Source organism: Phytohabitans houttuyneae (assembly GCF_011764425.1).
GTDB classification, from domain to species: Bacteria; Actinomycetota; Actinomycetes; order Mycobacteriales; family Micromonosporaceae; genus Phytohabitans; species Phytohabitans houttuyneae.
In genome coordinates, this window is the sequence record NZ_BLPF01000001.1 from 682,463 (window position 1) to 732,500 (window position 50,038).

Sequence of the window (50,038 nt, forward strand, 5' to 3'; positions counted from 1 at the left end):
ACCTGCTGCACACCGCATCCACCACAACCGAAGCGTGGCGCGTGGTCCTGGCCGGGATCGTCGGTGTGCTACCGCCGCTGGTCGCCGCCCTCGCAGTCCACATGCGCGCCCTGATCCGCCGGCACAGCAACACCACCGCCGGCACCGTAACCCCACCGTCGTCAACGACGACGCACGACACCCAACCGTCCACCATCGACACCGCACCTGTACCGGCATCCGCCGGCACGGTGCTGCCACCGTCCACCCCGGACAGTGGCCGACCTGGCAAGGCTGCGGACCCGAACCTGGTCCCAGTCGTCATCAGAGTTTCCGGCGAGCAGGTGCCGACCCCGGCAACCGTCGCTGCCCGGATCACCAAAACGCACCAGCCAGAACGCCCGACCGATCCGGCACCCGTGCCGGCACGGACTACCCCTGCGCCCCAGCCTCGGCCGTACAAGACGGCGGCCACGACAGCGAAGTTGGCACCGTCCACCACCGACACCCCTGTCACCGAGTCGGACCGTGCACAACTCACGCTGCCCGTGGTCCCCGCCGACGTGCTCGCCAAAGCCGACCGCGTAGCCCGGCAGTACCGCACCGAACACGGAACCCCGATCACCGCTGGCCAACTGGCCGTGCGCCTCAAGGTGACCTCCGACGAAGCGGCGCAAGCCCTGGCCGTCCTCGACCTCGCCGAAAACTCCCCAACCAAACCGACTCCGACCGTCAACGGCAACCGCCCCAAGCGGACGGCCCGGTGACTGTCTCGACGCTGACCGCCGTACCCCAAGCACCCGCTTGGGGTACGGCCCCATGCGCCGAGCCACCCACCCTCTTCTACCTCGGCACCCACCTACCCCACTGGCTCAACCTGCCCACCGTCGCCGTGCCGCTGTTCATCTCCGACCGGCGGCTACGCCGCTACCGCACCCTGCCCGCGCGAACACGGTGTGGGCGTTGGACTCTGGCGGCTTCACCGAACTGCGGCGGCACGGTACCTGGGATCACGGCCCTACCCCCGCCACCTACGTCGCGCAGATCCGCCGCTACCGGGACCAGGTCGGCCGGCTGGCCTGGGCTGCTCCGCAGGACTGGATGTGCGAGCCACAGATCCTGGCCAAGACCGGCCTCACCATCGCCGCCCACCAGGACTACACCGTCGTCAACTACCTGCGGCTACGCGAGCTCGCGCCAGAGCTGCCCATCATCCCGGTGGTGCAGGGCTGGACGGTCGGCGACTACCTACGCTGCGTCGACCGGTACGCCACCTACGGCGTGGACCTCACCGGCGCTGGTCTGGTCGGTGTCGGCTCCATCTGCCGCCGCCAATCCACCAACCAAGTCAAGGAAATCCTGACCGCCCTACACCGGGCCGGCGTAACCCGGCTGCACGGCTTCGGCGTCAAAACCCTCGGCCTGGCCAAATACGCCGACCTACTCGCATCCGCCGACTCGATGGCCTGGAGCCGCGAGGCACGCAACCGCCCACCGCTACCCGGCTGCTCCCACAAAAACTGCGCCAACTGCCTGCGCTACGCCCTGCCCTGGCGCACCTACGTGACAGCCGCCATCGACCACGCGACCGCCCGCCCCGCCCTGTTCGGCCCGTCCCAGGCGGGGTGGGCCGCATGACCCTCCTCGCCGAACCCTCGACGCAGCCGACTCGGCCAGCTCACCCACCAGGCGCAGTTGACAGCAGCGTCCCGGCCTGGTGGTTCCGCTCACCCGACCAACACCTACAGACCCTGGCCCGCACCACCCGACCGGACTACCAAGACTGGCTCACCCACGTGCGCGGGGCCGCCGGATGCGTCCGGCCGATCCGGCTCGCCGGCGCCAGCCTCACCGTGGAGGCCGACACCGGCCGCGTCCTCGCCTCGGTCGATACGGCCGGCATGCCGGATGGGGTGATCTACAAGCCGTGCGGCAACCGCCGCGCCACCGTCTGCCCCACCTGCTCCAAGCGCTACCAACGCGACGCCTACCAACTCGTCCGCGCCGGCCTCGTCGGCGGCAAAGGCGTCCCCGAACACGTGGCCAGCCATCCGGCCGTCTTCCCGACCCTGACCGCTCCCTCGTTCGGCCTCGTGCACACCCGCCACGTCAAGCGGCACACGTGCCAGAGTCGGCGCCGGTGTGACTGCCGGGCCGAACCCTGCCACGCCCGCCGCGACCTCACAGTCTGCGCGCATGGCGCCCGGCTGGCCTGCTACGCCCGCCACGAAGACGGCGACCGGCAGCTCGGAACCGCGCTGTGCCCGGACTGCTACGACTACCCCGCCCAGGCCGTGTGGAACATGCAAGCCGGCGAGCTGTGGCGGCGCACCACGATCGCGGTCAACCGGCACCTACACCGGCTCACCCGTGCCCGGGTATCCCGGACGTGCTGGACTACCACGTCAGCGGTGGGAAGGTGCGGGTGCGTCGGCTGCCGCCGTTCCGGCTCTCCTTCGGCAAAGCCTCCGAAATGCAGCGACGCGGCGTCGTGCACTTCCACGCCATCGTCCGCATCGACGGCCGCGACCCCACTGACCCCACCCGCATCCTGCCGCCACCTGCCGGCCTGGACGCCGACGACCTCAAAGCGGCCATCGACCACGCCGCCCGCACCGTCGCGTTCACCACCGACCCGCACCCGACCCGCCCGGACGGTTGGCTTATCGGCTGGGGTGATCAGGTGCTGACCAAGGTCATCACGGTGAGCGGGCACGGGCAGATCACCGACGCGCAGGTCGCCGCGTACGTGGCCAAGTACGCCACCAAGTCCACCGAGGCGACTGGGCATACCTCGGCACGCCTGACTGACGAGACGGTCAACCTGTACGCGGACGGGGACGGCAGCCACACCGAACGACTCGTGGAAGCCTGCTGGCAACTCGGCGCCACACGCGACTGGCGACGACTACGCCGCTGGGCACACATGCTCGGCTTCGGCGGCCACTTCCTCACCAAATCCCGCCGCTACTCGATCACCTTCACCATCCTGCGCCAACAACGCCTCATCTACCGCCGCACCCAAACCACCGGACCCGAAACCCAAGCCGAGACAACGGCCCAGGACACGACGCTGGTGGTCAACTTCCTCCAATTCGTCGGCGCCGGATGGCACACCACCGCCGACGCCATGCTCGCCAACACCTCCGCCGCACTCGCCCGCGAACACGAACAAACCCCGGCCCCAGCAGCCGCCTAGGACCGAACCGCGTTCGCAAGAACACCGTCAAGCCAGCCTTGACGCCGAACCGACGATTGAGGAGCACCCCTTGACTACTGAGGTTGCCGACCCCTTCGGTGGTCTGATGACCACTGAGGAGCTGGCGCGACTGGTCAAAGTAGACCCGTCGACCGTCCGTCGCTGGCGCACGGCTGATCCCGTCCAGGGACCGCCGTTCATCCGGCTTTCGCCGCGTGTCGTGAAGTATGACCCGGCCGATGTCCGTACCTGGCTCAACCGGCACCGCACCGACCCGGCTGAGGTCGACCGGTGAGCACGTCGACTCCGCCCCTCGGCGTCAGTCTCTCGGCTGACGTCGAGGTGCGACCCGGCCGTCCGAAGCCCCACCGGGCCCGCGTGCGGTGGATCGACCCGGCCACAGGCCGGCGCACGTCCAAGTCCGAGTCCTTCGAAGAGCTCGAACAGGCTCAGGCGTGGCTCGACGCGATGCACCTCGCCGCGCAGGGCGGCGTGGACCCGCACGCCGCGACGATGCGGCTCGCCCAGTACGGCGACTCGGTGTGGACTCTCGCGATGCGCGGGCTGGAGGGCAAGACCCTCGACCCGTACTCGGCAGGGTGGCGCAAGCGTGTCGTCCCGACGCTGGGACACCTCCCCGTCCGGATGCTCACCAACGGCGCGGTCGACCGGGCGGTGCACAGCTGGATCGCGGACGGCTGTAGCCGCTCCACCGTCAAGAACAGTATTGCCGCGCTCGTCCGGGTGATGGAGCAGGCGGTGCGGGACGGCATCCGCGACCGCAACCCGGCAAGGCTCACCGGCTGGCAGCGGGACTATCAGCGGGCAGAGGACGAGCTGGACGACCCGCGTGCGCTCGCCCTGCCCGACTGGGCGGCGCTGACCACGCTCGCGGCGGCCCTGGTCGAGCGGTCCCATGGCCACTACCCGGGCTGGGGCGACGTGGTCACGTTCGCCGGCGGCACCGCCGCCCGGATCGGCGAGGTGTCCGGTGTCCGCAAGGGTGACATCGACCCCCGGACCTGGATTTGGACCGTCCGGCGGCAGACCACGACCGGGCCGGGCGGCCTGATCGACAAGGGCACCAAGGGCAAACGTGCCCGGGAAGTGCCGATCATTGAGGAGCTGCGGCCGATGGTCGCCGCCAAGCTCGACGCGGCCCCCGCGCCTGACAGTCGGCTGTTCGTCGGTCCCCGGGGCGGCCGGATCAGTACGGCTGTGCTGCGGGACGCTACTCACTGGGACGAGGTCGTCAACGCGCTCGGCTACGACTACCTACGCCGTCATGACCTGCGGCACACCGGCCTGACCTGGATGGCTGACGCGGGAGTGCTGACGCACGTCCTACAGAAGATCGCCGGACATGGATCGCTCACCACGACACAGCGCTACCTGCATCCGAATCGGCGCTCGATTACCGCTGCCGGGGAAGCGCTAACCAAGCACCTAAGTGCGATGCGGTCCCCAAATGGTCCCCGGGAGGCCGTCTCATGATCGCGAGAAACGGCCCCTCACCTGCGTCGGGACGGCCGGATTTGAACCGACGACCCCTTGACCCCCAGTCAAGTGCGCTACCAAACTGCGCCACGTCCCGTTGCCGTCGAACGTACACGCCCGCGGCAGCCGGTACAGCGTAGCGCAACCACCACGCCTCCGCGCACACGCCCCACCGTGGCCCCACTCGCGCGCGGACCATACGCAGGCGTACAGTCAGCCATACGCTTGCGTATGGAGGTATCCGACCATGCTGAATGTCCAGAGCCGCCACCTCCCCGTTCCCGCCGCCCAGGCCGCGGCCGCCCTCGATCGGCTCGTCGTGCTGTGGCCCGCGCCGCCGTGGCCGGCGCTCGAGCTGGATCGCGGCCTGGCCGTCGGCTCGCGCGGTGGGCACGGGCCGATCCGCTACCACGTCGCGGAGCGGGAGGCGGGGCGCGTCCGGTTCGCGTTCGATCGGCGGATCGGGCTGGTCGGCTATCACGAGTTGCTCGTGGAGCCGACCGGCGCGGAGAGCAGCCGCATCGTGGACACGCTCGCCGGGCGGGCGCGCGGGCGGATGCGTCTACTGTGGCCGGTCATGTTTCGCTGGCTGCACGAGGACTTGATGCACGACCTCTTCGACAACGTGCAACGAGATGTCACCGGCGACGAGGTCTCAGCGGCGCGCCATGGCCCCTGGACACGCCTCCTGGTGCAAAGGCGAGCCTAGGGCCGGAACGGGCGGGACCTGGGCGGGCTTCGCCGGCCCAGACGACGACCGGCGGCGCCGGGTCGCCGCCGGGATCCCGGCTCGCCTCGAAAAACTGGTGAAAACGCGACCCTAGCCGTGTGCCTTGCCGCGGCCGCCCGGACCGGTGCGCTTGCGCGGGCGTACCGACACCTCGACCGGACTGCCCTCGAACCCGAACTCCTCGCGCAGCTTGCGCTCCACGAACCTCTGGTAGCCCGCGTCCAGCGGCGCCGTCGTGAAGAGCACGAACCGCGGCGGGCCGGTGCCGGCCTGGGTGGCGAAGAGCACGCGCGGGGCGCGGCCGCCGCGTACCGGGTGGGGGTGGCCTGCACCAGGGCGGTCAGCCACTGGTTGAGCTGCCCGGTCGGCACGCGGGTCTCCCAGCTCTCCAGCGCGGTGCGCAGCGCGGGCGCGAGCTTGTCGACGGCGCGGCCGGTCTTGGCGGAGATGTTGACGCGCAGCGCCCAGGGGATGCGGCGCAGCTCGCGGTCGATCTCCTTGTCCAGGTAGTACCGGCGGTCGTCGTCGACCAGGTCCCACTTGTTGAACGCGATGACCAGCGCCCGCCCCGCCTCCACGACCATCGCGAGGATGCGCTGGTCCTGCTCGCTGATCGGCTCGCTGGCGTCGAGCAGCACGACGGCGACCTCGGCGGCCTCGATGGCGCCTGCGGTGCGGAGGCTGGCGTAGTACTCGGTGCCGCTGGCCCGCCCGGCCCGCTTGCGCAGGCCGGCGGTGTCGACCAGCTGCCACGTCTCGCCGCCGATCTGTACCAGGCTGTCGACCGGGTCCACAGTGGTGCCGGCGACCGAGTCGACGACCGCGCGCTCCTCCTTGGCCAGGCGGTTGAGGAGGCTGGACTTGCCGACGTTGGGGCGGCCGACGAGGGCGACGCGGCGGGGGCCGCGCTCGGTGGGTTCGGTGACCGGGGGCGGCTCGGGCAGCGCGTCGAGGACGGCGTCGAGCAGGTCGCCGGAGCCGCGGCCGTGCAGGGCGGAGACGGGGTACGGCTGGCCGAGGCCGAGTGACCACAGCCCGGCGGAGTCGAACTCGATGGCCTGGTTGTCGGCCTTGTTGGCGACCAGGAGCACCGGCTTGGCACTGCGGCGCAGCATCTTGACCGCGGCCTCGTCGACGTCGGTGGCGCCAACCATGCTGTCCACGACGAACAGCACCACGTCGGCGGTGGCGATCGCGGCTTCGGCCTGGGCGGCGATGGCGGCGGCGCGGTCCTTGGCGTCCGGCTCCCAGCCGCCGGTGTCGACGACGGTGAACTGGCGCCCGGACCACTGCGCGTCATACGGGATGCGGTCGCGGGTCACGCCGGGCGTGTCCTCGACGACCGCCTGGCGGCGGCCGATGATGCGGTTGACCAGGGTGGACTTGCCGACGTTTGGTCGGCCGACGACGGCCACGACCGGCACCGGGCCGGTCAGGGCCTCTTCGGCGGGGACAGCTTCCAAACTCACAGCACACCGCCGAAAAACCAGAGGGCCACAGGGCCGAACGAAGAGCTCACGCGACACCGCCGCGGGAACGGTCGAGCATGGCGCGCAAGCGGGTCACGACCTCGTCGATGCCGAGCTCGGTGGTGTCGAGCACCACCGCGTCGGCGGCTTGCTGCAACGGGTCGGCCGCGCGCGTCGAGTCGAGGCGGTCGCGGCGGTCGAGGTCGGCGGCGGTGGCGGACAGGTCGGCGGCGTTTTCCGCGCTGCGGCGGCGGGCACGGGCGTCGGCGGACGCCGTCAGGTACACCTTGAGGTCGGCATCGGGGGCGACCACCGTGCCGATGTCGCGGCCCTCGACCACGATGCGGCCGGCCGCCCCGATGATCTTGCGCTGCTGGGCGACGAGCAGCTGGCGCACCCACGGCACGGCCGCGACCGCGGACACCGCGCCGGTCACCTCGGGGCCGCGGATCTCGCGGTCGACCGGGCTGCCGCCCACCCGGGTGAACGGGTCGTCCGGGTCGGTGCCGATCTCCAGGTCGAGCTCACCGGCGACCTTGGCGACCGCCTCGGCGTCCTGCGGGTCGATGCCGGAGTCGAGCGCCGCCCAGGTCACGGCCCGGTACATCGCGCCGGTGTCCAGGTACTGCGCGCCAAGCGCCGCGGCGAGCCGGCGGGAGACGGTGGACTTTCCCGAACCGGACGGGCCGTCCACGGCCACCACACACCGCCCGGAACCCACCATCTGTGACACCCAATCCTCCATAGTTCGCTCGCTGAGCGCCGTCGTGGGCGGCCTCCGCGGGGGACGCTCGCTCACGCTGCCCCAACGCGCAGGACAACCAAAAGCCACCCTTAATCATGCCCGGTCGCCCGGACGCGCATGCCGGCAGCACCGGTCAGAGGGCTTCAGTGAGTACGCTGCAACGAAATCTGCCCCTGGGGAGGGTTACCGGATGCGGTCGGCGGTCGGGCTTTTCGTGCGCTCGCGGCGTCGGCAGATCGTCCTTGCCCTGCTGCTCGGGGTCGCGGGCGTCACACTGCTGGTCGCGGGCAAGGACGTCGCGGGGTACGGGCAGGAGATCCTGGTCAACCTCGGCGCGAGCCTGATCATGGTGGCGCTGTCGTTCGTCGTGTTCGACCCGATCTTCGAGGATATGCGGCGCAACGCGGTCGAGCAGCACCGCACGCTCAACCACGACCAGCTCGTCTCGCACATCGCGGCCGCGCAGACCGAGGTCGACATCCTGGAGACCTGGACCGGCCTGCTGGAGGAGCGCAACCGCGACCGCTTCCTTGCCGCGGTCACGCTCGCCCTGCGCAACGGGGTCGGGGTGCGCATCCTGCTGCTGGACCCGGAGTCGTCGGCGGCCGAGCAGCGGGCGGAGGAACTGCACCACACCCAGGTCCCAGTACTGATCATGGATAACCTGCGCCACCTGTACCACCTGCGCCGCGCCCTCGACCCCCTCACCGCCCGCCAGCTGCAGGTCCGCGTCTACGACGCCTCCCCCTCCATCCAGCTGTACCGGTGGGACGAGAAGGCCTACATCTCGTTCTTCCCGGTCGGCGTGCGGGCCTACGACGCGCGGCAGATCGAGGCCTTCATGTCCAGCCCGCTGGGCGAGTTCGTGGCCAGCCGCTTCGAGGAGCTGTGGACGGACGGCACGACGCGGCGCATGGAGGACTTCATGACGCTGTCGGTGACCGTGCGGCTCGACGCCGCCGAGCTGGCGACCAGCGAGGCGCACTTCATCCGCCTCGAGGAGGACTGGTTCGTCGACGGCTCGGCGCTGCTGGACCACCTGACCGACCACGGCGCGCGGCGGCTCAGCCTCGCGGTGGGCGGCGGGCCGGCAGCGGTGTTCGATCTGGTACGCCTCGACCTGCACGACGCCTCCCGCCGCGCGACCGTGGTGGCGCTCTTCGACGCCAAGTACGGCACCAGCCACGACAAGAAGGTCATCCTCCGCCTGGTGCCGCGCGCCGCCCAGAGCGAGGCTGGCCCGCCGCTGGCACACTGAGATCCGTGACGGACGAGCAGATCGAGTACCCCGACTTCGCCAAGGTGGAGATGCGGGCCGGCCGGATCCGCAAGGTCGAGGAGTTTCCGCGGGCGCGCACGCCCAGCTACAAGGTGCTCGTCGACTTCGGCCCGGAGGTGGGCGAGCGCTGGTCCAGCATGCAGGCGGCCAGTGACTACCGGGCCGAGGACCTGCTCGACACGCTCGTCGTCGGCGTGGTCAACATGCCGGAGAAAAACATCGCCGGCTTCAAGTCGCAGGCGCTCATCCTCGGCGTGCCGGCCGAGGACGGCGGCCTCTCCCTGCTCCGCCCGGACCGCGGCGCGCAGCCCGGTGGCCGTGTCTACTGAGCAGGCGACCCGCTCGCTCGCCGGCTTCTTCGAGCAGAGCTGGGAGCGGATCATCACGACCCGGCCGCCGGCCGTGCGGGCCCACCTGGAAGCCGAGCGTCGCCTCGCCGCGAGCCTGCTGGGCGGGTACACCGGCCTGGTCGAAGTCGGCTGCGCCGACGGCTCGCTGCTGCGCCCGGTGGCCCCGCCCGACTACCTGGGCATAGATCTTGCCGAGGGTGCCGTGGCGGCCACCCGGGCGGCCGGCGGCGCGGCGGTGCGCGCCGACGTGGTCGACCTCGGCAAGCTGTCGCTGCCCGGCCGGCCGCTGGTGGTCGGCTTCCCGTTCAACGTATTCGGCGACCTGCCCGAGCCCGGCCGTGCGCTCGACGTGGTGGCCGCGACCGGCGCGGACGCGCTCGTGCTCACTTACGACACCTCGGCCCGCGCGGCGGCCGTCCGCGCCGACTACTACCGCGCCTGCGGCCTCGAAGGGGACCTGGTCACCGACGACGAGGGGGTACATTTCACGGCCGCCCCGTTCACCTCGTCCGTGTACCACCGTCCGGTCCTGACCGCGTGGCTCGCGGCGCGCGGCTGGCGGGTCACCGTGCGTGCGTACGGCGCGGTCGGGCTCGCGTACCACGCCGAGCGCTGATCTTCTGCTCTTCCGCCGCCAGCGGATGTCCGTAGGATCATTCACGTGCGATCCATTGCGACTGGTGTCGTCGTCGGCCTGGACGTCGGCGGCACGGCGACGAATGCCACGGTGGTGGACGAGTCCGGCCGGTTTCTGGTGGACCGGCTCGTGGAGACGCCCAGCTGCGTGCTGGACGGCCCGGCCGCGGCGCTCGACGCCCTCACCCGCTCCGTCGACGTGGTGCTGGAGCTGACCGGCAATGACCGCGGCGCGGTGCGCGCGGTCGGCCTGGACACGCCCGGCCCGTCCAGCGCCGAGGGGGTGCTGTCCGCCAAGGGCGCGACCAACTTCGCGCTGCCGGAGTGGTACGGCTTCGACATCCGCACCGCCCTCGAACAGCGCCTCGACCTGCCGGTCGTCTACAACAACGACGGCAACGCGGCCGCCCTGTACGCGCACGTGGTCCACTTCGGCGCCGACTCGGCGCGCCGCTCCTCGATCTCCGCGATCGTCGGCACGGGGCTGGGCGGCGGCGTCATCGAGTCCGGCCAGGTCGTCAAGGGTGCGACCGGGATGGCCGGCGAGCTCGGGCACGTGCACATCCCGATGCACGGGCTGCTCGCCGACGGCCAGCCGGTGCCCGCCTGCAACTGCGGCTTCTCCGGCGACGTGGAGAGCGTCGCGTCGCTGACCGGCATCATGAAAAACCTGCTGCCGTACTGGCTGACCCGCTACCCCGACCACGAGCTGGCCACCCTGCCGATCAAGCAGGCGGCCAAGCTGGTCCGCGGCCTCGGCGAGCGCGGCGACCCGCTGGCCCGCGCCATCTTCGAGCAGCAGGCGGCGGCGCTGGGGCGCCTGTTCACGATCGCGGCCAACTTCACCGACCCGCACGCGTACTTCGTCGGCGGCGGTGTGGTCGAGGCCGCCCCCGACTTCCGCGACTGGTTCCTCGACCGGGTGCGGGAGCACACCCACCTGCGTGAGGAGCAGGCGAAGGCGACCACGTTCGCGCTGGTGCCCGACCTCGACATGGCCGGCGCGCGCGGCGCCGCACTCGCCGCGCTCGCCCCGTGGGTGGTCTGAGCGCATGGCGACCGTCGAAGAGCTCGCGGCCCGCGCGGTGCGGCTCGCCTCGGACAACGCCGCGGCCGGCCAGCTGCCGTTCGGCGCGCTTGTCGTGCGCGACGGCGAGGTGCTCGCCACCGGCGTCAACACCGCCCTGCGCGACCGCGACCCGGCCGCACACGCCGAGGTCACGGCCGTCCGCGCCGCCTGCGCCGCGGTCGGCGAGGTGCACGTCACCGGCGCGATCGTGGTGTCCAGCTGCGAGCCGTGCGCCATCTGCCACGCGGTCGCCGCCACCGCCGGCGTCGAGCGGATCTACTACGCCGCGCCCAAGGAGTGGGTGCCCGACCTCGGTTACCCGGCCCCGCCGGTGCATGGTGAGCTGCTGGTGAGCATGCAGCGACTGTTCCGCGAGGCGGCGCCCGACCAGATCGTCCACGTGCCCACCGAGGGTGCCGACGAGCCGTTCCGCCGCTATCTGGAAGGCCGCGCATGACGAAGCTGGGCGTGTTCGTCCCCAACTTCGGGCCGCACGCGACGCCCGACATCCTGCTCGGGTGGGTGCGGTTCGCCGAGTCGCACGGCTTCGAGCTGGCGATGGTCTCCGACCACGTGGCGCCCACACCGGACGTCACCGACCTGTACCCGTCGCCGTTCTACGACCCGTTCACGACGCTGGCGTGGCTGGGCGGGCTCACCGAGCGGCTGGAGCTGGGCACCACGGTCACGATCGTGCCGTACCGCCACCCGCTGCTCGTCGCGCGCATGGCCAACAACATCGACCAGTTCACCGGCGGCCGGTTCATCCTCGGCACCGGCGTGGGCTGGTCGGAGCCCGAGTTCGCCGCGGTCGGCGCGCCGTTCCGCGAGCGGGGCCGGATGACCGACGAGTACCTGACGGCCATCACCGACGCCTGGACCAACGACGTGGTCTCGCTGGACGGCCGCTACGTCCGGTACCGCGACGTCTCCACCGGCCCCCGCGCCGCCCGCGCCCCCACCCACCACTGTGGATCGGCGGCTGGGGCCCGGCGGCGGTGCGCCGCACGGTCCAGTTCGGCGACGCCTGGCACCCCAACCAGCTCGACATCGAACGCGTCCAGGCCACCCTGCCCGCCCTCCGCGAAGAGGCCGACCGCCAGGGCCGGCCGGTGCCCGCCTTCTGCCCCGGATGCGCGCCCAGCTCACCGACGGCAACCTGCTGGAGACCGGGCGCCCGTTCGGCCGCGGCAGCCTCCAACAGATCCGCGGCGACCTGGCCACGCTGATCGAGCTGGGCGCCGCCTACGTGGTGCTCGACCCCCTCGCCGACCGCCCGGACGACCGCGTCTCCCCCGAGCGCGACTGGGAGACGCTCGCCGCCGTCATCGCCGACCATTGACGGTGTGGGGCTTGGCCCGCGGACCCGGCAGCGGAGGCCGGGGAATTCGGCGAGCCCCGCGAGCCGCCGGCCGCAGCGGTGCCCGCGGGAGCATGCGGTCCGCAGCTGGCGCGGACGCGGGCAAATCTGCCTGAAGCACCTGGGTGTGAACCGGATCGACGTGTTCGACGTATAGCCGCTGTCCGCGGCCGCGGGCCGGCGTGGTGGGCTACGACGCCGGCTCCGCGGCCGCGGCCGCGTTCCTCGCCCTGGCGGTGCGACGTTTGCGCAGCTCAGAGCCGGCAGCGGGCGCACAAAACAGTGAGGTACTACTCCACTTCCGGTCACGAAAAAGAAAAATCCGCAAAGCACGGGGTCTTGGTTTCACAACCCGCCTGAGCTGGTAAATCGCCTCTCGTTGCGATCTTCGGGCGCACGTCGTAACCTCTATCTCGGTAGGACCATTGCGTCCTCCGCAAGCGCCCCAAGCCGGCTGGCTGGGGCGTTCTTCATTTCCGCACCCAATCTCAAGCCCTCGGCGCCTGTCGCCGAGGGCTTCGTCGTGTCAACGGAGGTAGGCGTGAACGGTCCCGGCCCCGGCGACCACTGGCTGTGGTTCGCCGCCATCGCGTTGATCGCATGGCTCGCCGCTGTGGCGGCGATCGTGCTGATCGTGCTGCTCCCAGCCAAGTGGGCGATCACTCGCGCGGCGCAGAAAGACATCCCTCGAATCATGGGCGGCATCCCGAACCTCCTCAGCAAAGCGACCCGGATCGCCGACTTGGCAACGGGCGGGCGCGGATCCGCGCGAACCGGTGGCGGTGACGGGATCGTCGGCGATCCGGGGGCGCAGCCCGACAGTGGAGGGAGGCAGCCGTGAAGCACTGGAGCGGCATCGACCCCACCGCGGACAGCGCGACCTCGGCCGAGCGGCTCGGGATGACCATGGAGCTGATCCTCCAGATCCTCGACAGCCTCGGGACGGACGTCGAACGCCAGGTCTATCTGTCCCACGTCGGGTTCGGCGTTCCGTTGGCGACACTCCGCATTCCCACCGGCCGGCCGTTGACAGAGCTTCGACGCATCGTGCGGACGGCCGACGCGTCGTCAGACCGGCTGCTGCGCCGGCTGGTCGAAGAGGTGGGCATCCTTTCGGTGTCGTCATCGCCGGACCTGGAAAAGCTCGCCCGCCGGCTCGGTGCGCTCACCGCCATCGCCTGCCGCACGTGTGGCGGGCCGGTGCGGCCGATGCCTCGGGGCCGCCCGCCCATCTACTGCTCCGACAGGTGCCGCCAGATCGCACACCGCCGCAGGCGAGCCGACCCCCGCCAGGCCCGCGAGCGCCTCGGCGTCACCGTCACCGTGGCGGTCGACGACCTGTCCGGCCTCACCGAAGCGGAGGTCGTGCGGCTACTGTCCGAGATTCCCGGTAGCCGCGCCGCCGACCTCCTTCTCCGCCTACCGTCACACCTTCACGTGCGTGTCCTCAACCGGCTCGCGCGCCCGCGACTGCTCGCCCTGCTACGCGAACTCCCGGCCGAACGCGCGGCTGCTCTGCTTCCCGGCCTCAGCCTGGCGACGGTGACCGGGTTTCTGACCGCGGCTGACCCGGCGGTCGCCGCACGTGTCCTGTCCCGCCTCGACGCCTCACAAGCGGCGCTGCTCCTGGCGTCCACCCGCTTGAACGAGACCGTACCCATCGTCGCCGCGCTGCCCCGACGCTTGGCGGGCGAGCTTCTGCCCTTGCTGTCGCAGCCGAACGCTGTCGTGTCGGCGATGGTTCCCGACCGCACGGAGATCGGCAGCGACCTGCTGTTCCACGTTTCCGAAGCGGTGGCGGTACAGCTGATCACAACGGTGCGGAGAAACATCGGCGGCGCGTTGCTGGACGCGATGAGCAGCCGGCGGGCGGCGACCTTGCTGTCGCGCGTCATGGACGCGACCGAAAACGACGAGACGGTGCTGGTGTGGGTCGCCGGGCGGCTGCTCGAATGGATGGACCCGGCGAAAGCCGTCCGTGCGCTGCACGCGATGCCGCCGCGCCGCGCCGCCGTTCTGCTCGAAGCCACCGACCGGGACAGCACGGTACGCCGCATGGCGCGGCGCTGATGCCTCGCTTGGTCTTCGGCGGTCTGGTCTATGTCGGCTGAGCCTTCGTCGGCTTGGGTTTCTTTGGCTCAGTCCTCGTCGGGTTGGTCCGCGGAGGATTGTTTCTCGACGGCGCGGAAGAGGGACGCGACCTCCGGGTTGGAGAGGCGCCGTGTGCGCCCCACCTTCAGGTCGCCGAGCTTGATCGGCCCGATCGCGGTGCGGATCAGGCGGGACACCGGATGGCCGGCCTCCTCCATCAGTCGCCGCACGATGTGGTTTCGTCCCTCGTGGAGCGTGATCTCCACCTGCGCGGTGCGGCCCAGCGTGTCGACGACCTTGAACGCGTCCACCTTCGCCGGCCCGTCCTCGAGCTCCACCCCGGCCAGCAGCCGGCGCCCGACCGCGCGCGGCAGGGGCCCCGCCACCTCGGCGAGGTAGGTCTTCGGCACGCCGTACGACGGGTGCATCAGCCGGTGCGCGAGCGTGCCGTCGTTGGTGAGCAGCAGCAGCCCTTCGCTGTCGGCGTCGAGGCGGCCGACGTGGTAGACCCGCTGCTCGACCGTACCCAGATAGTCCGAGATCGCCTCACGGCCGCGCTCGTCGGCCATGGTGGAGACGACGCCGCGCGGCTTGTTCATGGCCAGGTAGGCCAGCCGCGTGTCGGCGACCACCCGCTGCCCGTCGACGTAGATCTCCGCCGTCTCGGGGTCCACCTTGTCGCCGAGGCGGGCCACCCGCCCGTCGACCACCACACGCCCGCGCGCGATCAGGTCCTCGCTGGCTCGCCGCGACCCCACGCCGGCCGCGGCGAGGATCTTCTGGAGGCGCTCACTGGGCGGCATCCGCGACCTCTTCGACATCGTCAGGCAGGAACGGGGCGAGCGGCGGCAAGTCATTGATCGAGTTCATGCCGAGCTTTTCGAGGAACAAGGTGGTCGTCCGGTACAGGAACGCGCCCGACTCCGGCTCCGTGCCACATTCCTCCACCAAACCCCGGGACACCAGGGTACGGATGACGCCATCGCAGTTGACCCCCGGATCGCCGAGATGCGCGAACGGGTGACCGGCTGCTTGTACGCCACGACGGCGAGCGTCTCCAGGGCCGCCTGGGTCAGCCGCACCGACTGGCCGTCGAGGACGAAGCGTTCGACGTAGGGCGCGTACTCGGGGCGGGTGTAGAGCCGCCACCCGCCCGCGACCTTCCGCAGGTCAAACCCATGGCCGGCCGCCGTGTAACCCTCCGACACCGTGATGAGCGCGGCGCCGATGCGCTCGGTGGGCTGCTCCAGGATCTGCGCCAGGACGATCTCGGTGACCGGCTCGTCGACAACAAGCAGGATCGCTTCGAGCGCGCCTTTCAGCTCGGCGTCGTCGATGAGCGCGAGGGCAGACTGGTCTTCGACGGCCGCTTGCGGCTCGCCGCCCGGGCGCGCGGCGTCCGTGCTGGCGGCGGTTTGCTTGGCGTCCGCGGGCACGGGCGCCGCCGCGGCTGCTGGGGCGGCTTCGGCTGCTGGGTCGGCTTCGGCTTCGGGCTGGGCGGGGCACCGAGCGGTGTCGGGGTGTCGACCGGGGTGGGCTCGCGGTCCGACGGCAGCGCGGCATCGAGGGCCGGGACCTCCGCGGGTGAAGGCTCATCGCCCATGGAGGGTCCAGTGGTCGCGGCGGGCTCGGGTGTCGCCTGCGCGTCGCCGTCGGCCGCGGCCAGGTCGTCTGTCGCGGCTGGGTCGCCCGTCACAGCCTGCTCGCCCGTCGCGGCTGGGTCCTCCGTTGCGGCCTGGTCGTCGGCCACGGCTAGGTCGCTCGTCGCGGCCGGGTCGCCCGTCATGGCGTGGTCGCCCGTCATGGCCTGGTCGTCCTGCTCGCCCGTCGCGGCCTGCTCGCCCGTCGCGGCCTGGTCGCCCGTCGCGGCTGGGCCGCCCGTCGCGGCTGGGCCGCCCGTCGCGGCTGGGCCGCCCGTCGCGGCTGGGTCGGTTTCGATGGCGTGGTCGGGCTCGTCGGCCGGCTCGTCGTCCGTCCGGGCTGCGGTGTCCGGGTCGGACTCGGCGGTCGGGGCGGCGTCGGCGTCCGCGCCTGGCTCAGCGTCGGCGGGGACGTCCGTGTCTGGCTCGGCGGCCGAGGCGTCCGTGTCGGGCTCGGCGGCGGAGGCGTCCATGTCGGGCCCGGTCTCGGCGGACGAGTCGGGGGCTGCGAGCGGCTCAACAACCGCCGGCGACTCTGGGGCCGCCGCCGCCCCGTCCGCGACAGGTGGGGCGTGCGGCGCCGCCGCCAACTCCGTGTCGTCTGTCGACTCGCCGTCGACAGAGGATTCGGGCTCGCCGTCGATCGAGGGGGTCGGCTCGGGCTCGTCCACCGGCGCCGGCTCGGCGTCCGCAGCGGGCGCGCCCTCGGACGGGGGCTCAGTGTCAGCAGATGGCTCGGCGGTGGCAGGCGGCAGACCGTCTGCCGGGAGCTGGACGTCTCCGGCTGGATCAGCGCCTGGGGTCGGCGCACCGTTCGGGGCCTTGTCCGACGCAGCACCGACCCCCGGCGGTGGGGTCACACCCGCATCGTCGTCGTCCGCGGTCGGGGCGTCCACATCGGACGCAACGTCTGGCGTGGGACGCTCCCACGGCGGCACCCAGGCGGCGGCCTGGTCGGCGAGCGTTTCGCGCCGCTCGTCACCCGTCACTGCGGCTCCTTCACATCATCACCAGCATTGGAGCCCGCGATCTCCACTCCCGAAGCAGCATCCCCCGACGAAGCCGGGCCATCCGAAGCCTCAGCATCCGACGAAGAGAGCGAGGACGAAGTCACACCGTCCGACGCATCCGGGCCATCCGAAACTTCAGCATCCGACGACGTGGGCGAGGACGAAGCCACACCGTCCGACGCACCCAGGCCCGAGTCATCCGAAGCCACAACACCCGACGAAGAGAGCGAGGACGGCAAAGCCACAGCATCCGACGAAGAGAGCGAGGTCGGCAAAGCCGCACTGTCCGACGGCGGCGACGAAGGCTCGGCGTCCGACGAGGGCGAAGCCGCAGCACCCGACGGCAAGGACGAGGACGACGAAGCAGCCACAGCATCCGACGAAGCGAGCGAGGACGGCAAAGCCGCAGCGTCCGACAGAGAGGGCGGGGACGACGAAGCCGCGCCATCAGACGGCGACGGACCAGCCTCCGCGTCCGACTCGGAGGGCGAGGAGGACGGCGCGGCGGCCGCGTCCGGGGACCCGGCGTACTCGTCGATCTCCAGATCGCCGCCCACATCGTCACCCCCGGTCCAGCGGACCGTCAGCTCCCCCAGCGCCTGCACCTGGGCGAAGCCCACCAAGCCCTCGCGATAAAGCTCCAGCAGCGCCAGGAAGCGCGCGACCACCTCCAGCGTCGACTGGCAGTCGGCGCACAGCACGCGGAACGTCGCGGTCCCCGCCACCCGCAGCCGGTCGCGGAGCAAGGCGGCGTGCTCGCGGACGCTGACCTTGACGTCGTGTACGTGGGCGATCGAGACCACCGGCACCGGCTTGGGGGTGAGGGCCTTGATCGCGAGGCGGAGGAGGCGTTCGGGGCCGATGCCGAGCACGAGGTCGGGCAGGGCGTCGGCGTAGCGGGGTTCGAGCGCCACCGCGCGCGGGTAGCGGCGGGCGCCGGCGGTCTCCATCACCGCGATGTGCGCGGCGGCCTCCTTGAACGCCTTGTACTGCAGCAGCCGCGCGAACAGCAGGTCGCGCGCCTCCAGCAGCGCCAGGTCTTCCTCGTCCTCGACCTGGGCGGCCGGCAGCAGGCGGGCGGCCTTGAGGTCGAGCAGGGTGGCGGCGATGATGAGGAACTCGCTGGCCTCGTCCAGGTCCCAGTCGTCGCCCATCCCCGGATGTACGCGATGAACTCGTCGGTGACCTTGTGCAGCGCCACCTCGGTCACGTCCAGCTTGTGCTTGCCGATCAGCTGGAGGAGCAGGTCGAAGGGCCCGGTGAAGTTTTCCAGCCGCACGGTGAACTTCCCGTTGGGAACTTCACTGACCGGCTCGTCCACCACCTGACCGTATTCCACGGTCGACGTCATCGCCTCGGGAGGTTACCTCTCCGCCTGTGCGGCGATGACCTCGCGGGCCAGCTGCCGGTAGTTGCGCGCGCCCGACGAGGCCGGGTCGAGCGTCGTGATCGGTGCGCCGGCCACCGTCGACTCGGGGAACTTGACCGTCTTGGTGATCACGGTCTGGTACACCTTGTCGCCGAACGCCTCGACCACACGCTGCAGCACCTGGCGGCAGTGGGTGGTGCGGCTGTCGTACATGGTGGCGAGGATGCCCTCGAGCTCCAGGTCGAAGTTGAGCCGCTCGCGCACCTTGTCGATCGTGTCGAGCAGCAGCGCCACGCCGCGCAGGCTGAAGAACTCGCACTCCAGCGGGATCAGCACGCCGTGCGACACGGTGAGCGCGTTGATGGCGAGCAGGCCGAGCGAGGGCTGGCAGTCGATGAGGATGTAGTCGTACTCCTTGCGCACCGACCGCAGCACCCGCGCGAGCGCCATCTCCCGCGCGACCTCGTTGACCAGCTGGATCTCGGCGGCGGAGAGGTCGATGTTGGCCGGCAGCAGGTGGAGGCCGGCCACGTCGGTCTTGATGAGCACGTCCTCGGCGGTCACGTCGTCCTGCATGAGCAGGTTGTAGACGGACAGGTCGAGGTTGTGCGGGTTGACGCCGAGGCCGACGGAGAGCGCGCCCTGCGGGTCGAAGTCGACGAGCAGCACCTTGCGCCCGTACTCAGCCAGTGCCGCGCCCAGGTTGATCGTGCTGGTCGTCTTGCCGACGCCGCCCTTCTGGTTGGCCAGCGCGATGATGCGCGCGGGGCCGTGGCGGTCGGCGGGCATGGGCTCGGGGATGGGCCGGCGCATCGTGTACGCCGCGGGGTCGGCTGGACCAAGCTCGGCGCCCAGGTCCATCGCGTGCTGTTCCGCGCGCAGCGTCGAGGTCCACGACTCGACCCGCTCACCGTTACCAGCCATGGCCTTGTGCGCCCCTCCCGACGACTGCTCGGCGCCGGAGCCGACCGAACCCCCGCTGCGCCGCCACACGAGCCCAGGGCCGTTGCCCGACTGTACGCCACGTCCCTGCTCAGGCTGGGGCGACACTCCGGCCATGGGCGGCCGCTCCACACTAACCAACGCGCGGCCGCAGTGGTGGAAACGGCCACGGTGGCGCTCGGCACGATAGCAAGGGGCGCATGCGACATCACCCTGCGCACCGGTTCCGGCACCCGGAGAGCAAGCGACCCCCTCCAATGGATGGAGGGGGTCAGCCGTCGCCGCTCATTGTTTGCGGGAATGACTGAGCGGTGACTCAGTTTAGCCCGCGGCACGCACCGCAGTGCACCCGCGACACCAGCGCAAACGTTAAGCCCGCTCACCGTGCCCGCGGATGCGCCGTGGCGTACACCTCGCGCAGCCGTTCGACCGTCACCAATGTGTACACCTGGGTCGTGGTCACCGACGCGTGGCCGAGCAGCTCCTGCACGACCCGCACGTCGGCGCCGCCGTCCAGCAGGTGCGTGGCGTACGAATGACGGAGCGTGTGCGGCGACACCGCCCGCGCCCCCTCGACCGGCAGTCCCGCGCGGCCGGCGGTGCGGTGCAGGATCGTCCACGCGCTCTGGCGGGACAGCGGCCCGCCGCGGGAGTTCAGGAAGACTTTGGGCGTGCCCCGCCCGGCCGCGGCCAGTTCGATCCGCGCCCCGCCGAGGTAGGCGCGCAGCGCGGTGCACGCGTACCCGCCCATCGGCACCAGCCGCGTGCGACCGCCCTTGCCGTGCAGCAGCGCGGTCCCCTCGTCGAGGTCGAGGTCGTCCACGGCGGCGCCGACCGCCTCGGAGATGCGCGCCCCGGTGCCGTACAGGAACTCCAGGAGCGCGCGGTCGCGTACCTCCAATGCGCTGGCCTCGCCCGCGGCCGCGAGCAACCGTTCCACATCGGACACGTCGAGCGCCTTGGGCAGCCGGCGGGGCGGGACCGGCGGGCGGACGTCGCGGCTCACGTCGTCGGCCACCAGGCCCTCGCGCACCGCGAAGCGGTGCAGGCCGCGCACCGCGCTGGTCGCGCGCGCCGCGGAGGCCGCGGACAGTGGCGGGTGGTCGGCGTCGCCGCCGCGCAGGGTGGCGACGTAGCCGGTGACGTGGGCGGGCGTGACCGACGCCAGGTCGGTCACGCCACCCGCGGCCAAGGTGGTCGCGTAGCGGTCCAGGTCCCGCCGGTACGAGGTGAGCGTGTTCACGGACAGCCCACGCTCCACCGTGAGGTGGTCCAGGTAGGTCCGCACCGCTTTGACCAGCGCCGTTATGCGAGTACCTCCTCCAGCGGCACCGACGCCATCCCGTGCGCCTCGGCCACCGGGCCGTAGGTCACGTGGCCGTCGTGCGTGTTGAGGCCGAGCGCGAGCGCCGGGTCGCGCCGCAGCGCCTCGCGCCAGCCGTGGTTGGCCAGCTCCAGCGCGTAGGGCAGGGTGACGTTGGTCAGCGCGTACGTGCTGGTGTGCGGCACCGCGCCGGGCATGTTGGCCACGCAGTAGAAGACCGAGTCGTGCACCTTGTACACCGGGTCGGCGTGCGTGGTCGGCCGCGAGTCCTCGAAGCAGCCGCCCTGGTCGATGGAGATGTCGACAAGCACGCTGCCGGGCTTCATGCGCGAGACGAGCTCGTTGGAGATGAGCGTGGGTGCCTTCGCGCCGGGCACGAGCACCGCGCCGATGACCAGGTCGGCGTCGAGGACCGCGCGCTCCACCTCGTAGGCGTTGGAGGCCACCGTCTGCAGGTGCCCCTGGTAGATCGCGTCGGCCTGGCGCAGCTTGTTGATGTTGCGGTCGAGCAGCAGCACCTCGGCCTGCATGCCGAGCGCGATGGCCGCCGCGTTCATGCCGGAGACGCCGGCGCCGATGACCACGACCTTCGCCGCGTACACGCCGGAGACGCCACCCATCAGCACCCCCCGGCCGCCGCCCTGGCGCATCAGGTGGTACGCCCCCACCTGCGGCGCGAGCCGTCCCGCCACCTCGGACATCGGCGCGAGCAGCGGGAGGGCGCGGTCGGCGGTCTCGACCGTCTCGTACGCGATGCCGGTCACCTTGCGGTCCAGCAGCGCGTCGGTGCACTCCTTGGAGGCCGCGAGGTGCAGGTACGTGAACAGCACCTGCCCCGCCCGCATGCGGTGGTGCTCCTCGGCGATCGGCTCCTTGACCTTCAGCACCAGCTCCGCGGTGCCCCACACGTCGTCCGCCGTGGGCAGGATCCGCGCGCCCGCCGCCGCGAACTCGTCGTCGGTGATGGAGGACCCGAGGCCGGCGCCGGATTCGACGTAGACCTCGTGGCCAGCGCGGGCGAACTCGTTGACGCCCGCTGGGGTGATCGCCACGCGGTACTCGTGGTTTTTCACCTCGCGTGGGATTCCGACCTTCACGATGCCAGTACCTTTCCCCGGGGCGGCGCCCCCGGGCTATGGCCGCGACGGCCCCATTGCCGCCGCGATCCCGCGCCGCTGTCACGCTCTGTCGCTTTACCCTCGGACGCCCTCCAGACTCCGGCACCCGGCCGGCGCGCGGCCCGCCGCTGGTGACGGCCGGCGCCGCCGACGGCGGCAGTCTAGGGCCGGACCGTTTCCGGGATCAGGCGACATGATGACAGCCGGTGAATACCCAAGCTGACGAACTGTCAGCCGCCGGCACTACCCGATCGGACACAATTCTCAGCCTACCGTCTCACAGAGTGGACCCTGCTCCCGACACATTCGGCTTGGATCACTATGGTGGCGCCTCATGACCACTCCTCCGTACCAGCCGCAATACCCCGAGCAGCCGCAGTACGGCCAGCCGCAGCAGTACGGCCAGCCCGGCGTCGTTTACTCGGACAAGAGCAAGCTCGTCGCCGGCCTGCTCGGCATCTTCCTTGGCACCTTCGGCGTCGGCCGCTTCTACACGGGCCACACCGGCCTCGCCGTCGGCCAGCTCCTGGTCGGCGTCCTCACCTGTGGCCTGGGCGGCCTGTGGGGCCTGATCGACGGCATCCTCATCCTGGTCAACGGGGGCACCGACGCCCAGGGCCGCGTGCTCCGCGACAGCTGACCAACCCGCCCATCCTCAAGAGCCGCCGGCCTTCGCGGGCCGGCGGCTCTGCGTCGTGCGGCTTTGAGCTACCGCGGCGTCCGCCGTGGTCCAGACCGTTGCTCCCGCGGCCTCACCGCCCGCACCGGGTCACGGTCCACCCCACCGCCTGCGGCGAGCCCGGGCCGGGTCGGCGAGTGCGCCGCCTCCCCCGGGCCAGCGCGCCGCGCAGGTGGGCCCGGCCACCGGCGCCGCGTTCCGAGCCCGCCCCGCGAGGTCGGTGCTGAGCGCGACCTTGGGCGGGGTTCCCGGTCGCGGGGACGCTCTCAAGCTGGGCGCACCAATGCGCCCACCCGGCGACGCGCCCGCAACTGCTGACGCCAACCCGCTCCGAAGAAAGATCCCGACAACCGGGCTGACCGAGCCGATCCGGGCGTCCAGCCCGATGCCTGCCGGCCACAGATCTTGGAGCCGTAACCGCCCGGGCCGCACGTGTCGGCGGACCGTCCTCGAACGCGTCAAGGCCACGGTTCGCGTCTCGTGCCGGCGGCTGAGCTCCTTGATCGGCGCGAAGCATCCAGGCCGCGAGCGAGCGAATACGGGACGAGTGGTTACCGGGTTCGGTGCGACACCCCTCTCCCGCCGCGGTTGGTCGCACGCCACCCGAGCCGATCCAGGGCGCAGCCACGACCGGTGGCTGGCACTGGTCGGGATCGCGCTCAAATACGTGGCCGCGTGCGCTGCTGGACGGGATGAAGGTGGCCGGTGCCGGTGGAGCAGTGGCTGCGGTCTTCGCCTGCCGACCGCAGGGCTAACAGCAAACGACCCGGGGCCATGCGGGCGGCGTCGTTGCGCCCGGAGCGCCGGGTCGGCATGTCGATGCGCCATGATCGGACGTCCGGCCTGCGGATCGTGGACTTCTGCTGCCCCTCCAGGGGCAGTAAACGACCACGATCTCAAGCGTCGCGTGAGGGCTGGACACCGATCATGGGGAACTGGCGGCAAGAGCGGGCGAAACGGGTGGCGGGCGCCTAAGGGCTTGATGCGCGGAGTCGGCAGCGGAGGTCGGGGGTCTCGGCGAGCCCCGCGAGCCGCCGACCTCCGCGTTGCCCGCGGGAGCAAACGGTCCGCAAGTGGCGCGGACCGGGGCATATCACTCTGAATCAGGTGGTCGGCGCGGAGAGCACGTGGGCGGCGGCGAAGATGCCGGCGACGGTCGGGCCGTTGGTGATCTCGCCGGCCAGGGCCATCGACATCGCCTCGGCCAGCGGGAAGCGGCGCACCTGCAGCTCCGCCTCCTCGTCGTGCCGCTCGAAGCCGGACGCGGGCGCGGGCCGCAGGTCGCGGGCGAGGAAGAGGCGGATGCGCTCGTTGGAGCAGCCCGGCGTCGTGTGCAGGTCGAGCAGGTGGTCCAGCCGCCCGGCCGCCAGGTCGGTCTCCTCGGCCAGCTCGCGGGCGGCCACCTCCGGCGCCGGCTCCCCCGGCACGTCGGCCAGGCCGGCGGGGATCTCCCAGATGTGGTTGCGGACCGCGTGCCGGTACTGGCGGATCAGCACCACCTGCCCGTCGCCGTCCACGGCGACCACGCCGACCGCGCCGACGTGCTGCAGGTAGTCGCGCTCGACCACCGTGCCGCCCGGCATCAGCACCTCGTCGGTGACCACCCGGAAGACCGGGCCGCGGTACCGCTCGTGCTGTGCCCGGACCTCGTACGTGTGCGCGGCGGTCACGACTTGGCGGCTGTGGTGGCGGGCTTGGCGGGTGCGGTCGAGCCCGTGCCCGTGCCCGAGCGCGTGTTGCGCGGGGCGCGCGCCGCGGCGGGTGCCGGTGCCGGCTCCATCTCGACCGGGAGCTGGTCGGCCTGCGAGTAGGTCACGGCGGCCTTCACGAACGCGGCGAACAGCGGGTGCGGGCGGGTCGGCCGGCTCTTGAGCTCCGGGTGCGCCTGGGTGGCCACGAAGAACGGGTGCAGGGCCGGGTCCAGCTCCACGAACTCGACAAGCCGCCCGTCGGGCGAGGTACCGGAGATGCGCAGCCCCGCCTTGGTGAGGGCCTCGCGGTAGGCGTTGTTGACCTCGTAGCGGTGGCGGTGGCGCTCGCTGACCTCGTCGGTGCCGTACGCCTCGCCGACGATCGAGCCCTCGGCCAGCTGCGCCGGGTAGGCGCCCAGCCGCATCGTGCCGCCCAGGTCGCCCTTGCCGGCCACGATGTCCTCCTGGTCGGCCATGGTGGCGATGACCGGGTGCTTGGCCTGCTCGTCGAACTCCAGCGAGTTTGCGCCGTCGAGCGCGGCCAGGTGGCGGGCCACCTCGATGGTCATGCACTGCAGGCCGAGGCAGAGGCCGAGGATCGGGATGCCGTTCTCCCGCGCGTACCGGCTGGCTCCGATCTTGCCCTCGATGCCGCGCACGCCGAAGCCGCCGGGGATAACGATGCCGTCGACGCCGGCCAGCGCCGCCGCAGCGCCGGAGGGGCTCACGCAGTCGTCGCTGGGCACCCAGCGCAGCAGCACCCGCGCGCGGTGGCCGAAGCCGGCGGCGCGGATGGCCTCGCTGACCGAGAGGTACGCGTCGGGCAGGTCGACGTACTTGCCGACGATCGCGACGGTGATCGTGTGGTGCGGGTGGTGCACGCGCTGCAGCAGGTCGTCCCAGCTGGCCCAGTCGACGTCGCGGAAGGAGAGGTTGAGGCGGCGCACCACGTACGCGTCGAGGCCCTCGCGGTGCAGCACCTTGGGGATGTCGTAGATGCTCGGCGCGTCCGGCGCGGCGATCACGGCTTCGCGGTCGACGTCACAGTAGAGCGAGAGCTTGTGCTTGAGCTTGTCCGGGATCTCGCGGTCGGAGCGGCAGACGATCGCGTCCGGCTGGATACCGATGTTGCGCAGCTGGGCGACCGAGTGCTGGGTCGGCTTGGTCTTCAGCTCGCCGGACGGCGCGAGGTACGGCACGAGCGACACGTGCAGGTAGAAGCAGTTGTCCCGGCCGATCTCGTGGCGCACCTGGCGGATCGCCTCCAGGAACGGCAGCGACTCGATGTCGCCGACCGTGCCGCCCACCTCGGTGATCACCACGTCGGGGGTGCGGCCGTCCTCGTCGGGGGCGGCCATCGCGCGGATGCGGGCCTTGATCTCGTTGGTGATGTGCGGGATGACCTGCACGGTGTCACCGAGGTACTCGCCGCGCCGCTCCTTGGCGATCACGGCCGAGTAGATCTGGCCGGTGGTCACGTTCGCCTTGCCGGAAAGGTCCCGGTCGAGGAAGCGCTCGTAGTGACCGACGTCGAGGTCGGTCTCGGCGCCGTCGTCGGTGACGAAGACCTCGCCGTGCTGGAACGGGTTCATCGTGCCGGGGTCGACGTTCAGGTACGGGTCCAGTTTCTGCATCACCACGCGCAGCCCGCGGGCCGTGAGCAGGTTTCCGAGGCTGGAGGCGGTGAGGCCCTTGCCAAGCGAGGAGGCGACGCCCCCCGTGACGAAAATGTGCCTGGTCGTCCGTGCTGAAGGGGCCAAGGCCTGCTCCCGTGGGATAGTCCGTCCGGTGTTGCGGACTAGCGTTGATCAAGTGTTGATCGCGCCATCCACGGGATTCCACGGTAACACCTTCGCCGCCAACCGCACGCCGCCGCCCTGCTCGTGTCGCTGATCACTGCCGCTCACCGGGTCGGCGCCGGGCTGGACCACCTCGATCGACGGCGGGGCCACCGGCGGGTGGGTGCGGTCCGAGGCGTGGTCCAGGACGCGCATCGAGGCCAGCGCCGCCATCGGTACGGTCAGCGCCGCCACCGCCCCGGCCACGTCCAGCCCGGAGCCGCCGAGCACGCCGCCGATCACGGCCGCCGTCGCGATCCCGGCCATCGCGGCCCGGATCGCCGGGTAGATCCCGAAGAGGCGCTTGAGCCCGCCCCACGGCCGCAGCAACGCGAACCACACCAGCACCGCGCCCACCAAGGCCAGCACCGTCAACGGGCTGTCCAGGGCGCCCACGCTGGACGCGGCGGCCCGCTGCACCGCCCGTCCCCCGGTGCCGTCGCCGAGCGCGGTCAGGAAGCGTCCCAGCCGGTCCCGCTCGGCGTCCGGGCGGCTCAGGTCGAGCAGCGCGAAGCCGGCGGTCACCACGAGCCCCGCCAGCGTCGCCCAGGCCAGCCGGCTGAACGTCAGCCACCCGCCGGTGCTGATCACCGCGGCGATGCCCACGCCGGCGGTGAGCGCGATCGCGCCGACCGCGTCCGCGCCGAGGTAGGGGCTGCCGGCCAGCAGCACGCCCGCCCCGCCGACGATCCCGACCACGTACGGTCGCCACGGTCTCCGCACCCGCTGGGCCAGGCAGCCGGCCACCAGAAGCGTGCCGGCCACCAACACGCCGAGCCCCACCCGGCCCAGCCCCGCGTACCGGCCGCCGGTCAGCGCCGAGTAGCCGGCCACGCCGTTGAGCTGCAGCCGCGCGCCGGTGACCACGTCGGCGGCGACGACCACGGCGGCGATCGCGGCCACCATGGCGAGCGGGCCGAGCGTCTGCCGGTACGCGGGCGTCAGCCGCACCGCCGCGGTGCCGGCGGCCAGCAGCGCGAGCGTGACCGCGGCGAACAGCAGCCCTGGGTGGTCGGTGCGCCACCACGGCACCGCGTCGGCGACCAGCGCCGCCGGGATGGCCAGCGCCGCCGCGACCAGCAGCACCTCGATCACGTTGACCACCGGCCGGGGTACCGCCAGCGGCTGCGGCCGCGCGCTCCGACTCGCCCGCCGCACCAGCCCGTGGAAACCGAACCGCGGCGATGACGACACGACCGGCGCGGACGGCATCCGGGCCCGGCGCAGCAGCGGTACGACGGCGACGGCCAGCGCGAACTGCACGGCAGCGAGCACGCCGAAGAACCAGCTGGCGATCCGCCGCTGCGCGCCGGCCTCACGGTCGGCGTCGGCCGGCTGGGTGACCGCCACGTCGAGCTTTTCCGGGCGGCCGGGCACGCTGCGGGCCGGGTGGCCGGAGAAGACGTTTTCCGGCAGCGCCCGCCCCGTGGCGGTCAGCGCGGTCGGCGCGAGGTCGACGAGCTGCAGGTACCCGTCGCGTCCGGTGCTCGCCGAGGTGAGCCACCCCCGCTCCCAGCCGGGGCCCTCGGCGACGACCACGTGCAGGCGGCGGGCGTCGTCGGTGTCGGAGACGCCGGCCACGATCACCAGCGACTCCGGCGGGCGGGCGGCGAGCACCCTGGCCAGCAGCGCGTCGGCGGCGCGGGCCTGCGCCTGGCGGGCGGCCGGCTCGGTGGCCGCGACAGCACCCACCCCGACCATCGTGAGCACGCACTCGTCGAGCAGGTCGGCGGCGTTCTGCGGCAGCTGCGGCTCGTACCGGTCGACTCGGCCGAACGGGCGAGCCGCCCCGACCGCCGCCCCGGTGCCGACCGCGACCGTGCACCGCACCGACTCGGCGAGCGCGCCGGGCACCGCGCCGTACGGCAGCCGCTCCTGGTTGTGCCGCACCACGTTGCGCTGGTCCGGCAGGAACGCGCCGATCCCGTCCGGCCGCTCGATGTCGACCGGCACATCCGGGCAGGCGCCGCTGGAGTTGTCGGGGTTGGGCGGCGCGGCGGGGGCGGCGCTCCACAGCGCGCGGTTGCCGGCGCCGAGCGTGACCCAGCCGTCGAGCGGGCAGGTGGGCTGGTCGGCGGACTGTACCGACAGCGAGCCGATCGAGCCTCGCTCGGCCATCGCCCACAGCGTGGGGGTCTGCTGCGCGCTGACGTCCTCCCAGCGCAGGCCGGGCACACCGACGATGACCACGTAGTCGACCGTCGGGGCGGGTGTCGCCGGGGCGGCCTGCGCGGCGGTGCTCCCCGTGACTGCCAGCACCAGGGGGATGACGGCCACCCACCGCCTCATGACGGATGCGCCGTCTCCGCCGCCACGACCTCGGCGTACACCGCCTGGACCGCCTCGATGGTGTCCGCCTCGCCGGGCCAGGTGTCCGCCTGGACGGGACCGCGGCGGGCCAGCTCGGCGCGCTGCTCGGGGTCGGCCAGCAGCTCGCGTACGGCGGTGTCGACCGCGTCCACGTCGTCCGGCGGCACCAGCCGCGCGGCGTCGCCGACCAGGCCGGGAACGCCGCCGACCGCCGTGGTCACCAGCGGCACGCCGGCCCGCAGCGCCTCCTGCGCGAACAGCTGCCGCGCCTCCCAGTCGCTTGTCACCACCGCCACGTCGGCGCCGGCGAGCAGGTCGGAGACGTCGTTGCGGTGGCCGAGCAGGGTGACCGGCGCGCGCATCTCGGAGATCCGTGCCGCGAGCGGCATGTACGCCGGTCCGCTGCCGGCGATCACCACCACCGGCGCCGGGTCCAGCTCGCGCCACCGGGCGGCGGCGTCGACCAGCACGTCGTACCGCTTCTGCGGGTGCAGCCGCCCGACGGACAGGATGAGGGCCGGCTCCCGGCCCTTTCCGGCCGCGGCCTTCGACGAGCCCGTCGCGAGCCCGAACTCGGCCCGCACCGCGGCGCGGGAGCGGCGTGGCGGCGGCAGCACCGGCGCGGCGACCGGGCTGAGCCGGGCGTCCTTCGCGCCGAGGTCCCGCGCGGTGTCGACAAGGTCTTCGGAAGCGCCGAGCGTGATCCGGGCGGCCCGGGCCACGGCACGCGCGGCGAGCCGGGAGGCGGTGCCCCGCAGTCCCTTCGCGATCACCGCGTTGTGCCAGGTCACGACCAGCGGCGGACGGGGCCGCACGAGCGCGGCGACGAAGCCGGCGCGCAGCCCGTGCGCGTGCACCACGTCGACCGCGCCGATCGCGCGGCGCAGGTCGCCGACCGCGCGGGCGTCGGTGACGCGCGGGTTGGGCGGGATCTCGACGGCCTCGAAGCGGGCACCGCCCTCGGAAAACCGGAACCGCTCGTCGGTCGCCGCGGGGCCACACACGGTGACCGTGGCACCGCCGGCGACGAGGCCGCGGGCCAGGGACGCGACGTGCTGGCCGACCCCGCCGGTGCTGGACGCGAGGACGAGAGCGACGGCGCCGTCGAAGCTCACGGCCTGAGCCCGCTGGTTCGCTCGCTGCGCCCCGCTCGCGACCGTCCTCGCTCCGCTCCGGGCGGCCGCGAGACTCCAAACGCACTGAGCCCGCTGGTTCGCTCGCTGCGCCCCGCTCGCGACCGTCCTCGCTCCGCTCCGGGCGGCCGCGAGACTCCAAACGCACTGAGCCCGCTGGTTCGCTCGCTGCGCTCGCTCACGGATTGGCTCCCTTCCCCCGTGACACCCGTCCGAGCCGTCGCGTGACCGCCAGGATCAGGGGGCGCATGTCGCGGCGGTCAAGCGGGTAGGCGACACCGAGGAACACCGCGCCCACGACGGCTCCGGACAGCATGCCCTGCAGCACCGCACCGCCGTCGCCCGGGGTGCCGGTCGCGCGCGTGACCAGCCAGCCGGCGAGCGCGGCCGCGGCGCCCGCCACGACGCCCGCGAGGGCCGCCCGGTCCAGGCCCGCCAGCGCGGTACGGCCGGCGCCGCGCACCACGGCGGCCACCAGGAGGACGCCGAGCAGCACCATACCGATGCTGTTACCCAGCGTGAGCGCGAGCACGCGCTGGTCGTCGGCGAGCGCGGCCGCGAGCGCCACCGCCGACAGCGCGGCGACCGCCCACCCGGAGACGGTGGCGAGCGCGGCCGGGCGGGGCTCCCCGCGGGCGTAGAGGGCGCGGGTCAGCACCGCGAACATCCCGTAGCCGAGCAGACCCGGCGCGAACCCCGCGATGCCGTCCGCGGCAACCGGCACGTCGAAGAAGCGCGCCACCGGCCCGGCCACCGCCACCAGCGCGGCCGCGCCGGCGCAGCTGAGCAGCAGCACCCCGCGCGCGGCGGGAGCGAGCGTCTCGCGGTAGCGGACGTGCCCTCCCTCGGCGTGCGCGGCCACCAGCGTCGGATAGGCGGCGGTCGCCAGCGGTACCGCCAGCACCGCCCACGGCAGCAGGTAGATCGTCTGCGCGAGGTTGTACACGACCGGGGTACCCACCGGCCCGTCCAGCGCCAGGCGCAGCGTCACCAGCAGCGCCACCTGCTGCGCCCCCACGGTCACCGCGCCGGCCGCCGCCAGCCCACCGACCGCCCGCCGCGCCCGCGGGTCGAACCTGTACCCCGCGCGCACCCGCAGCCCCAGCCGCCGCACCGGAAACACGAGGCACAGCGAGAGCACGACCACGCCGAGCGTGGTGCCGGCCGACAGGATCAGCTCGCCGGTCCGCCCCACATCGGCGAGCCCGGCGCGGCGCCCCTCGACTGCGCCGTAGAGCAGGTACGCGCCGATCACCGTGACGCTGGACAGCAGCGGCGCGAGCACCGGCCAGGCGAAGCGGCGGTGCGCCTGGAGCACGCCGGTCAGCACGATCCCGATCCCGTAGAGCGGCAGTTGGGGCGCGAAGATCCGCAGCATGCGCGCGCCCGCGTCCGCGTCGTCGGTCGCGCCGAGCGCCGTCATGATCGGGCCCGCCGCGAGCGCGACGAGCGCGGCCAGCGGGAGCAGCAGGGACAGGGTCCAGGTCAGCAGCGCCGACGTGGTGGCCGAGACCGCGGCCCGGTCGCCCGCCGCGACGCTTCCGGCCAGCAGTGGTACCACGAGACTGGCCAGCGCCCCACCGGCCACGATCTCGAAAATGATGTTGGGAACGGTGTTCGCCACGACGTAGATGCCGCCGACGTCGGTGTCCCCCACGACCCACGTGAAGACGCCCGTGCGGACGAAACCGGCAAGCCGGCTCGCCACCGTGAGCACCGCGATGAGCGTGGCCGCGCCGGCGATCCGTGCTGTGCCCGGCCCGCTACCGCCTGTGTTCGTCTCGCCCGCCGGTCCCCGCTCGGCCGGCTGCCGCCGGCTGCTCTGGCTCCGCTCGCTGGCGACACGTCAGGCGCTACGGCGTCCGAGCGCGTCGAGCTGGCGCAGCACCGGGTTGGCCTCGATGACCTTGGTGAAGCTGACCTTTTCACTGGCCGCGGTCAGCGCGGCGATGGCGGCCAGCGCGGCGGCCCGCCCGGCCGGCCCGGTGCGCGCGGCGAGCGCCACGCCGAGCAGCGCGCCCAGCGCGTTGGCCCCGCTGTCGCCGAGCATGACCCGCTCGTCGAGGTCGTCGGGGAGCACGGCCGCGGCCACGCCCAGCGGCCCGGCGGCAAGCCCACCGGCCGGCCCGAGCGACAGCGGCGCACCGATCAGCCCGCTCGCCTTGATCGCCCGGCCGGGGCGCAGGTCGAAGAGGTTGAGCAGGTTGGCGGTACCCGCGATGACACCCGCACCCAGCAGGATGTCGGCGGCGCGCCCGGCGCGGCTGGCCGGGCGCGGGCGCCGCGGGTCGGCCGCGAGCAGCGCGGAGGCGGCGAGCCCGGCCGCGCCCACACCGGCGATCTTGACGAGCCCGCTGGTCACACGCCCCTCGCGGAGCGCGGCGAGGTGGCCGGCGAACCCCTTGGCCGCCTTCTGCTCGGGCCGGTTTCCCACCACATCGTCGTAAAGCCCCACGGCGCCGGAAGCCACGCCCGCCGTGAGCGCGGCCGCCGCGGCCGCCGGGGTGGGCGCCGCGACCGCGGCCGACACCGCCGCACCCGCGGCCAGCGCCGGCCCTCCGGCGAGCGAGACGGTGCGCCCCCGGAAGTTGGTCCGGGACAAAGCCTCGTTGGTACCCAACACGCGAAGCACCGCCCGGGCCCCAGCGACCCCGGCGGCGACCGCGAGTAGGCGCCTCACTCCTTGGGCTTGGGCAGCAGGGAGCTGGCGCCCGCGTTGAGGCCGTAGTGCCCGGCCTTGCCGTCGACCAGCTGCTCGACCACGGCCAGCGCCGTGACCAGCCGGCCCTGCGCGGTGTTGCCGTTGTCCACAGTGGAGATGCTCTTGGCGAGCGCGGGGTCGCCCCGCACCGCGCCGATCACGTTGCCGTTGCCGCCCCAGCTGCCCGCGACGATGACCGGCCCCGCCTTGTCGAGCTGGGACACGATCGTCACCACGGCCTCGTCCTTCTGCGCCGAGTCCTTGTCGGTGTGCGGCTGGCCGGCGACCACGACCACCGCCTCGGCCGGCCCGGTGATCGTGTCGTCCTTGACGCTGATGTAGCCCGCCGAGGTGTACGCCGTGATCAGCGCCTTCAGGTCGTCGGGCGTGGCCGCGGGCGCCGGCGCCGGCCGGTCGAGCAGCGCGGTGCCCAGCAGCGCGCTGGCCGTCTCCACGCCGACGCTGTTTGCCGGCAGCCCGGTCAGCGGGATCGTGGGCCGCGACGCGCGGTCGGCGAGGTCGAGCAGCTCGGGGCTGTTGTCCGGGTTGACGAACTTGTCCTCGATGTCGACCCGCCCGGTGATCGTCGCACCAGCCACCGTGAGCATCTCCACGACACCGTCCACCAGGTCGTCGCCGCTCGGCGTGGTCACCACCGCGATGCGCCGCCCGGTCAGCTTGCCGGCCAACATGATCGGCGCGGCCTCCGTGGCGAACTCCTCCTCGCGGTTGGCCTCCTCCTGGAGGCTGCTCACCGTCTCACGCAGCTGGCGGTTGTCCTTCCGCAGCGCGTTGACGTTGTCGCTGAGCGAGTCGGCGACCGGACCGTTGAGCGCCGCGGTGCCCACCACCAGTCCGATGGCCAGGGCCAGGAAGACCGCGGTCAGCGACACAACGTGGTAGCGGAAATTGATCACGCCTACTGCCGTCCCTCAGAAGAGCTGTCCGAGCTGGAACACCAGATTGTCCCACCACTCCGAAACCACAGCGAGGTAAGCCTTGCCCACCGTGGACACCGCGACCGCCGACGCCATCGCGGCCACCGCCGAAAGCACGAGCAGGAGCAGGGACGATCCGGAGATGCTCTGCCGGTACAGCCGGCTCACGCCCTTGGCGTCGACCAGCTTGCCGCCGACCTTGAGCCGGGTGAGGAAGGTCGAGGCCATGCCGCCCCGCCCCTTGTCGAGAAACTCCACGAGCGTCGCATGGGTACCCACCGCGACAAGCAGCGAGGCGCCCTTGTCGTCCGCGAGCAGCATCGCCAAGTCTTCGCTGGTCGCCGCGGCCGGGAAGGTGATCGCCGAGAGCCCCAGCTGCTGCACCCGGGCCAGCCCCGGCGCGCGCCCGTCCGGGTAGGCGTGGACGACGACCTCGGCCCCGCACCGCAGCACGTCGTCGGTCACCGAGTCCATGTCGCCAATGATCAGATCGGGCGTGTACCCCGCCTCCACCAGCGCGTCGGCCCCGCCGTCGACGCCGATGAGCACCGGCTTGAACTCCCGGATGTACGGCCGCAGCACGTCGAGGTCGGCCTTGTAGTCGTAGCCGCGCACGACGATCAGGCAGTGCCGCCCGGCGATGTGGGTCTCGACATCCGGCACACCCACGCCGTCGAGCAGCAGGTCGCGCTCCTGCTTCAGGTACTCCATCGTGTTGGCCGCGAACGCCTCCAGCTGCACGGACAGCCCTTCGCGGGCATCCGCCATAGACTTCGCGACACTCTCGAGGTCCTGCCGCACGCCGTGTGCGACCGCCTCCCCGTCGACATAAACCTTGTTGTCGTCGAGCCGCACGGTGTCGCCCTCGCGCACCTGCTGGAAGATGCCTTCGCCGAGGTCGTCCAGCAGCGGGATGCCCGCACGCACGAGGACCTCGGGACCAAGATTCGGGTACCGCCCCGATACGGACGGTTTCGCGTTGAGCACCGCCGCCACCCCGACCGCGACCAACGAATCCGCGGCGACCCGATCCAGGTCGACGTGGTCGATCACGGCGATGTCGCCAGGGCGCAGCCGCCCCGCCAGACGCTTGGTCCGGCGGTCAAGGCGCGCGGTGCCGGTTACGGTGCCCGGTTCTGCGCTCCGGGTCCGGCGCAAGGCTGGTAGACGCATCGTGACCATCGTGGCATGTCCCGGCATGTTTTTCCGGACACGACGCGCATGACCAGGGAAAAGGCGATTTCCATGTGACCGGCCTCACTACCCGCGACGCCGTACTGTCAGGTCCCCGACGCCATCTCACTCCCGGCCGCCACTCCCTCACGCCCGGCGCCCCCACCCGTCCGCGTGACCCCGGCCCGCTCCGTACGTCACTGCCCGCCCGGGTGCTCCTGTTCTCCCGCGTTGGACTTCCGCACAACCCTCTCGGGTTGTCACCGACGTATTCCACAGTGCTGGCCCGGCTCGATGGGCGGGCGGTGTCGCGCCTCTCAAGCTGGGCGCACCGATGCGCCCACGTCAGAAAGCCTGCGCTCACCACCCCCGACGTCTCCGGCAAAGGGCACCGTCCCAAATTTCCTTGATCGGCATCAACAGCGCCCGCCATCAGCCAGATCTTGGTCATCTACTGCCCCTCCAGGGGCGCCAAATTACCAAGATCTCGACACGACCCGCCTCGATCAAGGAACACCACGAACCCGAACGACCTCCGTGGCCGCACGGGGTGCGAGTGGCATGAGGTATAGCAAACGCCGAGCGAACACGAGGGCGCGACAGGCCACGGCATCGCCGCCGCCGACCACCGCCGAAGTCTCCAGCCAGCAGCAACGCACCAGCTTCCTTGATCGGAATCAGCAGCGGCCACCATCGGCCAGATCTTGGTCGCCTACTGCCCTCGACTTTCGGAGTAAGGACTGCTTGCCGTGCGACGGCCTCCGGTGCCCTCCCATCTCACGGTGCCCGCGCCGCAGTGGCCAGCTTTACGGGGTAAGGCATTGACCAGGCAAGATGCAAGATCCACGTGTCCTATCGACCCCACCCGTGCTTCGACAGATCTTCGAGGCGGGAGTTGCCCGAGTCCGCCCTCGTCGCGGTCTGTGACTGCCGATCGGGCGCAGGCGGTCTGAGCTTCGAATCTTGGTGAGTTAGCGCGCTATCTCGACGCCAACTTGCCAAGATCTGCCGGAACGGGCTCCTGAGTTGAACTGGGACCACGGAGGGTGAGGCGGTGACCGCGAAGGACTCCAGACGACGAAACTCCGAAAGTCGAGCTGCCCCTACGGGGCGAAAAGTACCAAGACCTCGATAAGACCCACCCGATCGAGGAACACCATGAACCTGAACGACCTCCGTGGCGCAGGGACCTCGCAGTCGGCAGCGGTGAGCGAACTATCGCCTGTCGTCGCTGGCCCTTGTGCTTGAGGGCTGGCGGGAGTGTGTGCGGAGCTTGGCGGCCCGGGGCAACCCGCTGATACGGGTGTCGACACGCAGTGGCCGCACCGCGCACCGGGCGGATCACGGCGTTGCTGCCGGCGGGTACGACCGTGTTTGTGATCCCACCGTCGCAGGTCAAGGCGCCGCGTAGCCGGCATGCGTCGGCAGGCGACGAGTCCAGCGCCGACTGGTCTCGCAGGTCCCGGACGGCCCGGCCCGGCAGGACCTGCTCTTGACATCGACCGCGATCACCAGCCAGCAAGAACCGCAAGCCACCCGGACAAAGCCGCAAGCCGCAAGCCGGCGCGCTACCCCCGCTTCTCGCGGGCCGCGACCGCCAACAGCTCCTCCGCGTGCGCGATACCCAAATCCGAATCCGGCAGGCCGGCGAGCATGCGGGCCAGCTCGCGGGCGCGGTCGGTGTCCTCCACCACCCGGACGCCGCTCGTCGTCACCGCTCCCCCGGTGTCCTTGGCCACCACCAGGTGGCGGTCGGCGAACGCGGCCACCTGCGGCAGGTGGGTGACCACCAGCACCTGGTGGCTGCGGGCCAGGCGGGCCAGGCGCCGGCCGATCTCGACCGCGGCCTGGCCGCCGACGCCGGCGTCGACCTCGTCGAAGACGAGGGTGGGCGGGCCGCCCGCGCCGGCGAAGACCACCTCGATGGCCAGCATCACGCGGGACAGCTCGCCGCCGGAGGCGCCGCGCTGCAGCGGCAGTGAAGGGGCGCCGGGGTGGGCCAGCAGGCGCAGCTCGACCTCGTCGGCGCCGTCGGGGCCGATCTCGCGGGGCACCACCGCGACCTCGATGCGGGCGTGCGGCATCGCCAGCCCGGCCAGCTCGACGGTGACCTGCTCGGCGAAGCGGACGGCCGCCTCCTGCCGCGCCGCGGTCAGCCGGCCGGCCAGCTCGGTGGCCTCCGCGGCCAGCCGCTGCCGCTCGCGGTCGAGCTCCTCCAGCAGCTCGTCGGAGGTGTCCAGGTCGGCGAGCCGCTCGCGGGCGCGCGTGGCCCACGCGATCACGCCGTCGACATCGTCCGCGTACTTGCGGGTCAGGCCGCGCAGCGCCGCCCGCCGCTCGTAGATGGTCTCTAGGCGGGCGGGGTCGGCGTCCAGCGCGTCCAGGTAGGACGAGAGCTCCGCCGACACGTCGCCGATCAGCGTGGCCGCCTCCTCCAGCCGCGCGGCCAGGTCGCCGAGCTTGCTGTCGACGCCGGCCTGGGCCTCGAGCGTGCGGCGGGCGGTGCCGATCAGGCTCGTCGCGTCGGGCGTCTCCTCGCCGCCGTCGACGCCCGCGGCGATCGAGCCGTAGGCCAGGGCGGCCGCCGTGCGCAGCCCTTCGGCGTGCTCCAGCCGCTGCGCCTCGGCCTTGAGGTCGTCGTCCTCACCGGGCTGCGGGTCGACCCGCGTGATCTCGTCGAGGCCGAGCCGCAGCAGGTCGGCCTCCTGGTTGCGCTCGCGGGCGTTGCGCCGGCGGTCGGCCAGGTCGTCCTCGACGGCGCGCCACTGCGTGAAAGCCTCGCGAAACGTCTCCAGCAGCTTTTCGTGCTCCGCCCCGGCAAACCGGTCCAGCGACGCCCGCTGCTCCGCCGGCCGCAGCAGGCGCAGCTGGTCGGACTGCCCGTGCACCGCCACCACCTGCTCGCCCACGTCGCCGAGCACGGACACCGGCATGCTGCGGCCGCCGACGTGGGCGCGCGAGCGGCCCTCCACAGTGACCGTGCGGCTCAGCAGCACCGCGCCGTCCTCGTCGGGCTCGGCGCCGGCGTCGGCGATGCGCGCGTTGACCGCGGCGGCGGCGTGCTTGGTGAGCCGCAGGCGGCCCTCGACCACCGCCCGCCCGGGGTCGGCGCGCACGCGCCCCGCGTCGGCGCGGCCACCGAAGAGCAGGCCGAGCCCGGTGACGACCATGGTCTTGCCCGCGCCCGTCTCGCCGGTGATCACATTCATCCCGCCGGTGAGCGGGAGAGTGGTGTCCTCGATGACGCCGAGGCCGGTGATGCGCAGCTCTTCCAGCACGCCACCAGACAGTAGTAGCGGGCTGGGACCTTGGCCACCCGCCGTGCCCCGATCAAGGCCTTGGGGGGATCAATTCAACATTCAAGATGTGAGCTACCGCGATGTCCGCCGTGGTCCGGACCGTTGCTCCCGCGGCCTCACCCGCCGCGGGGGTCGGGCTTGGCCCGCGGACCTTGCAGCGGAGGTCGGGGAAGTCGGCGAGCCCTACGAGCCGCCGACCTCCGCGTAGCCCGCGGGAAAGCACCCAAAGAAAACGCTCCGCTGCGCTCCACGTTTCCCCGGGGCCAGCGCATGCGGTCCGCAGCTGACGCGGACGCGGGAAAATTATCGCCTCAGGGCCGACCGGCCGGCCGCAGTGGGCGGCCCGAGCCGCGCGCCTCCACCGCGAGCACCAGCAGCAGGACCGCGACCAGCGCGACGAGCTGCCCGCCGGCCACCACCAGGCCGAGCGGGATCGTCGCGAGCGCCAGCGCCGCACCGGCCGCGCGGTAACCCGCGTTGCCCAGGCCCAGCGCCCTGCGGAACGCGGCGTCACCGACCAGGTACAGCGCGAGACCACCGGCGAGCGCCACCGCCTGGGCGAGCTTGAGCTCGTCGCCGGCGTGGCCGATGACCTTCTTCGTGCCGGCCGCCACGACCACGACGCCGAGAAGGAGGACGAAGTGGGCATACCCGTACGCGCGCATCGCCACCATCGCCCGGCCGCCCTCCGGCACCGCCGCCAGCGCGTGCTCGGCCGCCTCGTCGCCGTCGCCGAAGTAGACCCACCACATCAGGTAGGAGAGCGTGAGGCCCAGCGCGGCCACCGCCACCAGCGCCGGGTCGACGGGGAGCCCGGTCGCGCCGACACCGATCGCGACCACCGACTCGCCGAGCGCGATGATGACCACGAGCCCGTGCCGCTCCACGAAGTGCGACGGCGAGATCGTGAAGCCGCCGATCGGCCGGATGTACGGCGCCGCCACGTCCACCGCGAACGCCAGCGCCCACAGCGCCCACCGCCACCAACCCGGCGTGAACCCGCCGATCAGCACGAGCGTCGCGCTGGTGAGGTTGACCGGCGCGAGGCGGGCCATCGCGCGCGCCGCGCCCGCACCGCCGGCGAGGATGAACAGTCCAGTGTGGACGGCGTTGACGACGAAGTACCCCACGCCGAACGCCCACCCCGAGTCGCCGAACGCGTCCGGGATCGCCAGCGAGATGGTGAGAAAGCCGCCCATCCCGACCAGCATCAGCGTGCGGCGCAGGCGGTCGTTGGGGATGACGGCGTTGGTCAGCCAGGCGAACCCGCCGTACATCCACAGGATGATGCCGAGCATCAGCGCCGCCCGCGCCGCGCCCGTCCAGTCGAGCTCGTCGGCGAGCAGCCGGGTCAGCTGGGTCAGCGTGAAGACGAAGACGAGGTCGAAGAAGAGCTCCAGCGTGCTGACACGCACCGCGCTCTGCGCCACGGGCTCCCGCCGGGTATCGGACACGCCGCCCAGCGTAGATCGTCAGCGGCGGTTGCCGCGCCACCCTTCCACCGGCAGCTCAAACTTCGCCACCAGCCGATCGGTGAACGGTTCCTCCCGCAAGCGGACGATCCGGACCGGCAGCTCACCCCGCCGTACCGTCACCCGCGCCCCGGCGGAAGGTCGAAGACCCGCCGCCCGTCGCAGCACAGCGCCGCGAAGGTGGTGTACGGGTCCACCGTGATCACGAACGTGGACGTGGGCGCGGTGACCAGCGGCCGGCTGAAGAGCGCGTGCGCGCTGATCGGCACCAGCAGCAGCGCCTCCACCTCGGGCCACACGACGGGGCCGCCGGCCGAAAACGCGTACGCCGTGGAGCCGCTCGGAGTCGCGCAGATGACGCCGTCACACCCGTACCGGGACAGCGGGCGCCCGTCCACGTCGACGAGGACCTCGAGCATGTGCGCGCGCTGTCCTTTTTCGACACTCACCTCGTTCAGCGCCCAGGACTCGGCGATCGGCTCACCGTCCACTTCGGCCACCACGTCGAGGGTGAGGCGGGAGTCCACTGTGTACGCCCGTGCCACCACGTCGCGCACCGCCTGGTCGAGGTCGTTTATCTCGGCCTCGGCGAGGAAGCCGACCTTGCCGAGGTTGATGCCGAGCAGCGGTGCCGCCACCGGGCGAGCCAGCTCGGCCGCGCGCAGAAACGTCCCGTCTCCACCCAGCGCGATCACGATCTCCACGCCGTCCGCCGCCGCCAGCCCGCTGACCGGCTTGACCTCCGGCAGGTCCAGGTCGGCGGCCTCCTCGGCGACGACCCGCACCTCGAAGCCGGCCGCGATCAGGTCCGCCGCCACCGTCCGCGCGTGCGCGGTGCTGTCCTGCCGCCCGGTGTGCGTGACCAGCAGCGCGGCCCTGTGCTCAAGCCCCGCGCCCGCGTCGTTGCGCTCGCGCCCCGTAGCCTCGCGACTCCCGCTCATGCACCCACCACTTCCCGCACGCGTTCCGGGCTAACCTCGGGCGCGTCGCGGCGCAGCCACAGGAAGAACTCCACGTTTCCGCTCGGCCCCGGCAGCGGGCTGGCCGCCACGCCGGCCACGCCGAGCCCTTCGCCCCGCGCGGCGGTGGCCACGTCCAGCACCGCCTCCGCGCGCAGCGCCGGCTCGCGGACGACGCCGCCGGCGCCCACCCGCTCCTTGCCGACCTCGAACTGGGGCTTGACCATCAGCGCGAGGTCACCGTCGGGCGCGGTGCAGGCGGCCAGCGCCGGCAGGACGAGGCGCAGCGAGATGAACGACAGGTCGGCCACCGTCAAACCCACCGGCCCGCCGATCGCCTCCGGCGCGAGGCTACGCACGTTTGTCCGCTCCATCACCCGTACGCGCGGGTCGTTTCGCAGCGCCCAGGCCAGCTGCCCGTAGCCCACGTCGACGGCCACCACCTCGGCCGCCCCGGCGCGCAGCAGCACGTCGGTGAAGCCACCTGTCGAGGCGCCGGCGTCCAGGCACCGCCGCCCGGTGACGGCCAGCCCTTCGAACGCGGCGAGTGCCCCGGCGAGCTTGTGACCGCCGCGCGAGACGTAGTCGACGGTGTCCCCGACCACGCGCACGGCGTCGGCCGGGTCGACCATCGCGGCCGCCTTGCGGGCCGGTACGCCACGCACCTGCACCCTCCCCGCCTCCACCAGCTCGGCCGCCTGCTCGCGGGAACGGGCCAGCCCCCGGCGAACCAGCTCCGCGTCGAGGCGGGCGCGGCGTGCCATCAGGCCTGGTCGATGGTGGCGAGCGTCTCCTGGAGCGTGGAGTGCGCGGCCTCGTACTCGGCGATCTGGTCGCGGGGCGGCAGGTCGGCCGCGTTCGCGAGTGCCTGGACGACCGCGTCCACGGCGGGGTGGCCCGTGCCGTCACCATCCACAGTGGCCTCCGCGGCGGCGGGCTTCACCGTGGCCTCCGCGGTCGCGGGCTCCACAGTGGCTGGTGGCGGCGCCGGGCGGAAGGGCCCTGGCGTCGGTGGGCGGTACGGTCCGGGTACCGGCTGCATCAGGAGTCCTCACCCGCGGGCGGTGCCGCCTTCTTGCGCGGCGCCGCGGTCTTCTTCGCCACCGCCTTCTTGGCGACGGCCTTCTTCGCCGGCGCGGCGGCCGGGGTCGCCGGCTCCGCGGCGGGAGCGGCGTCGGCGACCGGCTCGACCGCGGCGGCCTTCTTGCGCGCCACGGCCTTCTTGACCGGCGCGGTGGCCGTCGCCGGCGGGGCGTCGGCCGCCTTCTTCGCCACGGTCTTCTTCGCCACGGTCTTCTTCGCCACCGCCTTCTTGGCGACGGCCTTCTTCGCGATCGGCACGCCGGCGACCGGCGCGGTGGCGGCCGCGGCCGGGGCACCGTCCGTGGCGGGCACGGCGGGTCCGGCGGCGGCGCGGGCCTGCCGCAGCTCCTCCTCCAGGTCGCGCACGCGGCTGGTCAGGTCGGCGACCTCCTCCGCGGTCGCGAGCCCCACCCGGCCGAGCGTGCGGTCCACTTCGAACCGGACCAGCTTCGACAGCGCCTCCCGGTTGGCCAGGCTGGTGGAGACGAGGTCCTCGGCGAGCGACTGGAGCTGCGCCGCGGTCACCTCACCCTTGCCGACCAGCCTCTTGGCGACCTTCTGCGCCTTCTTCCTGGACGCCTCGGTGAGCCCCAGGGCAAGCTCGAGGTACGCCCGCCACGCATCCTGCATTGCCAAATCCTTCCGCCTCCGCCCGATGTTCAACCCCATACGCTACCGCCCGGTCACGCCACCCTCGTGAGGTACGGTGCGGTGGACCGGGTCTGGTGTCGATCGGAGGTTGGTGTGGCCACCGTGGAGGAGTGCCGGCAGGCGTTGGACGATCTCGCCAAGCGATTGGCCACCAACGCCGAAGACGCCCGCAAGCGGCTCAACCTCGACCGCACCCTGGCCTGCCGCATCACCGACCTCGGCGTGGCCTTCCACGGCCGCCTGGTCGGCGGCCAGTTGCGCGACATCACCGACGGCGACGACCCCACCGCCAAGATCGCACTCACCACCACGAGTGACGACTTGGTGGCGCTCGTGAAGGGTGACCTCAACTTCGCCCGCGCCCTCAGCTCCCGCCAGCTGTCGATCAGCGCCAGCCCGTTCGACCTGCTGAAGCTCCGCAAGCTTCTCTAATTAGCAGGCTTATGGGTCACCCCGCGCGGGCCGGTGGTGCCTTCCTGCGGGGCTGCTCTCGCGCGGGCTTTGGGGGTGCCTTCCTGCGGGCAGCGGCCCTGGTCGACAGCTCGGCGACCTGCCGAGCTTCCGTTCGAAGGGCTTGTCAGGTGCGCAGGCCGAGCGCGTGAAGGGCGTCCCGGGCGGCGGACGAGTCGGGTTCGACCTTGGTGCCGTCCCCACCCGACCAGGCCAGCCCGCACAGCAGCCGCAGCGCGTCGACCGACGCGCCGTCACCGGCCAGCCGCGGCCCCCCGCTGTCGTCCAGCCGCCACCCGTCGACCTGGTCCACCGGCACCGCGGCCGCGGCCGGCGCGTCGAAGAGCCCGCCGAGGTCACCCGCCACGTACGTCGGCCGCTGCTCGGGCGGCGCCGCGAGCAGGTCAGCCGGCCCGCTGACGCCGGTCAGCACCAGCAGGCTGTCCATGCCGGCCCGCACCGCGCCCTCGATGTCCGTGTCCAGCCGGTCGCCCACGACCAGCGGCCGCTTGGCGCCCACCCGCCGTGCCGCGGTCGCGAAGAGCTCCGGCTGCGGCTTGCCCACCACCAGGTCGGGATCGCGCCCGAGCGCGGTGCGCAGCGCCGCCACCAGCGAACCGTTTCCCGGCAGCGGGCCACGGGGGCTCGGCAGTGTCCGGTCGGTGTTCGTGGCGACCCACTGCGCGCCACCCCGGATCGCCACGGCGGCCTCGGCGAGGTCGGCCCAGCCCACCTGCGGCCCGTAGCCCTGCACCACGGCAGCCGGCCGCTCCTCGGCCCGCTCCACCGGCTCAAGCCCCGCGTCGCGCACCTCGGCCCGGAGGGCGTCGGCACCGACGACCAGGACCCGCGAACCCGCCGGCAGCCGCTGCGCCAGCACCGCCGCCGACGCGCCCGCCGACGTGACCACCTCGGCGGTGTCGGCCGGCACACCGAGCCCGGTCAGCAGGTTGGCGACCTCCGACGAACGGCGCGAAGCGTTGTTCGTCGCATAGGCCAGCGGCACGCCGGCGCGGTGCAGCTCGCCCACGGCCTCGACAGCGCCGGCGATCGGCCGGTCGATCAGGTAGATCACGCCGTCCAGGTCGAAGATCACCAGGTCGTACGCGTCGACCAGCCGCTCACTCACGGCTTAGCGCCGCCGTCGCCGCCCGCCTCCGGCTCGCCGCCGGTCGCCGCCTCGGGCCGCCGCCCGCTGGTCGCCGTCTCGGCCTGATCCCCGCCGCTGGCCGCCGTCTCGGGCCGATCCCCGTGGTCGGTGGCCTCGGTTACGGGCCGGTCGCCGCTGGTGGTCGCCGTCTCGGGCTGGCTGTCGCTGGTGGTCGCCGTCTCGGGCCGGCTGCTGCCGTCCGCCGGCTCATCGTCGGCCGTGTCGTTGGCCGCCACGTCCTGAACGCCCGTGTCGTCTTCGTCGCTCAGGAGATCCTGGGCGCCCGCGTCCTCGTCGGCCGGGTCGTCGCCGGCCAGACCGCCTTCGCCCACAGCGTCGGCTTTCCCGGCCGGACCGTCGTCTGGATCGTCGTCGTCCGGATCGTCTTCGTCCGCGGCGTCGAGGAGGTCACCGTCAACGGGGTCGCCGTCGCGGCGCCGGGCCTGCGGCTCACCCTCGAACTCGTCCTCGTCGCCGTCGAAGTCGTCCTCGTCGAACTCGCCCTCGTCGTAGCCGGCCTCGGGATCGTCGCCGTCCTCGCCGTCGAAGCGCTCGTCGTCCTCACGGCCATCGGGCCGATCGCCGCCGTCGAACCGCGCCTCGTCCTCGCCGCCGTCGAGCCGCTCCTGGCCGTCCCCGTCCCCGTCGCCCTCGCGCGCCGTGAACTCGTCCTCTTCCAGGTCGGTCTTCTCGTCGCCGGACATGACCACGCCGTCCAGCTCGAGCAGCCGCTCGGCCGCGTCGGTGGTCGCCTCGGGGTCGGCGTCGGCCGCCCGCGAGAACCACTCCCGCGCCTCCTCGCGCCGCCCCACCGCGAGCAGCGCGTCGGCGTAGGCGTAGCGCAGCCGCCCGGCCCACGGCTCGTCGGCCTCACCGGCGAGCTCGCGCACCTGCAGCATCGCGACCGCCGCATCCTTCTGCCCCATGTCGCCGCGCGCGCCGGCGGCCACGATCAGCAGCTCGATCGCCTCGGCGGGCTCCAGCGTGGCCTTGTCGGCGGCGCGGTAGATGTCCACCGCCCGCTCCGGCCGCCCGAGCGCCCGCTCGCAGTCGGCGAGCACGGCGAGGTGGGTCTGCCTCCCGCTCATCCGGTGGTACGTGCGCAACTCCGCGATCGCGGTCTGCCACTCACCCGCGGCGTACGCGGCGAGGCCCACCGCCTCCCGCACCACCGCGATCCGGGACGCGAGCCGGCGCGCCGCGAGCGCGTGCGCCATCGCCTCCTCGGGGTCCTCGTCGAGCAGCTGGCCGGTCGCCACCAAGTGGCGGGCCACCGTGTCAGCCACCGGCCGCGCCAGTGACAGCAGCTCCGCCCGCACCTCGCCATCGAGGTCGGTCGCCTCGATCTCCTCGGGGATCTCCGGCGTCGACGGCCGCCCGCCGCGGTCCTCGCCCGCGTCCGGCGCGTCCCGGCGGTCGTACCGCTGCTCCTCCGCGCCGTCGCCGGGCCGCTCGCCACGGCTGTCACGATCCCGGTCGGACCAGCGGTCACCGCCGTCGCGGCGGTCAGGGCCGCGATCCTCGAACGTCCGCCGCTCCTCGCCACCCGGCCCGCGCGCGCCGTCGCGGTCGCCGTAGCCACTGCGGTAGCCCCGCTGCTCGTAACCGCCTTCGCGGCGCCCGCCCCGGTCGCCCTCGTCGCGGCGGAAGCCTCCACCGCGCGGACCACGGTCGCCGTAACCCCGGTCGTCGCGTCCACCGTCACGCGGGCCACGGTCGCCGGAGAAGCCTCGGCTGTCCCGGTCACCCGAGAAGCCACCCTCGCGCGGGCCACGGTCGCGGAAGCCGCGGTCGTCACGCCGGCCGCCGTCACGGGGCCCGCGATCGTCGCGCGGACCACGGTCGCCCGCGAAGCCGCGCGAACCGCGATCGTCCCGACCACCGGAGAACCCGCCCTCACGCGGACCGCGATCGCCACGGAAGCCCTGGCCGCCACGGTCGTCCCGACCGCCGGCAAACCCGCCCTCGCGCGGACCACGGTCGCCACGGAAGCCCTGGCCCCCGCGGTTGTCCCGGTCGCCGGAGAAGCCACGCGGACCGCGGTCGTCGCGGGGACCACGGTCGCCCTGGAAGCCACGCCCGCCCCGGTCGTCGCGCCGGCCACCGAAGCCCCGGTCACCGTCGCGGCGAGGGCCGCGGTCGTCGCCGTCGCGACCGTAGCCGCCACTCACCCGGCGGTAGCCACCCTCGCGGGAACCCTGCCCGTCGCGCCGGTCGCGGTCGCCGAAGCCACCGCGGGAACCACCGTCGCGGTCGCGCGCGCCACTCCCACCGTCGCGGCCGCTGAAGCCACCGCCACGCGAGCCGCCAGCGTCACCGCGCGAACTCCCCCGGTCGCCGTAGCCACCACGGGAGCCACCACGGTCGCCGAAACTGCCACCCCGGGAACCACCACGGTCGCCGAAACTGCCGCCCCGGGAGTCGCCACGGTCGCCGAAACTGCTGCCCCGGTCGCCGTAGCCACCACCGCGGGAGGCGCCCCGGTCGCCGTAGCTGCCGCCGCGGGAGCCACCGCGATCACCGAAGCTGCCGCCCCGGGAGCTGCCGCGATCACCGAAGCTGCCGCCCCGGGAGCCACCGCGGTCGCCGTAGCTGCCGCCGCGGTCGCCGCCGTAGCCACCCTCGCGTGGGCCGCGCCCACTGGAGCCGCTGTCACGACCGCCGCGTCCACCGAAGCCGCCGCCGTCGCGGCCGCCCTCACGCGGTCCGCGGCCGCTGAAGCCGCCCTCGCGCGGGCCCCGGCCGCCGGCGAACCCGCCGCCGTCCCGGCCACCTCGGGAGTCGCCGTCACGGGAGCCGCCGTCGCGTGGAGCACCGCCGCGGAAGCTGCCCCGGGAGCCTTCGCCATAGCCGCCGCGCGAGCTGCCGCGGAATCCGCCGTCGCGGCCACCCGAACGGGAGTCACCGCCATCGCCGTCGCGGCGGTAGCGACCCTCGCGGTCGCCGTAGCCGCGGCCGCGGTCACCGGAGTCGCGGTAGCCGTCGCGGGGTGCGCCCCGGTAGCCACCGCCCGCACCAGCTCCGCGGCCTGGGCGGTCTCCGAACCGGCCACCGTCACGGTCGCCGCCTTCTCGTCCGGATCCACGGCCGCGGTCACGGTCACGATCGCCGTAGCTCCGCTCGCCGCGGTCGTTGCGCTCGCCGTCGCGCCGGCCACGACCGTCGCCGTCGCGGTCGCGGTCACGCGGAGCGTCGTCGCGCGGTCCCTGGCTCACGGATACATCCTCCCAATACGCAGTGAAGGCCACCCCGGCGGGGTGGCCTTCACTGAAAGAAGTCCGGCGGTGTCCTACTCTCCCACACCCTCCCGAGTGCAGTACCATCGGCGCTGGAAGGCTTAGCTTCCGGGTTCGGAATGTGTCCGGGCGTTTCCCCTCCGCCATGACCGCCGTAACACTGTAAACCTGTCAACCATGACTGGTTGTTGGTTCAGATTCGCATAGTGGACGCGTAGCAGCTTTGTAGGTCAAGTCCTCGGCCTATTAGTACCAGTCACCTCAACCAGTTACCTGGCTTACAGCTCTGGCCTATCAACCCAATCGTCTATTGGAGGCCTTAACCCACAAGGGGTGGGATACCTCATCTTGAAGCAGGCTTCCCGCTTAGATGCTTTCAGCGGTTATCCCTTCCGAACGTAGCCAACCAGCCGTGCCCCTGGCGGGACAACTGGCACACCAGAGGTTCGTCCGTCCCGGTCCTCTCGTACTAGGGACAGCCCTTCTCAAGTATCCTACGCGCACGGCGGATAGGGACCGAACTGTCTCACGACGTTCTAAACCCAGCTCGCGTACCGCTTTAATGGGCGAACAGCCCAACCCTTGGGACCTGCTACAGCCCCAGGATGCGACGAGCCGACATCGAGGTGCCAAACCATCCCGTCGATATGGACTCTTGGGGAAGATCAGCCTGTTATCCCCGGGGTACCTTTTATCCGTTGAGCGACACCGCTTCCACTCGCAAGTGCCGGATCACTAGTCCCGACTTTCGTCCCTGCTCGACCCGTCAGTCTCACAGTCAAGCTCCCTTGTGCACTTACACTCAACACCTGATTGCCAACCAGGCTGAGGGAACCTTTGGGCGCCTCCGTTACCCTTTAGGAGGCAACCGCCCCAGTTAAACTACCCACCAGACACTGTCCCTGAACCCGATAAGGGCCCAAGGTTAGATACCCAAACCCAACAGAGTGGTATTTCAACAATGACTCCACCGACACTGGCGTGCCAGCTTCACAGTCTCCCACCTATCCTACACAATCAAGCTCGGATACCAATGTCAAGCTATAGTAAAGGTCCCGGGGTCTTTCCGTCCTGCCGCGCGTAACGAGCATCTTTACTCGTAATGCAATTTCGCCGGGCCTGTGGTTGAGACAGTGGGGAAGTCGTTACGCCATTCGTGCAGGTCGGAACTTACCCGACAAGGAATTTCGCTACCTTAGGATGGTTATAGTTACCACCGCCGTTTACTGGCGCTTAAGTTCTCAGCTTCGCCCCCAAAGGAGCTAACCGGTCCCCTTAACGTTCCAGCACCGGGCAGGCGTCAGTCCATATACAGCGTCTTACGACTTCGCATGGACCTGTGTTTTTAGTAAACAGTCGCTTCCCCTGCTCTCTGCGGCCATACCACGCTCCACCCGCAAGGGGCTTCACGCGTCCGGCCCCCTTCTCCCTAAGTTACGGGGGCAATTTGCCGAGTTCCTTAACCACAGTTCACCCGATCGCCTCGGTATTCTCTACCTGACCACCTGTGTCGGTTTAGGGTACGGGCCGCTCGGAACTCGCTAGAGGCTTTTCTCGGCAGCATAGGATCACTGACTTCACCTGAATCGGCTCGGCATCACGCCTCAGCATTAACGGTGCGCGGATTTGCCTACACACCTGCCTACACGCTTACCCCGGCACAACCACCGGCCGGGCTCAGCTACCTTCCTGCGTCACCCCATCGCTTGACTACTACCACCCAGGTTCCTGCGCACTTTCCGGTTCACCCGAAGGATCCCCCTGAGCGGGCAGTTAGCACAGATAGGTTCGTCATGGTCGCTCCTTCGCGGGTACGGGAATATCAACCCGTTATCCATCGACTACGCCTCTCGGCCTCGCCTTAGGCCCCGACTCACCCAGGGCGGAATAACCTGGCCCTGGAACCCTTGGTCATCCGGCGGAAGGGTTTCTCACCCTTCTTTCGCTACTCATGCCTGCATTCTCACTCGTGCCGCGTCCACAGCTGGGTCACCCCGCTGCTTCACCCCCGGCACGACGCTCCCCTACCCATCCACACACCTGCACCCAACCCCCAAAAGGATCAGGCGAAGCACACATGTGAATGCCACAGCTTCGGCGGTGTACTTGAGCCCCGCTACATTGTCGGCGCGGAACCACTTGACCAGTGAGCTATTACGCACTCTTTAAAGGGTGGCTGCTTCTAAGCCAACCTCCTGGTTGTCTAAGCGACCCCACATCCTTTTCCACTTAGCACACGCTTAGGGGCCTTAGCTGGTGATCTGGGCTGTTTCCCTCTCGACTACGAAGCTTATCCCCGCAGTCTCACTGCCGCGCTCTCACTTACCGGCATTCGGAGTTTAGCTGATTTCGGTAACCTTGTAGGGCCCCTAGACCATCCAGTGCTCTACCTCCGGCAAGAAACACGCAACGCTGCACCTAAATGCATTTCGGGGAGAACCAGCTATCACGGAGTTTGATTGGCCTTTCACCCCTAACCACAGGTCATCCCCCAACTTTTCAACGTTGGTGGGTTCGGCCCTCCACACGGTCTTACCCGCGCTTCAGCCTGCCCATGGCTAGATCACTCCGCTTCGGGTCTAGAACATGCGACTCAACGCCCTCTTCAGACTCGCTTTCGCTACGGCTACCCCACACGGGTTAACCTCGCCACATGCCACTAACTCGCAGGCTCATTCTTCAAAAGGCACGCCGTCACCTCGTACACAAAGGCACTCAGCTCCGACGGATTGTAGGCGAACGGTTTCAGGTACTATTTCACTCCCCTCCCGGGGTACTTTTCACCATTCCCTCACGGTACTCGTCCGCTATCGGTCACCAGGGAGTATTCAGGCTTACCAGGTGGTCCTGGCAGATTCACGGCACATTCCACGAGTGCGCCGCTACTCGGGAAAACCCACAGAAGGTCCACTACTTTCGCCTACCGGACTATCACCGTCTACGGTCAGCCTTTCCAGACTGTTCAACTAGCAGCAAACTTTATAACTCCTCCACCATGTGTCAGCACAGTGAGCGGGCTCCCACAACCCCGACTACGCAACCCCTGACAGGTATCACACGCAACCGGTTTAGCCTACATCCGCTTTCGCTCGCCACTACTCACGGAATCACTATTGTTTTCTCTTCCTGCGGGTACTGAGATGTTTCACTTCCCCGCGTTCCCTCCTACACCCTATGCATTCAGATGCAGGTGACACCACACAACTGGTGCCGGGTTACCCCATTCGGACACCCTGGGATCACAGCTCGGTTGACAGCTCCCCCAGGCCTATCGCGGCCTCCCACGTCCTTCATCGGCTCCTGGTGCCAAGGCATCCACCGTTCGCCCTTGACAACTTGACCACAAAGATGCTCGCGTCCACTATGCAAATCTCAACAAACAACCAACCCACAACCCCACACCCCAACACCAGACACCACCACCACAACCCCACCCGGGGCCGCAACAATGATCGGTATGTCAGAGCA

The 50,038-nt window shown here is 71.6% G+C and carries 35 protein-coding genes, 1 tRNA gene, 2 rRNA genes and 7 pseudogenes (1 of these 45 only partly in view); 18 read left to right on the forward strand and 27 right to left on the reverse strand.

Features of this window, described 5'->3' with window-relative positions; all coding sequences use genetic code 11:
- From Phou_RS03115 to Phou_RS03135, 5 genes and pseudogenes are all read left to right on the forward strand, one after another.
- Nucleotides 1-746: the 3' portion of a hypothetical protein gene (locus Phou_RS03115; protein ID WP_173053373.1), read on the forward strand. The gene continues 307 nt to the left of window position 1, outside the view; the window shows 746 of its 1,053 coding nt (coding positions 308-1,053); the start codon falls outside the window, past its left edge; its stop codon occupies nt 744-746.
- Nucleotides 747-942: 196 nt separating this feature from the next.
- On the forward strand, nt 943-1,617 hold the full coding sequence (locus Phou_RS03120) for a deazapurine DNA modification protein DpdA family protein (protein ID WP_246273168.1): 675 nt from the start codon (nt 943-945) through the stop codon (nt 1,615-1,617).
- Nucleotides 1,614-3,178: pseudogene (locus Phou_RS03125) on the forward strand (replication initiator). Before Phou_RS03120 ends, Phou_RS03125 begins: the two are co-directional and overlap by 4 nt.
- A gap of 70 nt (nt 3,179-3,248) precedes the next feature.
- Nucleotides 3,249-3,473, forward strand: coding sequence for a helix-turn-helix transcriptional regulator (locus Phou_RS03130; RefSeq protein ID WP_246273169.1), 225 nt, complete (start codon nt 3,249-3,251; stop codon nt 3,471-3,473).
- Nucleotides 3,470-4,672 carry a tyrosine-type recombinase/integrase gene (locus tag Phou_RS03135; protein WP_371872072.1) on the forward strand — a complete coding sequence of 401 codons (1,203 nt, stop codon included), beginning with the start codon at nt 3,470-3,472 and terminating at the stop codon, nt 4,670-4,672. The genes Phou_RS03130 and Phou_RS03135 overlap by 4 nt, the downstream gene beginning before the upstream one ends.
- A gap of 26 nt (nt 4,673-4,698) precedes the next feature.
- On the opposite strand, the gene Phou_RS03140 is transcribed toward Phou_RS03135, so the two are convergent.
- Nucleotides 4,699-4,772, reverse strand: a tRNA-Pro gene (locus Phou_RS03140).
- Nucleotides 4,773-4,922: 150 nt separating this feature from the next.
- Between Phou_RS03140 and Phou_RS03145 the strand changes: the two genes are divergently transcribed.
- The gene (locus Phou_RS03145) at nt 4,923-5,384 is read left to right on the forward strand and encodes an SRPBCC family protein (RefSeq protein WP_173053375.1); all 462 of its coding nucleotides are present in this window, start codon (nt 4,923-4,925) and stop codon (nt 5,382-5,384) included.
- Nucleotides 5,385-5,495: 111 nt separating this feature from the next.
- Here Phou_RS03145 and der read toward each other — a convergent pair.
- Both der and cmk read right to left on the reverse strand, forming a co-directional pair.
- Nucleotides 5,496-6,895 (reverse strand): annotated as a pseudogene (der, locus tag Phou_RS03150) (ribosome biogenesis GTPase Der).
- Nucleotides 6,896-6,920: 25 nt separating this feature from the next.
- The gene (gene cmk, locus Phou_RS03155) at nt 6,921-7,598 is read right to left on the reverse strand and encodes a (d)CMP kinase (RefSeq protein ID WP_371872164.1); all 678 of its coding nucleotides are present in this window, start codon (nt 7,596-7,598) and stop codon (nt 6,921-6,923) included.
- A 211-nt stretch (nt 7,599-7,809) separates the two neighbouring features.
- Between cmk and Phou_RS03160 the strand changes: the two genes are divergently transcribed.
- The 10 genes and pseudogenes from Phou_RS03160 (at nt 7,810) to Phou_RS03195 (ending at nt 14,383) form a co-directional block, all read left to right on the forward strand.
- A complete protein-coding gene (locus Phou_RS03160; RefSeq protein WP_173053379.1) occupies nt 7,810-8,877 on the forward strand; it encodes a hypothetical protein in 1,068 nt (355 codons plus the stop codon).
- A gap of 5 nt (nt 8,878-8,882) precedes the next feature.
- Entirely contained in the window at nt 8,883-9,227 is a 345-nt protein-coding gene (locus Phou_RS03165; protein WP_173053381.1) for a tRNA-binding protein, read from the forward strand.
- Nucleotides 9,217-9,864: a hypothetical protein gene (locus Phou_RS03170; RefSeq protein ID WP_173053383.1), complete on the forward strand. Its 648-nt coding sequence runs from the start codon at nt 9,217-9,219 to the stop codon at nt 9,862-9,864. Before Phou_RS03165 ends, Phou_RS03170 begins: the two co-directional genes overlap by 11 nt.
- Nucleotides 9,865-9,909: 45 nt before the next feature.
- Nucleotides 9,910-10,932 (forward strand): ROK family protein, encoded by a 1,023-nt coding sequence (locus tag Phou_RS03175; RefSeq protein WP_173053385.1) that lies wholly within the window; start codon nt 9,910-9,912, stop codon nt 10,930-10,932.
- Between the two features lie 4 nt (nt 10,933-10,936).
- Nucleotides 10,937-11,410, forward strand: coding sequence for a nucleoside deaminase (locus tag Phou_RS03180; RefSeq protein ID WP_173053387.1), 474 nt, complete (start codon nt 10,937-10,939; stop codon nt 11,408-11,410).
- Nucleotides 11,407-11,805 (forward strand): annotated as a pseudogene (locus tag Phou_RS55300) (LLM class flavin-dependent oxidoreductase); the annotation flags it as partial. The gene Phou_RS03180 and the pseudogene Phou_RS55300, both read left to right, overlap by 4 nt.
- Before the next feature lie 23 nt (nt 11,806-11,828).
- Nucleotides 11,829-12,182, forward strand: a complete 354-nt coding sequence (locus Phou_RS55305; protein ID WP_371872165.1) for an LLM class flavin-dependent oxidoreductase — start codon at nt 11,829-11,831, stop codon at nt 12,180-12,182.
- A complete protein-coding gene (locus Phou_RS52135) occupies nt 12,086-12,295 on the forward strand; it encodes a hypothetical protein (RefSeq protein ID WP_246273171.1) in 210 nt (69 codons plus the stop codon). The genes Phou_RS55305 and Phou_RS52135 overlap by 97 nt, the downstream gene beginning before the upstream one ends.
- A gap of 559 nt (nt 12,296-12,854) precedes the next feature.
- A complete protein-coding gene (locus Phou_RS03190; protein WP_173053389.1) occupies nt 12,855-13,154 on the forward strand; it encodes a hypothetical protein in 300 nt (99 codons plus the stop codon).
- On the forward strand, nt 13,151-14,383 hold the full coding sequence (locus Phou_RS03195) for a magnesium transporter MgtE N-terminal domain-containing protein (RefSeq protein ID WP_173053392.1): 1,233 nt from the start codon (nt 13,151-13,153) through the stop codon (nt 14,381-14,383). The genes Phou_RS03190 and Phou_RS03195 overlap by 4 nt, the downstream gene beginning before the upstream one ends.
- 68 nt (nt 14,384-14,451) lie before the next feature.
- On the opposite strand, the gene Phou_RS03200 is transcribed toward Phou_RS03195, so the two are convergent.
- The 6 genes and pseudogenes from Phou_RS03200 to ald form a co-directional block, all read right to left on the reverse strand.
- On the reverse strand, nt 14,452-15,207 hold the full coding sequence (locus Phou_RS03200; protein WP_173053393.1) for a pseudouridine synthase: 756 nt from the start codon (nt 15,205-15,207) through the stop codon (nt 14,452-14,454).
- Nucleotides 15,194-16,007, reverse strand: a pseudogene (gene scpB / locus Phou_RS03205) (SMC-Scp complex subunit ScpB). The gene Phou_RS03200 and the pseudogene scpB overlap by 14 nt, the downstream one beginning before the upstream one ends.
- A gap of 1,436 nt (nt 16,008-17,443) precedes the next feature.
- Nucleotides 17,444-18,405 (reverse strand): annotated as a pseudogene (locus tag Phou_RS03215) (segregation and condensation protein A); the annotation flags it as partial.
- 12 nt (nt 18,406-18,417) lie between these two features.
- Entirely contained in the window at nt 18,418-19,347 is a 930-nt protein-coding gene (locus Phou_RS03220; protein ID WP_173053397.1) for a ParA family protein, read from the reverse strand.
- Between the two features lie 397 nt (nt 19,348-19,744).
- Complete coding sequence (locus Phou_RS03225) at nt 19,745-20,674, reverse strand: site-specific tyrosine recombinase XerD (RefSeq protein ID WP_178134970.1); 930 nt, start codon at nt 20,672-20,674, stop codon at nt 19,745-19,747.
- A complete protein-coding gene (ald, locus tag Phou_RS50585) occupies nt 20,671-21,786 on the reverse strand; it encodes an alanine dehydrogenase (RefSeq protein WP_178134955.1) in 1,116 nt (371 codons plus the stop codon). The genes Phou_RS03225 and ald overlap by 4 nt, the downstream gene beginning before the upstream one ends.
- A gap of 355 nt (nt 21,787-22,141) precedes the next feature.
- On the opposite strand from ald, the gene Phou_RS03230 reads away from it, so the two are divergent.
- Nucleotides 22,142-22,447: a TM2 domain-containing protein gene (locus tag Phou_RS03230; RefSeq protein WP_173053399.1), complete on the forward strand. Its 306-nt coding sequence runs from the start codon at nt 22,142-22,144 to the stop codon at nt 22,445-22,447.
- Between the two features lie 1,142 nt (nt 22,448-23,589).
- Here Phou_RS03230 and Phou_RS03235 read toward each other — a convergent pair.
- The 14 genes and pseudogenes from Phou_RS03235 to Phou_RS03300 all read right to left on the reverse strand — a co-directional run bounded on the left by Phou_RS03235 (nt 23,590) and on the right by Phou_RS03300 (nt 41,713).
- Entirely contained in the window at nt 23,590-24,156 is a 567-nt protein-coding gene (locus Phou_RS03235; RefSeq protein WP_246273172.1) for an NUDIX domain-containing protein, read from the reverse strand.
- Nucleotides 24,153-25,937 carry a CTP synthase gene (pyrG, locus tag Phou_RS03240; RefSeq protein ID WP_173053401.1) on the reverse strand — a complete coding sequence of 595 codons (1,785 nt, stop codon included), beginning with the start codon at nt 25,935-25,937 and terminating at the stop codon, nt 24,153-24,155. Before pyrG ends, Phou_RS03235 begins: the two co-directional genes overlap by 4 nt.
- Nucleotides 25,938-25,985: 48 nt before the next feature.
- Complete coding sequence (locus Phou_RS03245; protein ID WP_246273174.1) at nt 25,986-28,304, reverse strand: hypothetical protein; 2,319 nt, start codon at nt 28,302-28,304, stop codon at nt 25,986-25,988.
- The gene (locus Phou_RS03250) at nt 28,301-29,440 is read right to left on the reverse strand and encodes a glycosyltransferase family 4 protein (protein ID WP_173053405.1); all 1,140 of its coding nucleotides are present in this window, start codon (nt 29,438-29,440) and stop codon (nt 28,301-28,303) included. Before Phou_RS03250 ends, Phou_RS03245 begins: the two co-directional genes overlap by 4 nt.
- A gap of 196 nt (nt 29,441-29,636) precedes the next feature.
- Nucleotides 29,637-31,175, reverse strand: a complete 1,539-nt coding sequence (gene murJ, locus Phou_RS03255) for a murein biosynthesis integral membrane protein MurJ (RefSeq protein WP_371872073.1) — start codon at nt 31,173-31,175, stop codon at nt 29,637-29,639.
- 129 nt (nt 31,176-31,304) lie between these two features.
- Nucleotides 31,305-32,138 (reverse strand): hypothetical protein, encoded by an 834-nt coding sequence (locus tag Phou_RS03260; RefSeq protein WP_173053407.1) that lies wholly within the window; start codon nt 32,136-32,138, stop codon nt 31,305-31,307.
- Nucleotides 32,135-33,076, reverse strand: a complete 942-nt coding sequence (locus Phou_RS03265; protein ID WP_173053409.1) for a copper transporter — start codon at nt 33,074-33,076, stop codon at nt 32,135-32,137. The genes Phou_RS03260 and Phou_RS03265 overlap by 4 nt, the downstream gene beginning before the upstream one ends.
- 15 nt (nt 33,077-33,091) lie before the next feature.
- Nucleotides 33,092-34,270 (reverse strand): putative cytokinetic ring protein SteA, encoded by a 1,179-nt coding sequence (gene steA, locus Phou_RS03270; protein WP_173053411.1) that lies wholly within the window; start codon nt 34,268-34,270, stop codon nt 33,092-33,094.
- Between the two features lie 1,568 nt (nt 34,271-35,838).
- A complete protein-coding gene (gene recN, locus Phou_RS03275) occupies nt 35,839-37,548 on the reverse strand; it encodes a DNA repair protein RecN (RefSeq protein WP_173053413.1) in 1,710 nt (569 codons plus the stop codon).
- Nucleotides 37,549-37,880: 332 nt separating this feature from the next.
- Nucleotides 37,881-39,023, reverse strand: coding sequence for a low temperature requirement protein A (locus tag Phou_RS03280; RefSeq protein ID WP_246273175.1), 1,143 nt, complete (start codon nt 39,021-39,023; stop codon nt 37,881-37,883).
- A gap of 18 nt (nt 39,024-39,041) precedes the next feature.
- A pseudogene (locus tag Phou_RS03285) lies at nt 39,042-39,982 on the reverse strand (NAD kinase).
- Entirely contained in the window at nt 39,979-40,764 is a 786-nt protein-coding gene (locus Phou_RS03290; RefSeq protein WP_173053415.1) for a TlyA family RNA methyltransferase, read from the reverse strand. The pseudogene Phou_RS03285 and the gene Phou_RS03290 overlap by 4 nt, the downstream one beginning before the upstream one ends.
- A complete protein-coding gene (locus Phou_RS52140; protein ID WP_246273177.1) occupies nt 40,764-41,042 on the reverse strand; it encodes a hypothetical protein in 279 nt (92 codons plus the stop codon). Before Phou_RS52140 ends, Phou_RS03290 begins: the two co-directional genes overlap by 1 nt.
- On the reverse strand, nt 41,042-41,713 hold the full coding sequence (locus Phou_RS03300; protein WP_173053417.1) for a phasin family protein: 672 nt from the start codon (nt 41,711-41,713) through the stop codon (nt 41,042-41,044). Before Phou_RS03300 ends, Phou_RS52140 begins: the two co-directional genes overlap by 1 nt.
- A gap of 114 nt (nt 41,714-41,827) precedes the next feature.
- On the opposite strand from Phou_RS03300, the gene Phou_RS03305 reads away from it, so the two are divergent.
- Nucleotides 41,828-42,166, forward strand: coding sequence for an SCP2 sterol-binding domain-containing protein (locus tag Phou_RS03305; RefSeq protein WP_173053419.1), 339 nt, complete (start codon nt 41,828-41,830; stop codon nt 42,164-42,166).
- Nucleotides 42,167-42,311: 145 nt separating this feature from the next.
- On the opposite strand, the gene Phou_RS03310 is transcribed toward Phou_RS03305, so the two are convergent.
- From Phou_RS03310 to Phou_RS03330, 4 genes and pseudogenes are all read right to left on the reverse strand, one after another.
- Complete coding sequence (locus Phou_RS03310) at nt 42,312-43,313, reverse strand: HAD-IIA family hydrolase (protein ID WP_173053421.1); 1,002 nt, start codon at nt 43,311-43,313, stop codon at nt 42,312-42,314.
- Between the two features lie 428 nt (nt 43,314-43,741).
- Nucleotides 43,742-44,608, reverse strand: a pseudogene (locus Phou_RS03315) (tetratricopeptide repeat protein); the annotation flags it as partial.
- 2,002 nt (nt 44,609-46,610) lie between these two features.
- Nucleotides 46,611-46,727, reverse strand: a 5S ribosomal RNA gene (rrf, locus tag Phou_RS03325).
- A 69-nt stretch (nt 46,728-46,796) separates the two neighbouring features.
- Nucleotides 46,797-49,912, reverse strand: a 23S ribosomal RNA gene (locus tag Phou_RS03330).
- Between the last annotated feature and the right edge of the window lie 126 nt (nt 49,913-50,038).

What these genes read in the sequence shown, in the direction of transcription:
- Phou_RS03245 (WP_246273174.1), bottom strand. Translation starts at nt 28,304, where the DNA reads ATGAGGCGGTGGGTGGCCGTCATCCCCCTGGTGCTGGCAGTCACGGGG.
- Phou_RS03180 (WP_173053387.1), top strand. Translation starts at nt 10,937, where the DNA reads ATGGCGACCGTCGAAGAGCTCGCGGCCCGCGCGGTGCGGCTCGCCTCG.
- steA (WP_173053411.1), bottom strand. Translation starts at nt 34,270, where the DNA reads ATGCGTCTACCAGCCTTGCGCCGGACCCGGAGCGCAGAACCGGGCACC.
- Phou_RS03145 (WP_173053375.1), top strand. Translation starts at nt 4,923, where the DNA reads ATGCTGAATGTCCAGAGCCGCCACCTCCCCGTTCCCGCCGCCCAGGCC.
- Phou_RS03290 (WP_173053415.1), bottom strand. Translation starts at nt 40,764, where the DNA reads ATGGCACGCCGCGCCCGCCTCGACGCGGAGCTGGTTCGCCGGGGGCTG.
- cmk (WP_371872164.1), bottom strand. Translation starts at nt 7,598, where the DNA reads ATGGTGGGTTCCGGGCGGTGTGTGGTGGCCGTGGACGGCCCGTCCGGT.
- Phou_RS03230 (WP_173053399.1), top strand. Translation starts at nt 22,142, where the DNA reads ATGACCACTCCTCCGTACCAGCCGCAATACCCCGAGCAGCCGCAGTAC.
- Phou_RS03200 (WP_173053393.1), bottom strand. Translation starts at nt 15,207, where the DNA reads ATGCCGCCCAGTGAGCGCCTCCAGAAGATCCTCGCCGCGGCCGGCGTG.
- Phou_RS03300 (WP_173053417.1), bottom strand. Translation starts at nt 41,713, where the DNA reads ATGCAGGATGCGTGGCGGGCGTACCTCGAGCTTGCCCTGGGGCTCACC.
- Phou_RS52135 (WP_246273171.1), top strand. Translation starts at nt 12,086, where the DNA reads ATGCGCGCCCAGCTCACCGACGGCAACCTGCTGGAGACCGGGCGCCCG.
- Phou_RS03220 (WP_173053397.1), bottom strand. Translation starts at nt 19,347, where the DNA reads ATGGCTGGTAACGGTGAGCGGGTCGAGTCGTGGACCTCGACGCTGCGC.
- Phou_RS03160 (WP_173053379.1), top strand. Translation starts at nt 7,810, where the DNA reads ATGCGGTCGGCGGTCGGGCTTTTCGTGCGCTCGCGGCGTCGGCAGATC.
- Phou_RS52140 (WP_246273177.1), bottom strand. Translation starts at nt 41,042, where the DNA reads ATGCAGCCGGTACCCGGACCGTACCGCCCACCGACGCCAGGGCCCTTC.